This window comes from Acinetobacter pullicarnis (assembly GCF_006352475.1).
In the GTDB taxonomy this organism is placed as follows: domain Bacteria; phylum Pseudomonadota; class Gammaproteobacteria; order Pseudomonadales; family Moraxellaceae; genus Acinetobacter; species Acinetobacter pullicarnis.
Genome location: NZ_VCMZ01000001.1, coordinates 2941243 through 2998913, shown reverse-complemented (window position 1 = coordinate 2998913; position 57671 = coordinate 2941243). Strand labels below are relative to the sequence as shown.

Annotated in this window: 55 protein-coding genes, 6 tRNA genes, 1 other RNA gene and 1 riboswitch (2 of these 63 only partly in view); of the genes, 33 read left to right on the top strand and 29 right to left on the bottom strand. The window is 42.0% G+C overall.

From position 1 onward, the window contains the following. The 4 genes from cysG to FD716_RS13300 all read left to right on the top strand — a co-directional run. Positions 1-1323, top strand: the 3' portion of a protein-coding gene (gene cysG, locus FD716_RS13315) for a siroheme synthase CysG (RefSeq protein WP_139852788.1). Its footprint begins 66 nt before the window's first position; the window shows 1323 of its 1389 coding nt (coding positions 67-1389); its start codon lies beyond the left edge, outside the window; it ends in the stop codon at positions 1321-1323. Between the two features lie 21 nt (positions 1324-1344). Beyond that, positions 1345-1851, top strand: a complete 507-nt coding sequence (locus FD716_RS13310; RefSeq protein ID WP_139852787.1) for a tRNA (cytidine(34)-2'-O)-methyltransferase — start codon at positions 1345-1347, stop codon at positions 1849-1851. Positions 1852-2233: 382 nt separating this feature from the next. After that, positions 2234-4093: a glycine betaine ABC transporter substrate-binding protein gene (locus FD716_RS13305; RefSeq protein WP_139852785.1), complete on the top strand. Its 1860-nt coding sequence runs from the start codon at positions 2234-2236 to the stop codon at positions 4091-4093. Beyond that, positions 4086-4925: an ATP-binding cassette domain-containing protein gene (locus FD716_RS13300; RefSeq protein ID WP_139852784.1), complete on the top strand. Its 840-nt coding sequence runs from the start codon at positions 4086-4088 to the stop codon at positions 4923-4925. The genes FD716_RS13305 and FD716_RS13300 overlap by 8 nt, the downstream gene beginning before the upstream one ends. A gap of 125 nt (positions 4926-5050) precedes the next feature. Here the strand turns inward: FD716_RS13300 and FD716_RS13295 are convergent, their stop codons facing one another. The 4 genes from FD716_RS13295 to lipB form a co-directional block, all read right to left on the bottom strand. After that, positions 5051-6436, bottom strand: coding sequence for an APC family permease (locus tag FD716_RS13295; RefSeq protein WP_139852782.1), 1386 nt, complete (start codon positions 6434-6436; stop codon positions 5051-5053). Positions 6437-6683: 247 nt separating this feature from the next. Then, positions 6684-7868 (bottom strand): iron-containing alcohol dehydrogenase, encoded by a 1185-nt coding sequence (locus tag FD716_RS13290; protein ID WP_139852780.1) that lies wholly within the window; start codon positions 7866-7868, stop codon positions 6684-6686. A 1-nt stretch (position 7869) separates the two neighbouring features. After that, on the bottom strand, positions 7870-8403 hold the full coding sequence (locus FD716_RS13285) for a hypothetical protein (RefSeq protein ID WP_139852779.1): 534 nt from the start codon (positions 8401-8403) through the stop codon (positions 7870-7872). Positions 8404-8481: 78 nt separating this feature from the next. Continuing rightward, a complete protein-coding gene (gene lipB, locus FD716_RS13280; RefSeq protein ID WP_139852777.1) occupies positions 8482-9141 on the bottom strand; it encodes a lipoyl(octanoyl) transferase LipB in 660 nt (219 codons plus the stop codon). A gap of 212 nt (positions 9142-9353) precedes the next feature. Between lipB and FD716_RS19100 the strand changes: the two genes are divergently transcribed. After that, a complete protein-coding gene (locus tag FD716_RS19100) occupies positions 9354-9671 on the top strand; it encodes a CDGSH iron-sulfur domain-containing protein (protein WP_228715002.1) in 318 nt (105 codons plus the stop codon). Between the two features lie 265 nt (positions 9672-9936). Beyond that, positions 9937-10224, top strand: coding sequence for a YbeD family protein (locus tag FD716_RS13270; protein WP_139852775.1), 288 nt, complete (start codon positions 9937-9939; stop codon positions 10222-10224). A 138-nt stretch (positions 10225-10362) separates the two neighbouring features. Here the strand turns inward: FD716_RS13270 and rpoD are convergent, their stop codons facing one another. Beyond that, complete coding sequence (gene rpoD / locus FD716_RS13265) at positions 10363-12246, bottom strand: RNA polymerase sigma factor RpoD (protein WP_139852773.1); 1884 nt, start codon at positions 12244-12246, stop codon at positions 10363-10365. Between the two features lie 349 nt (positions 12247-12595). Here rpoD and FD716_RS13260 point away from each other — a divergent pair, with 349 nt between their 5' ends. Together FD716_RS13260 and FD716_RS13255 are read left to right on the top strand one after the other, a co-directional pair. Continuing rightward, entirely contained in the window at positions 12596-12802 is a 207-nt protein-coding gene (locus FD716_RS13260; protein ID WP_139852772.1) for a PA3496 family putative envelope integrity protein, read from the top strand. Between the two features lie 126 nt (positions 12803-12928). Then, complete coding sequence (locus FD716_RS13255; protein WP_139852771.1) at positions 12929-13453, top strand: YecA/YgfB family protein; 525 nt, start codon at positions 12929-12931, stop codon at positions 13451-13453. Between the two features lie 275 nt (positions 13454-13728). Here the strand turns inward: FD716_RS13255 and trhO are convergent, their stop codons facing one another. Continuing rightward, positions 13729-14661 carry an oxygen-dependent tRNA uridine(34) hydroxylase TrhO gene (gene trhO, locus FD716_RS13250; protein WP_139852770.1) on the bottom strand — a complete coding sequence of 311 codons (933 nt, stop codon included), beginning with the start codon at positions 14659-14661 and terminating at the stop codon, positions 13729-13731. Positions 14662-14774: 113 nt separating this feature from the next. Here trhO and FD716_RS13245 point away from each other — a divergent pair, with 113 nt between their 5' ends. Next, positions 14775-15269, top strand: coding sequence for a DUF1289 domain-containing protein (locus tag FD716_RS13245; RefSeq protein WP_139852769.1), 495 nt, complete (start codon positions 14775-14777; stop codon positions 15267-15269). Between the two features lie 38 nt (positions 15270-15307). Continuing rightward, entirely contained in the window at positions 15308-15916 is a 609-nt protein-coding gene (locus tag FD716_RS13240; RefSeq protein WP_139852768.1) for a LysE family translocator, read from the top strand. 104 nt (positions 15917-16020) lie between these two features. Here the strand turns inward: FD716_RS13240 and FD716_RS13235 are convergent, their stop codons facing one another. After that, positions 16021-16587, bottom strand: a complete 567-nt coding sequence (locus tag FD716_RS13235; protein WP_139853689.1) for a TetR/AcrR family transcriptional regulator — start codon at positions 16585-16587, stop codon at positions 16021-16023. Positions 16588-16710: 123 nt separating this feature from the next. Between FD716_RS13235 and FD716_RS13230 the strand changes: the two genes are divergently transcribed. Next, positions 16711-17259, top strand: a complete 549-nt coding sequence (locus tag FD716_RS13230; RefSeq protein WP_139852767.1) for an HPP family protein — start codon at positions 16711-16713, stop codon at positions 17257-17259. A gap of 101 nt (positions 17260-17360) precedes the next feature. Here the strand turns inward: FD716_RS13230 and ribB are convergent, their stop codons facing one another. Then, positions 17361-18020 carry a 3,4-dihydroxy-2-butanone-4-phosphate synthase gene (gene ribB, locus FD716_RS13225; protein ID WP_139852766.1) on the bottom strand — a complete coding sequence of 220 codons (660 nt, stop codon included), beginning with the start codon at positions 18018-18020 and terminating at the stop codon, positions 17361-17363. Between the two features lie 104 nt (positions 18021-18124). Next, positions 18125-18289, bottom strand: a riboswitch (FMN riboswitch). A gap of 221 nt (positions 18290-18510) precedes the next feature. On the opposite strand from ribB, the gene FD716_RS13220 reads away from it, so the two are divergent. After that, entirely contained in the window at positions 18511-20310 is a 1800-nt protein-coding gene (locus tag FD716_RS13220; protein ID WP_228715000.1) for a DUF2157 domain-containing protein, read from the top strand. Beyond that, on the top strand, positions 20310-20909 hold the full coding sequence (locus FD716_RS13215) for a GDYXXLXY domain-containing protein (protein WP_139853688.1): 600 nt from the start codon (positions 20310-20312) through the stop codon (positions 20907-20909). Before FD716_RS13220 ends, FD716_RS13215 begins: the two co-directional genes overlap by 1 nt. A 173-nt stretch (positions 20910-21082) precedes the next feature. Here the strand turns inward: FD716_RS13215 and FD716_RS13210 are convergent, their stop codons facing one another. From FD716_RS13210 to FD716_RS13155, 12 genes are all read right to left on the bottom strand, one after another. Further along, the gene (locus tag FD716_RS13210) at positions 21083-21463 is read right to left on the bottom strand and encodes a DUF1090 domain-containing protein (protein ID WP_139852764.1); all 381 of its coding nucleotides are present in this window, start codon (positions 21461-21463) and stop codon (positions 21083-21085) included. A 229-nt stretch (positions 21464-21692) separates the two neighbouring features. Further along, a complete protein-coding gene (panD, locus tag FD716_RS13205; protein ID WP_139852763.1) occupies positions 21693-22073 on the bottom strand; it encodes an aspartate 1-decarboxylase in 381 nt (126 codons plus the stop codon). A 166-nt stretch (positions 22074-22239) separates the two neighbouring features. Further along, positions 22240-22818: an aminoacyl-tRNA hydrolase gene (gene pth / locus FD716_RS13200; RefSeq protein WP_139852762.1), complete on the bottom strand. Its 579-nt coding sequence runs from the start codon at positions 22816-22818 to the stop codon at positions 22240-22242. Between the two features lie 22 nt (positions 22819-22840). Then, positions 22841-23137 carry a 50S ribosomal protein L25 gene (gene rplY / locus FD716_RS13195; protein ID WP_139852761.1) on the bottom strand — a complete coding sequence of 99 codons (297 nt, stop codon included), beginning with the start codon at positions 23135-23137 and terminating at the stop codon, positions 22841-22843. A 101-nt stretch (positions 23138-23238) separates the two neighbouring features. Then, positions 23239-24192, bottom strand: a complete 954-nt coding sequence (locus tag FD716_RS13190; RefSeq protein WP_139852760.1) for a ribose-phosphate pyrophosphokinase — start codon at positions 24190-24192, stop codon at positions 23239-23241. A 35-nt stretch (positions 24193-24227) separates the two neighbouring features. Then, a tRNA-Gln gene (locus tag FD716_RS13185) sits at positions 24228-24302 on the bottom strand. Positions 24303-24393: 91 nt separating this feature from the next. Then, positions 24394-24468: transfer RNA gene (locus FD716_RS13180), tRNA-Gln, on the bottom strand. 39 nt (positions 24469-24507) lie between these two features. Continuing rightward, positions 24508-24582 (bottom strand) — tRNA-Gln (locus FD716_RS13175). A 55-nt stretch (positions 24583-24637) separates the two neighbouring features. Beyond that, a tRNA-Gln gene (locus FD716_RS13170) sits at positions 24638-24712 on the bottom strand. Beyond that, positions 24711-25547, bottom strand: coding sequence for a 4-(cytidine 5'-diphospho)-2-C-methyl-D-erythritol kinase (gene ispE, locus FD716_RS13165; protein WP_139852759.1), 837 nt, complete (start codon positions 25545-25547; stop codon positions 24711-24713). Before ispE ends, FD716_RS13170 begins: the two co-directional genes overlap by 2 nt. Before the next feature lie 50 nt (positions 25548-25597). Beyond that, positions 25598-26191 (bottom strand): lipoprotein insertase outer membrane protein LolB, encoded by a 594-nt coding sequence (lolB, locus tag FD716_RS13160; protein ID WP_139852758.1) that lies wholly within the window; start codon positions 26189-26191, stop codon positions 25598-25600. Between the two features lie 16 nt (positions 26192-26207). Continuing rightward, entirely contained in the window at positions 26208-27902 is a 1695-nt protein-coding gene (locus tag FD716_RS13155; RefSeq protein WP_215895480.1) for a tetratricopeptide repeat protein, read from the bottom strand. A gap of 88 nt (positions 27903-27990) precedes the next feature. Here FD716_RS13155 and hemA point away from each other — a divergent pair, with 88 nt between their 5' ends. Then, positions 27991-29280: a glutamyl-tRNA reductase gene (hemA, locus tag FD716_RS13150; RefSeq protein ID WP_139852757.1), complete on the top strand. Its 1290-nt coding sequence runs from the start codon at positions 27991-27993 to the stop codon at positions 29278-29280. 42 nt (positions 29281-29322) lie between these two features. Here the strand turns inward: hemA and FD716_RS13145 are convergent, their stop codons facing one another. Next, the gene (locus FD716_RS13145; RefSeq protein ID WP_139852756.1) at positions 29323-31251 is read right to left on the bottom strand and encodes a DNA primase; all 1929 of its coding nucleotides are present in this window, start codon (positions 31249-31251) and stop codon (positions 29323-29325) included. Between the two features lie 151 nt (positions 31252-31402). Further along, a complete protein-coding gene (locus tag FD716_RS13140) occupies positions 31403-32377 on the bottom strand; it encodes an outer membrane protein assembly factor BamD (RefSeq protein ID WP_139852755.1) in 975 nt (324 codons plus the stop codon). 72 nt (positions 32378-32449) lie between these two features. Between FD716_RS13140 and rluD the strand changes: the two genes are divergently transcribed. From rluD to FD716_RS13125, 3 genes are all read left to right on the top strand, one after another. Next, complete coding sequence (gene rluD / locus FD716_RS13135; protein WP_139852754.1) at positions 32450-33502, top strand: 23S rRNA pseudouridine(1911/1915/1917) synthase RluD; 1053 nt, start codon at positions 32450-32452, stop codon at positions 33500-33502. A gap of 56 nt (positions 33503-33558) precedes the next feature. Next, complete coding sequence (gene pgeF / locus FD716_RS13130) at positions 33559-34299, top strand: peptidoglycan editing factor PgeF (protein ID WP_139852753.1); 741 nt, start codon at positions 33559-33561, stop codon at positions 34297-34299. A gap of 97 nt (positions 34300-34396) precedes the next feature. Beyond that, positions 34397-34948, top strand: coding sequence for a flavodoxin family protein (locus tag FD716_RS13125; protein ID WP_139852752.1), 552 nt, complete (start codon positions 34397-34399; stop codon positions 34946-34948). A gap of 185 nt (positions 34949-35133) precedes the next feature. Here FD716_RS13125 and smpB read toward each other — a convergent pair whose 3' ends face one another. Next, the gene (gene smpB / locus FD716_RS13120; protein WP_139852751.1) at positions 35134-35610 is read right to left on the bottom strand and encodes an SsrA-binding protein SmpB; all 477 of its coding nucleotides are present in this window, start codon (positions 35608-35610) and stop codon (positions 35134-35136) included. A 256-nt stretch (positions 35611-35866) separates the two neighbouring features. Between smpB and coaD the strand changes: the two genes are divergently transcribed. The 5 genes from coaD (at position 35867) to FD716_RS13095 (ending at position 37562) form a co-directional block, all read left to right on the top strand. Next, positions 35867-36358, top strand: coding sequence for a pantetheine-phosphate adenylyltransferase (coaD, locus tag FD716_RS13115; RefSeq protein WP_139852750.1), 492 nt, complete (start codon positions 35867-35869; stop codon positions 36356-36358). A 1-nt stretch (position 36359) separates the two neighbouring features. Continuing rightward, complete coding sequence (locus FD716_RS13110; protein WP_139852749.1) at positions 36360-36626, top strand: YfhL family 4Fe-4S dicluster ferredoxin; 267 nt, start codon at positions 36360-36362, stop codon at positions 36624-36626. 25 nt (positions 36627-36651) lie between these two features. Next, an RNA gene (rnpB, locus tag FD716_RS13105) (RNase P RNA component class A) lies at positions 36652-37033 on the top strand. A 62-nt stretch (positions 37034-37095) separates the two neighbouring features. Further along, positions 37096-37172: transfer RNA gene (locus FD716_RS13100), tRNA-Met, on the top strand. 313 nt (positions 37173-37485) lie between these two features. Further along, positions 37486-37562, top strand: a tRNA-Met gene (locus tag FD716_RS13095). A gap of 164 nt (positions 37563-37726) precedes the next feature. On the opposite strand, the gene FD716_RS13090 is transcribed toward FD716_RS13095, so the two are convergent. From FD716_RS13090 to gltA, 4 genes are all read right to left on the bottom strand, one after another. Then, the gene (locus tag FD716_RS13090; RefSeq protein WP_228714950.1) at positions 37727-38779 is read right to left on the bottom strand and encodes a hypothetical protein; all 1053 of its coding nucleotides are present in this window, start codon (positions 38777-38779) and stop codon (positions 37727-37729) included. Next, on the bottom strand, positions 38772-40397 hold the full coding sequence (locus tag FD716_RS13085) for an NAD+ synthase (RefSeq protein ID WP_139852748.1): 1626 nt from the start codon (positions 40395-40397) through the stop codon (positions 38772-38774). Before FD716_RS13085 ends, FD716_RS13090 begins: the two co-directional genes overlap by 8 nt. A 384-nt stretch (positions 40398-40781) precedes the next feature. Beyond that, on the bottom strand, positions 40782-41264 hold the full coding sequence (locus tag FD716_RS13080; RefSeq protein ID WP_139852747.1) for a hypothetical protein: 483 nt from the start codon (positions 41262-41264) through the stop codon (positions 40782-40784). A 206-nt stretch (positions 41265-41470) separates the two neighbouring features. Further along, complete coding sequence (gene gltA, locus FD716_RS13075) at positions 41471-42745, bottom strand: citrate synthase (RefSeq protein ID WP_139852746.1); 1275 nt, start codon at positions 42743-42745, stop codon at positions 41471-41473. 1079 nt (positions 42746-43824) lie between these two features. Here gltA and sdhC point away from each other — a divergent pair. The 11 genes from sdhC (at position 43825) to FD716_RS18920 (ending at position 56585) form a co-directional block, all read left to right on the top strand. After that, the gene (gene sdhC, locus FD716_RS13070; protein ID WP_139852745.1) at positions 43825-44226 is read left to right on the top strand and encodes a succinate dehydrogenase, cytochrome b556 subunit; all 402 of its coding nucleotides are present in this window, start codon (positions 43825-43827) and stop codon (positions 44224-44226) included. Further along, the gene (sdhD, locus tag FD716_RS13065) at positions 44226-44591 is read left to right on the top strand and encodes a succinate dehydrogenase, hydrophobic membrane anchor protein (protein ID WP_139852744.1); all 366 of its coding nucleotides are present in this window, start codon (positions 44226-44228) and stop codon (positions 44589-44591) included. Before sdhC ends, sdhD begins: the two co-directional genes overlap by 1 nt. Before the next feature lie 12 nt (positions 44592-44603). Continuing rightward, on the top strand, positions 44604-46439 hold the full coding sequence (gene sdhA / locus FD716_RS13060) for a succinate dehydrogenase flavoprotein subunit (protein ID WP_139852743.1): 1836 nt from the start codon (positions 44604-44606) through the stop codon (positions 46437-46439). A gap of 14 nt (positions 46440-46453) precedes the next feature. Next, positions 46454-47164 carry a succinate dehydrogenase iron-sulfur subunit gene (locus FD716_RS13055; RefSeq protein ID WP_139852742.1) on the top strand — a complete coding sequence of 237 codons (711 nt, stop codon included), beginning with the start codon at positions 46454-46456 and terminating at the stop codon, positions 47162-47164. Positions 47165-47736: 572 nt separating this feature from the next. Continuing rightward, positions 47737-50577 carry a 2-oxoglutarate dehydrogenase E1 component gene (locus tag FD716_RS13050; protein ID WP_139852741.1) on the top strand — a complete coding sequence of 947 codons (2841 nt, stop codon included), beginning with the start codon at positions 47737-47739 and terminating at the stop codon, positions 50575-50577. After that, on the top strand, positions 50577-51767 hold the full coding sequence (odhB, locus tag FD716_RS13045) for a 2-oxoglutarate dehydrogenase complex dihydrolipoyllysine-residue succinyltransferase (RefSeq protein ID WP_139852740.1): 1191 nt from the start codon (positions 50577-50579) through the stop codon (positions 51765-51767). Before FD716_RS13050 ends, odhB begins: the two co-directional genes overlap by 1 nt. 89 nt (positions 51768-51856) lie before the next feature. Then, positions 51857-53290, top strand: a complete 1434-nt coding sequence (gene lpdA, locus FD716_RS13040) for a dihydrolipoyl dehydrogenase (RefSeq protein WP_139852739.1) — start codon at positions 51857-51859, stop codon at positions 53288-53290. A gap of 185 nt (positions 53291-53475) precedes the next feature. After that, positions 53476-54642, top strand: coding sequence for an ADP-forming succinate--CoA ligase subunit beta (gene sucC, locus FD716_RS13035; RefSeq protein ID WP_139852738.1), 1167 nt, complete (start codon positions 53476-53478; stop codon positions 54640-54642). A 10-nt stretch (positions 54643-54652) separates the two neighbouring features. Further along, positions 54653-55543, top strand: coding sequence for a succinate--CoA ligase subunit alpha (sucD, locus tag FD716_RS13030; RefSeq protein WP_139852737.1), 891 nt, complete (start codon positions 54653-54655; stop codon positions 55541-55543). Positions 55544-55670: 127 nt separating this feature from the next. Further along, positions 55671-56087 (top strand): hypothetical protein, encoded by a 417-nt coding sequence (locus FD716_RS13025; RefSeq protein WP_228714949.1) that lies wholly within the window; start codon positions 55671-55673, stop codon positions 56085-56087. A gap of 243 nt (positions 56088-56330) precedes the next feature. Next, the gene (locus FD716_RS18920) at positions 56331-56585 is read left to right on the top strand and encodes a hypothetical protein (RefSeq protein ID WP_171477043.1); all 255 of its coding nucleotides are present in this window, start codon (positions 56331-56333) and stop codon (positions 56583-56585) included. Between the two features lie 79 nt (positions 56586-56664). Here the strand turns inward: FD716_RS18920 and rsmD are convergent, their stop codons facing one another. Together rsmD and mrdA are read right to left on the bottom strand one after the other, a co-directional pair. After that, complete coding sequence (rsmD, locus tag FD716_RS13015; RefSeq protein ID WP_139852736.1) at positions 56665-57231, bottom strand: 16S rRNA (guanine(966)-N(2))-methyltransferase RsmD; 567 nt, start codon at positions 57229-57231, stop codon at positions 56665-56667. Beyond that, positions 57224-57671, bottom strand: the 3' portion of a protein-coding gene (gene mrdA / locus FD716_RS13010; RefSeq protein WP_139852735.1) for a penicillin-binding protein 2. 1553 nt of this gene lie beyond the right edge of the window; 448 of the gene's 2001 nt are visible here — the last part of the coding sequence; its start codon lies off the right edge, out of view; the stop codon is at positions 57224-57226. The genes rsmD and mrdA overlap by 8 nt, the downstream gene beginning before the upstream one ends.

Here is a 57671-nt window from a genome sequence, read left to right as displayed (position 1 = left end):
ATTGCCTACCGTAAAGCCCAGTTATTGCTTAAAGCGGGTGCGGTACTGGATGTATTAGCCCCAGCAATTGAAGCCGATTTGTTGGCTTTGGTTGAGCAAACACAAGGTCGCTTTATTCAAGCTGCATTTACTGCTGAATTTCCAATGGCACATTATCGCTTGGTAATTGCTGCGACAGATCAAGCTGCGGTGAATGCACAGGTGTTTGAGGTCTGTGAAGCACACAATGTATTGGTCAACAGTGTTGATGATCCACCCCATTGTCGCTTTATGGTGCCAGCAATTGTTGATCGCTCACCGTTGGTGCTTTCGATTGCCAGTAATGGCACTTCACCGGTACTGTCCCGTCAGTTAAGAACCCAACTTGAAAGTACCATTCCGCATGGCTTGGGCAAGTTAGCCGAATTTTCTGGTCAGTGGCGAGCGCGAGTTAAAGCGCAAATTAAAAATCCTGAACAACGTCGAATTTTTTGGGAAGAGCTCTATGCGAGTCCACTCAAAGAACAGGTGTTTTATGGTCAGCAAGCCGTTGCTGAGCAAATGATGCAACAGGCGTTGACGGATTGGGAAATGCCAAAAGGTGAAGTTTACTTGGTCGGTGCAGGGCCAGGTGATCCTGAACTACTGACCCTCAAAGCCTTAAGATTGATGCAGCAAGCCGATGTGATTATTTATGATCGCTTGGTTTCAGAACCGATTTTAAACTTATGTCGCCGTGATGCTGAAAAAATCTATGTCGGCAAAGCACGCTCGCAGCATAGTGTCGCCCAAGATGGCATTAATGCTTTGTTGGTTGAATATGCACAACAAGGAAAACGGGTCTGTCGATTAAAAGGTGGTGATCCGTTTATTTTTGGCCGAGGTGGCGAAGAAATTGAAGAACTGTATGCGGCTGGCATCGGTTTTCAAGTCGTGCCAGGAATTACGGCGGCCTCTGGTTGTGCCGCCTATGCGGGTATTCCGCTGACCCATCGTGATTATGCGCAGAGTGTACGTTTTTTAACAGGTCATTTAAAAGAAGGTTCTCCTGAATTACCTTGGTCTGAGTTGGTTTATGAAAATCAAACGCTTGTGCTGTATATGGGCTTGGTGGGTTTAGAGGAAATCTGTGCCAAACTCATTACTCATGGGCAACGCCCAGACATGCCAGTGGCCTTGATCTCGAAAGGAACCACGCCAGAGCAGAAGGTGGTGGTGGGGACTTTGGCCGATATTGCATCTAAAGTGAAAGAACATCATATTCAAGCACCGACGCTCACCATTATTGGTGAGGTGGTGCGTCTGCATGAGAAATTAAATTGGCAGTCGATTCCGATTGCCTGATCTACGTTGTTGAGAACCCTAGTGATTCATGTTGTTTTATACGAGCCCGAAATCCCAAGCAATACCGGAAACATTATTCGTTTGTGTGCCAATACGGGTGCACAACTGCATTTGATCGAACCTCTTGGCTTTGAGTTGGAAGACAAAAAACTCAAACGTGCAGGTTTGGACTATCACGAATGGGCACGTCTGAAAATCTGGCAGAACTTAGCGCAATGTTTGGATTATTTGGCTGAGCAGGGGATTGGTACGGATTCAATTTATCCATTAACCACCAAAGGTAAGGCGACACCGCATACGGCTGACCTCAATCGGCCAGTAGCGTTGATGATGGGACCCGAAACTCGGGGCTTGCCCGAATCTGTGCGGTTATTGTTTCCTGAAGCACATTGGGTGTGTTTACCAATGGCGGCCAATTCACGCAGCTTAAATTTATCTAATGCAACTGCCGTGATTGTTTATGAAGCTTGGCGCCAACAAGGCTTTCAACCTTTGATTGAAATCGAAGCCAATTCGGCAATCGATTAGTCTGATTTTCGTGCTTATGTTGCGCTTGCCTTGATATTTCTCCAGTAGAGATATTCAAGGTATTGTGGTGGATCGGATTGATCTCTGTGGATAATACTCAAATTAAAAACAGTTGGTTAGAATGCCATTTAAGGGAAATTTTGATATAACGATCAAGGAAGTATGTCTTGTTGTGCGACAAAGTATACTGCTGTATGCTCATTTTCTTGTAAAAAGGATTGACCTTGGATTTTTGCATGGTTAATTTAGCTTAAATTACATCCATTTAAGCTCACAATAAATTAAAAGCAATCATCCTAAATTAGTCCGATTTTTAATTTATAACCATATATTTCAAATATTTATTTAGCTTAATCGGATGTTTGATTGTTAGGTATTTTGCATGCTGCCACGTTTCTTTAGTTTGATCTTAATATTTTGCTCAACAGCGATTTATGCTGATTGTCGCGCGCCGATTAAAATGGCTGCTTTGACTTGGGAGAGTGGTCAATTCACCTCAGCATTGATTAAACAGATTTTAGAACTTGGTTATGATTGTGAAGTGACCGAAATATCAGGTTCGAGTGCGGCACAAGAAAATGCGGTCATCCAAAATGATTTACAGTTAATTGCTGAAGTTTGGGTTGGGCGTTCAGAAGTGTTGCAACAGGGGCTAGATCAGCAGAAAGTTCAGTTGGTTGGTAATACACTACAGGGTGGGGCGCAGCAGGGGTGGTATATCCCGGCTTATTTGCAACAGCAATATCCAGACTTAACAGATTTGGACAGTTTGTCGCAGTATGCTCATCTCTTTGTCACAGGCACAACGACCGAAAAAGGTCGTTTTCTGAATTGCCCAACTGGGTGGGCTTGTCAAACTTTTAATCAACGCTTGCTTGAAAATACTGGGCTGCTCAAGGATTATCAAGCTGTACTACCAGGCACGGGCGCAGCTTTGGATGCGGAAATCGCAAGTCTCTATCAGCAAAAAAAGCCGATCCTATTTTATTATTGGCAGCCCACAGGCTTTATGGCCAAATACAATTTTGTACCGATTCAATTTCCGGTCTATAAAGAAAAATGCTGGAATGAATTGCTCAATGCACGCAGCCAAAATCGCTGTGTTTCAGGTTTTCCGAGCTCAACTTTATCTGTGGCAGTATCACAAGATTTTGCTAAGCAAAATCCTGAAATTATTAAATTTTTAGAGAAAATTCAACTCACCCCAGAACAGCTTAATCTGGCTATTTTAGAAATGACGGAACAACATCGTTCACCACAACAACAAGCCGAAATTTTTTTACAGCAACATCCTGCACTTTGGTCAAAATGGCTGAGCCCAAACGCAGCTGAAAAAATGCAACATGCACTGCAACCGGCGATACCAGCAGGGAACTGGCAATTTAATAAACAGTTTTATTTTCCAGATTGGGATATTCAACAGTTTTTAAACACAAAGACCAAGTCGGTGGTCGATGTGCTTGCGACACCGCTACGGCAGGTAAGTGCAGCGATTCAACGTTATATGGTCCAGCCTGTGATTACGCTATTGATCGGGGTGCCTGCTTGGCTATGGATTGTATTGACCGGGCTATTGGCTTGGCATAGTTCAAGACAAATCTGGTTTGCGATATTGAGCATGTTTGGTTTATTTGTGATTGGCGCCTTTGGTCTGTGGGCTGCCTTGATCCAAACCACCGCTTTGTTATTTTGTGCGGTCCTGTTAACGGTGATTGTGGGTGTGCCAGTGGGGATTTGGATGGCATTTCATCCGCGCAGTTATCGGGTGCTACAACCGGTCTTAGATGTGATGCAGACCATGCCAAGTTTTGTTTATTTGATTCCGATCTTGATGTTGTTTGGGCTGGGTTATGTACCTGCGGTTTTTGCCACCATGATTTATGCCATTGCACCCTTGATTCGACTAACCGCACTGGGCATTACTCAAATTGATTCCGAAATTAGAGAAAGCGCAGAGGCCTTTGGTACCACGCCACGGCAGCGATTATTTTGGGTGATTTTACCGTTGGCGCGACCCAGTATGATGGTGGGACTCAATCAAACGGTGATGATGTCATTGTCAATGGTGGTGTTGGCTTCGATGATTGGTGCACCGGGTTTGGGCGAAAATGTTTTGATCGCCATTCAAACCTTAAACGTGGGACAGGGATTAGAGTCTGGCAGTGCGATCGTGATTTTAGCGATTATTATTGATCGGATCAGTCAGGCCTATGGACGAAAAAGAGGACAGCCAAATGCCTAATCCAGCAGTATTAAACGCTGAGGATGTAATTCGTTTTGAGGCGGTGAGCAAAGTCTTTGGTGGGCAGCAGCAACGGGCTTTGGCGCTACTGCAACAGGGCGCAACTAATCAAGAGATTAAGCAGGAAACGGGTAGTCAGGTTGCACTTAGACAGATCAGTCTGGATATTCGCCGTGGAGAAATTTTCTCAATTATGGGCTTATCAGGTTCAGGTAAGTCGACTTTGGTTCGCTTCATTAATCGCTTGCTACAGCCTGAACTGGGGCAAGTTTGGGTCAATCAGCAATGTATTAAGCAACTTTCTGACTCTGAGTTACGGGTATTACGCCAGCAACAGGTCAGTATGGTTTTTCAAAATTTTGGCTTGTTTCCACATCTGAATGTGCTGGAAAATGCAGAATTTGCTTTACGTACCAAAGGCCTATCAAAATTTGAGCGTTCTGGGAAAGCACGACATTGGTTAACTGAGGTTGGCTTGGAAGGCTATGAATATGCTGCGATTACCGAGCTTTCAGGTGGTATGCAGCAACGGGTTGGATTGGCACGAGCCTTGGCGGCAGAGACAGATATCTTGGTGATGGATGAACCTTTTTCCGCACTTGATCCGATTACTCGGCACCGTTTACAGTTGTTGCTGATTGATTTACAGCAGCGGTATCAAAAGACCATCGTTTTTGTCACACACGATGTGGATGAGGCAATACAGTTGGGCGGTCGGGTTGCCTTAATGCACGATGCTGAATTAATCCAAACCGGTTATATTCATGAAATGATTGATGCACCCGTCAATGGCTATGTCTCCGAGTTTTTAAAAGTGCGCAGCAGTGTTTAGCAGGAGTATCGGCATCTAGGGGGAATTTTCAATTTTGTTATTCGATCTCTAGGAACACGGGGTATAAAAAAGGCGCTGATCGCGCCTTTTTTAGTCTTATTGAGAAGCATCGTTAAAAATAAAGATTATTCGTGCTCATTATGTTGTGGAGCAGGATATCTAAAGCCTCTGGTTCTATAAGCCAAATAGCCGACTCCAACCGCCGCCCAAATTAAGCCAATCTTCAATGCAGTTGCATCAATTTCTAACCACATCAGGAATACACTGGCAAAACCAAGCAGTGGAATCACAATATAATTAAAAATATCTTTAAGATTTTTGGTACGACCATCACGTAATGCATAGCGTGAAATCACTGAGAAATTGACAAAACTAAATGCAGTCAATGCCCCGAAGCTAATCAGATTGGCAATATTTTCAAAGTCTAAGAAGCCAGCCGTTAATGCAACCACACCGACAATTAAAATATTGTAGGTTGGGGTATATAATTTAGGGCTAATATGACCGAAAATTTTCTTATTAATAACACCATCACGTCCCATCACATACATTAGACGAGATACACCCGCATGTGCTGAAATACCTGAAGCCATAACGGTCACAATGGCAAAACCAAGGATTATGTTTTTAAATAACAATCCACCGATCGCAAATAAAATTTCAGGCTGGGTTTCATCAATCTTTGTAAAATACAGATTCGGGTCACTTGGGAAATAAATCTGCATAAAGTAAGTGCTGATAATAAAGATTACCCCAGCAATTAATGCAGTTAAGAATATTGCCCGTGGTAAAGTTTTTTCTGCATCTTTGGTTTCTTCTGCAAGCGAAGATAAAGCATCAAAGCCTGTAAAGGAGAAACATAAAATCGTTGCACCCGTCACCAATGCACCCACAGAGGTGAGTTCATTCCAAAATGGCGCCATACTCCAGAGCTGGTATTGTGCGGCATCTAAACTTCCATCGGCATTAATCCCTTGCGTAAGCAAGAGATAGACTTGGTAACTGAAGTAGAAAATGACACCGACTTGCACAAACACGATGACGCTATTAAAGCGTGCGACAAAACGCGCACCAAATAGGTTAATCACCGTCATGATAATGGTTAAAGCAATGACCCAAATCCAGTTATTCACTTCTGGAAATAAAGCCCTCAGGTAAATATCTGCCAAGATAATATTTACTAATGGAGAGAGTAAATAATCGAGCCATGATGACCAACCGACCATAAACCCGACATTGGGATGGATCGATTTTTGTGCATAGGTATAGGCAGAGCCTGCGGAAGGATAGCGCTTAATCATATGTCCATAACTAATGGACGTCAGTAAGATTGCAATTAAAGCAAAAATATAGGATGTGGGCACATGCGATTGACTATCTTGCGATACTAAACCAAAAGTATCAAAAACTGTCATCGGCTGAATATATGCTAAACCAATAATAATAATATGCCAGAGCACAAGATTTTTTTTAAGTTTAGCCGCAGGTTGAGTCCCAGAAATGTGTGTCAACGGCGGATTCCTCATAGTCGTTGATCAAGGATCAGTCATATTGATTAAAGGATCATTTGAGACGAATGATCCCCCCTACAAATAAAACAAAGTGCACCAATTTAATCTTATTTAATGGCACTTTTGCTTTTATGAATAGCAGAAAATATGCCATTAAATAAGCAATGACAGACTTTCCCCAATATAAAAGCCCGATGTTTAAAACATCAGGCTTTAGTTTTGCGTATATTGGCTGATTTTTAAGAAATTACCAAGCTTTTTCTAAGATCGATTTCAAATCTTTTAAGGTGGTTTCTTTGGGGTTATAAATAATTGAACCATCATTTAAGGCTTTTTCAGCGACGTCATCCAACTGCGCTTTGCTCACTTTACCAGTCTCACTCAAGCTGCGTGGTAATTTGGTCAAGGCATGTAGCTGATCACGAATCGTTAAAAGCGTATTGATGGTTTTGTCTGCGCGTTCTGCTGCTGGTGTTTGTGCATAAATATCAGCACCGGCTAAAGGTAACAATAAGTCAGCCAGTCGCTTGCCATTTACCTCTTTATTGTATTCAAGCACATAGGGCAAGAATAGATTCATGCACAGTCCATGAGGCAGATGTGCAACCGCACCGAGTGCATGCCCCAATGAATGGATTAAACCCACCATTGAGTTAGAAAAAGCGATCCCAGCCATGGTGGATGCTTGAGCCAGTTCTAAACGTGCATAGCTGTCGTTCGGATTTTCTAGCACTGCAAATAAATTTTCACTGATTTTCTTAATAGCAGCGGTTGCATAAGCATCGCTCATCGGATTGGCAGCTAAGCAAGAGTAGGCTTCGATTGCATGGGTCATCGCATCCATTGCCGTCATCGCGGTTAAATGCGGTGGCAGGGTTTGCGTCATGCGTGGATCTAAAATGGCCGCATGAGGCATCAAATAATTGGATGCAAATGGCAGTTTTACATGACGCTGATTGTCTGAAACGACAGCCACCATGGTTACTTCCGAACCTGTGCCAGAGGTGGTTGGAATGACAAAGAATGGTTTAAGTGGGCGGGGCAGATTATGTGCACCAGAGTACTTCAATAGATCATCACCACCTTCGGTCACCAAAATATTGGTGGCTTTAGAGGTATCAATTACTGAACCACCGCCAACTGCAATAATCGCATCACAGTTATTTTCACGATATGCCGCTGCCGCAGCACGAACTGTTTCTAAACTTGAATCTGGTGGAACATCATCAAAAATATGAGCAAGTACAACATCCGTTGCATTGAATGCAGCTTCAAGTGGGGCAAGTAAATTATTACTACGCACACCTTTGTCGGTGATGATCATCGGGCGTTTTGAACCTAAAGCATTTAGTTCAAAGGGAATATGCTCTAAGGCAGCATGACCTGCAATGATTTTAACCGGACAGAAAAATTCGTAATATGGTTTGGCCATGTTATGCGTTCCCTTTTAAATATGATTGGGCAATTTTAAGATAAATATTTTTAGCACCATTGAGTTTTTCTTTTAAGCTCAATTGTTCTGGATATTGTTTTACCGCAAGTTCAGCAATCTGTTTGGGTAAAATGAGTGATTCCATTTTGTTTAAGCAGCGCACTAAACGAATTGCATTGCTGACATCCCCATCGGCAATCATACGGTCATTGGCAAATGACTGTGCCGTACTTTCTTGGAATGAAAAGACCAGAAAGGCATGATGTAAATGTTTGAACTTAATCGTAAGGTCTGGTTTTTTTGTGGCATGTTGCACCAGTTCCAACTGATGTTGTTCCGTGACTTTTGCAATAAAAGCAGGGCCATCAGGAAATACACTCATGGAAAGGCAAAAACCGACAGGAAATTTAGACACTTCTTGTTGAATTTCATCATCAACTTGGCTTGCCATGACCAAACCTCTGCCAATCACATCCATCATGAGTTTGACGTAGGTAAGTTCGAGGGCGGGCTTTACAGACTTGGTTGAAATCACGCTTGCATCCCTTTTAAAATAATATTGATTTTTATAGAGTAATTACTCTAATTTGTTTTGTTTCGAAAAGAAAGCGCTTTATTGCTCAATGACTTGAACGTCACCAAAATATTCACTTTGTTGAAAAAATTGAATAACATCAGCGCATAATTGCGTATAACTTGGGTAATCCTGCATTAAGTCACAAATACGGACCATTTCCAAGCCTGAATAACCGCAAGGATTGATGGTCTGAAAACCAAACAAGTCACAATCAATATTTAAAGCGAGACCATGATAGCTGCGGCCACGTCGGATTTTAAAGCCTAAAGAACCAATTTTACGCTCATTGACATAAACACCTGGCGCATCTTTTTTGGCGTAGGCATCGATATTGTATTTTTGCAATAATTGGATCATGAGGTCTTCAGCAAAGGAGACCAGTGAACGGACATTCCAACCTAAGCGATTTAAATCAAACATAAAATAAATCACCAATTGGCCGGGGCCGTGCCACGTGACTTGCCCACCGCGATCACTTTGTACGATTGGAATATGGCTTGGCATCAAGATATGTTCTGGTTTACCAGCTTGGCCTTGGGTTAAAACCTCTGCATGCTGTAATAACCAAAGCTGATCTGAACTTTCGGCTGTACGTTGCTCTGTATAGCTTTTCATTTCTTCAAAGCGATCAGTGTAAGCGGTAAAGTCTAGATATTGGCGAATCGTGAGTGTCGGTTTTAGAACAGCATTATTCACTTTAAATGTGTCCTTTATCGTGCTGAGTAATGTCTATGATTATAGGTAATTTAGGTTGGGTTAGGGAAGCAACAAGTTGGGTTGTTGTGATTTATCTAGCGAGATAACGAAATTATACAAATGGACCGAAGCATATTTTGACAGATAACGAACATTATTGTGCATTCACTCGATTTTGCGATAACGGCAACCGGGTGTGGAGTGAAGTGCAAATGCCTGGTGAAGCGCATGAGAAGTTAACCGAATTTATGGTGCATTCTTGTGCAGCGGGTCGTTTATTGGTAATTGACCGAGAAACTATGCAACCAATTGAAAATTCAGAAGATCCAAGGGGTTATGCGATTGAAGATCCGGGCATGAATTGTAGTGGGCCTTTGATGGTGCGTGGTGGAGTGCGTGTTGAAAGTGCTGCTGGGCAGTCTTATGAGATACGGAATCGTCAAGCCTTATGCCGCTGTGGACAATCTGCCAACAAACCATTTTGCGATGGTTCACATGCTTCTGCTCAATATCAAGATGGAATCCAATAAGCCATCCGCTTAATCAGATTGAGTCATGATGGGTCCGCTATGATAAATCCTGAATGCAAGCTCATTTTCTTTTTCTCTTGGTGAGAGAAATAAAAGGCTTTATGAAAGAAGTCGAGTAATGAACACCTTGCATTTATAAGATATATCCCCATTTTAGAATGAACATTTTAAACACCTGCATGGTTTTACATGGTTTTACATGGTTTTTTGAGCTGGCCTGTATACTAGTGTAGTTGTTTTACATACATCAATTTTGAGGTGAATTATGGTAGACCGCACCCCCTCTCGTGAACTGCAAGAAGATCTTTGGGTATTTCCAATGGACTATCCAATCAAATTGATTGGTGATGCAGGAGAAGAATTACATCAAGCGGTAGTTGGTATCTTGGTTAAGCATTTCCCAGAGTTTGATGGAGCAAGTGTTAAAGTGCAGCCATCTAAAACAGGGAAGTATCATTCCTTAACGGCACAATTACGTTTTGATGAGCTTGAGCAAGTCCATGCGCTATATGCCGATCTTGCGGCTTGTCCTTTGATTAAAACCGCACTTTAGAATCTAAAACTAAGCACGAAAGTTAAACAAAAAAAAGCAGCAATAAAAAAACACGCTCAATGGCGTGTTTTTTTATTGCTGCGTGTCCCGTCCTAGAATAGGTTGACACAACAGAGCATTCGCTCAGAAGTGTTAAATTTAGTCGTTTTCAAGGAAAGAACGTAAATGTTCAGAACGTGAAGGATGACGTAATTTACGCAATGCTTTCGCTTCAATCTGACGGATACGTTCACGTGTCACATCAAACTGTTTACCGACTTCTTCCAAAGTGTGATCGGTTGGCATATCGATACCAAAACGCATTTTCAAGACTTTGGCTTCACGTTCAGTCAAGTTTTCCAAGACTTCACGAGTGGCTTCTTTCAAGCCTTCAGAGGTAGCAGCATCCACAGGTGAGGTGATGTTGCTGTCTTCAATGAAATCACCTAAGTGCGAATCTTCATCATCACCAATCGGTGTTTCCATCGAAATTGGTTCTTTGGCAATTTTAAGCACTTTACGTACTTTGACTTCGTCCATTTCTAGACGTTCGCCCAATTCTTCAGGGGTTGGTTCGCGGCCCATTTCCTGTAGCAATTGACGTGACACACGGTTGATTTTATTAATCGTTTCAATCATGTGTACCGGAATACGAATGGTACGTGCTTGGTCAGCGATTGAACGGGTAATCGCCTGACGAATCCACCAAGTCGCATAGGTCGAGAATTTATAACCACGACGATATTCAAACTTGTCTACGGCTTTCATCAAACCGATATTACCTTCTTGAATTAAATCCAAGAATTGTAAGCCACGGTTGGTGTATTTTTTCGCGATAGAAATAACCAAACGTAAGTTGGCTTCGATCATTTCTTTTTTAGCACGACGCGCTTTGGCTTCGCCAATCGCCATACGTTTAGAAATCTCTTTGATTTCTTTAACGGTAAGGGTCAATTCTTTTTCAAGATCTGCGATTTTTTGTTGGAACGCCAAAACGTCTGGGCGAACTTTTTCAAGATAGTTCTTGGTTTCAGCAGGTACTTTGGCAATTTGCTCATCTAGCCAAGCCGGATTTGATTCTTGGCCAGGGAAGGTGGTTCTAAATTGAGTACGGTCCATGCGTCCACGACGAACTGCATAACGCATTACTTCACGCTCAGACATTCTGATTTGTTCGTGCGTACCACGGATCATTTCAGAAATAATGTCAAATAAACGTGGGGTAAATTTAAACATCATAAACAAGGTTGCAAGGGCTTCCATGGCAGCTTGTGCTTCAGCACTACTACGACCATGCGCTGCAATGCTCTTTTTCACTGCATTCCACGCAGCTTCGAGGTCTTCGAAACGTGCTTTTGCAATTTCAGGATCTGGACCAGATTCAGTTTCAGTTTCCTCTTCAGCTTCGGCTTCTTCTTCTTCATCATCGTCAAGTTTGACGTCTTTAGTCGGTTTGGCAGCACTGGCTTTTTCTTCATCGAGTTCAACTTCTTCTTCGATGACTTCTGGAATAACTTCGTCTGACTCAGGGTCTAAATAGCCTGATAAAATATCCGCTAGGCGACGTTCGCCATTGGTATAATCTTTATATTCGTTAAGAACCACTTCAACAGCATTCGGCCAATAGGCAATTGAATGCAATACGTCACGAATCCCTTCTTCAATACGTTTGGCAATACTAATTTCGCCTTCACGTGTTAAAAGTTCAACTGTACCCATTTCGCGCATATACATGCGGACAGGATCAGTGGTACGTCCCGGTTCATTTTCAACAGAAGCAAGAACGGCAGCAGCCTCTTCTTCGGCAACTTCATCTGTCGCTTCATTGTTGCCTTCGAACATTGTGTCATCAGCTTCAGGTGCACGTTCATGCACAGGAATACCCACGTCACGAAGCATTTGAATAATGTCTTCGATCTGTTCGCTTTCAGTGATCGAGTCTGGTAGATGATCGTTAACCTCAGCGTAGGTTAGGTAACCTTGTTCTTTGCCTCGGCTAATCAGAGCCGCTACCTGAGAAGTAGGGGAATGCATATCGCTCATCTTTGCTTACTCTTTGTTGAATCGGTGGCAGTGAAAAACCGTGCATTATAGCACAATTCATTAAAAATAGTTTGGGATTGCTGATTCCCGCATCATTGAATCAAAAGATTGATTTAATAATTCTTTTTCAATATTGGGCTTAAATCTTACTTTTCAAGTGCTGTAACGCTTTTTTAATGTTTAAATGAATCAGAACAGGCATGTTGGCTATAGTGCCATATTTTATAATCAAAAAAAAAGTAGACCCATGTATTTTTATCAAAAAAATAAAATAAAACTTGACATGGAAATTGAACAAAGATAAACAGCGCCTAGACCTATTCATTTTTTCCATCATGAGGCTGTTTTTGTGTCTTCTACAGATTTTGAATTAGATGATAGCTTTGGCGACGAGGAAGTAAGCTTTGATGAAGCCTCGAGTAAAATTAGTGCCAAAGAATCATTAGAAAAGCGTCGTTTAATTGACGACTTACTTGCCCAACGTCGTCTTGATCGCGAGCTCAAAGAATTTGAGTGCGATTTTGACGAAGAGTTTGACGATGAGGATGAAGAGTAAACCCTAAAGTAAAGTTAATTGATGCACATAGCCAATCGCACAGCGAAGAATGTTGGGTGCAATGATTACAGTCATGCCTGAAAATGCTATGCTACTCCCCTGTATGAATTAAAAATTGGAACGAAAATGAGTGCTTTAGATTTAGACCTACTGAGCGACTATTTAGATGGCGACCAAAATGAGTTTGGTCTAGATTTTGCTGCGACTCATGGCTTTATCAGTGCAATTGCTGTAGGGCCGCAGTTTGATCGCTGGTTAGAAGAATTATTTGATGGCAATCAAAACAAGGCACCAGCAGAAATTATCAACCAAATTAAACTTTGGTTAGATGATTTACGTCAAAAGCTTGCCAATGAAGAAGGAATCGAATTTCCTTTTGAAATTGAAGAAGCAGATGTTGAGTCAAGCCTAGGCGATTGGAGTGTGGGTTTTGTTGATGCGATGTTCCTCAATGAAGAAGCATGGTTCACTCCTGAGTTTGAAGAGCAACTGGTTGATTTAACACTGCCAATTATGGTGTTTAGTGGCATTGATGATGAAGATCCTCAAATGGAAACTTTCCGCCGTAACGGTCAGTTGATGGATGAACTTGCAGAAGAGATTCCAGATAATTTAAATGAATTGTATTTGATGTATCACACTCCCAATTAATTAGGTCGTGTTGTATCAAGCCCAATCAATATTGAAAGCCAGTTCAACGCTATGTTGAACTGGCTTTTTTTATGCACTGATTTTATGCACTGACTGAGTAACCGCTTGAACAAAAAAAACCGCAGCGATTACTGCGGTTAGATTCAAAAATGTTTTACCCTCATCCCAGAGAGGAGGGTGCTTTGTGTTGAGCTTCGAGCTGACCGCATTTTTCTTAAAGAATGGATGTGCAGTCAGGGCGATGCTGTTGACTAGACCAGCCTAATATCGATCACTTAGAGGCGTTTACGTTTTGCAGCCGCAATTTGTGATTGACGCATACGGAAGCCATCTTTTTGTTTATCAGTGGTTTTTTCAATACAGTAAACACAAGACACACCATGTTCATAACTTGGCAGCTCAACTTCATCAGGGGTGAGTGGCCAGCCACAGGCATGACATTTCACATTAATACCTTCTTCGACACCGTGGGTGACGGCAGTACGACCATCAAATACAAAACATTCACCTTCCCATAGACTTTCATCTACAGGGGTTTCTTCGAGGTATTTTAAAATACCGCCCTTTAGGTGATAAACCTCTTCGAAGCCCTCTTGCAATAACAAAGACGTTGATTTTTCACAGCGGATACCACCAGTACAGAACATGGCAATTTTTTTGCCTTTATGTTGTTCTAGGTTTTGTTTTACGTATTCTGGGAATTCACGGAAGCTTTCTGTTTTCGGATCAATCGCGCCTTTGAAGGTACCCGCTTTAAACTCATAGTCATTACGGGTATCGACCAAAATCACATCATCTTGTGCAATCAGTTCATTCCATTGTTTTGGATCTAAATAATGTCCAACCAAATCACGTGGTTTCACTTCCACGCCTAAAGTCACAATTTCTTTTTTAAGTTTGATTTTCATCTTGCGAAAAGGTTTTTCGCTACTTTCTGATTCTTTGTATTCCATGCTATTAAAGCCGTGCTCTAATAGAAATGCATGAAGTAAATCAATTCCTTGACGACTTCCTGCAACGGTCCCGTTGATTCCTTCATCTGCAACAATTAAAGTACCACACAGTTTTAGCAGGTTGACCAACTCAAGCAGCTTCTGTTGCAATGCGACAGCATCTTCAACGTGTTTGAATTGGTAAAGCGCGGCAACAACCCATGTCGTGCTCGCTTGCTGTTCTACAGGTGCAAGCTGTTCTACAGTAGCGTTCATCGAGTACTCCAAATGTATTAGTATATGAAAAATTCTGGGGCGCATTTTAACGCGAAATTACAGAATAAGCGAGAAAACCATAAAGTGAATATGGGTTTGAGAGGAAAAGTATTTTGAATAACCAACGTCGTATCCCAACATTAACGCCCTGTGTCGGGCGTTGTTCTACTGTGTTTGGTGATGCGGTTTGCCGTGGTTGCAGACGTTATAACCATGAAATTATTCAATGGAATACCTATAACCTTGAGCAGCGTGTTGCGGTGTGGACCCGTTTAGATGCACAGCTTGATCAAATTTTGTTGCCAATGCTGCCTTTGGCACAGCTCGAGCAAGTGGAACAATTTATTTTATCGAAACGGGTGCGGGTTTTAGAGACAGCGAGTCAAGGTCGAAAGCTCTATCAAGCTTTAAAGTTATGTGAAAAAAATAGAAATTTAGCAACAGAAAGTGGCTTAGGGATTCGTCCACACCAGGTCAAACCGATTTGGGACGAGTTTGAGCGCCGTGCTCTTGCGCTTGGTAAAGCCAGTTATGATTTTGCTTGGTTACGCGCGGATGTTATGGGTCAGACTTTATTGAAATGGAATGAACAGGAAGACGATCTTTAAGCGTTTGATCAACCGTAATAAAGAACTAGAAAATAACGATGAATTTGACCGAATATTTATTTTATGCTGTGACCGTGATTGTGATGATTGCGACACCAGGCCCTGTAATGTTGCTGGTGGCCAGTGCAGGTTTAAAAGGTGGCTACAAAAAAGCCTTAGAAACGATCATTGGTACAAACCTAGCCTCCTTGGTGTTAATTTTTCTTTCGATTCTGATTTTAAAAGGTGTATTTAAGCTTGATTCGACTAGCTTTAATCTCGTCAAAATTTTGGGTTGTTTATATATTGCCTATATTGGGATCCAGATTCTAAGAGAGGCATTCGACCACAATCAAACACTGGCAACAGTGTCGGCAACAGCAGGAGGCTTTAAACAAGGCTTCCTTGTAGCGATATCTAATCCCAAAGATATTATTTTCTTTGCTTCCTTTTTTCCGCAGTTTATTCATGTATTGCCGGACTTGAATCAGAGTTTAGGGTTACTGACCGCGACTTGGGTTGTATTGGACTTTGCCACCCTAAGTCTGGTCTATCTGGTGTTCAACCGCTTGGCTCAATCTAAAATCTATCACACGCTGCTCGCGGGTTGTGGCCTGATCTTAATTGCGGTTGCACTTTACGGAATTTACAGTACCTTGCTGGGTTAAACATTATCTTGCGCTTAGATCGTATTTCTGGGCTATAAAGCCATTGCTGGCACCTTGGGTACAGCAATTGGCTTTGCATCAAGAGAGGGCCTTGCTAGATCTGTTTAAAGCAGGTTTGGTTGAGTGTTTGAGAGTGTGATGAATTGCACTAAGCTCGCTTGGCTATTTTGCGCGATTTTCGCGTCATAGCCTTCGACCAGAAAACGACTGATTAATCCTTCAAGTAAATGATAGCTCATCTGGCTGATAGCATCGGCATTGCTGAAATTTTGGCAATGCTGCTCAATCAACTGTCTAACCCATTGCTTATGTGCTTGTGCAAGCCTAATGATTGCTTGATCCTGCGCAGATGATTCTGCAACGGCACGCACAAATAAACAGCCTTTAAAATCATCACGTTGAAACCATTGCATATGCCATTCAAAAATCTTTTGAACAGCCTCAAGTCCATGGCTCGCAGCGACATACTGTTCGAGTTGTTGTCTAAAACGTAGATCTCGTTGTTCCAGCACCGCCAAAATCAGTTGCTGCTTATTTTTAAAATAGGTGTAGAGGGTCGTTTTTGAGCAACCCGATTGATCTCGAATTAAATCGACCCCAACAGCGACAAAGCTATGCTGGTTAAATAAATCTTCAGCAGTATCTAAAATTTTTTCTGCAGATTTAGACATCAGATTGATGACCTCAGGTTGTTGTTGGTTTTTCACTTTTAAATTTTACGCTTTTTTCTTGCGATTAGTACAGATCTGTACTATTTTATGCGTTATTCGATCGTACCGCAATGGATCAGACAAATGAAATTTTCATTCTTGTCAGGAAAAGAACAGTTAGCCACACGGCCACCGTTGATTGAAATCATGCGTGGGCTGATTGGCGGAACATTAAGTATTTTTGCATTGTTGCTCTTGGGGCAGTGGTCAAATCATCTATTGATCATGGCACCTTTTGGTGCAACCTGCGTTTTGCTGTATGCCGTGCCAATTTCACCCTTGGCGCAACCACGTAATATCCTCTTTGGACATTTGATCTCAGCATTTGTTGGTTTAGCCGTGCTTAAGTTATTTGGTGTGACCACATGGAGTATTGCGCTGGCGGTTGGTTGTGCGATTGCATTGATGCAACTTCTACGCTGTGTACATCCACCTGCAGGGGCCAATCCCTTGGTGATTTTATTGACAGCAAATACCGTGGACTATGGTTGGAGTTTTCTGATCTTCCCTGTGCTGACTGGGGCAGTCACACTGATCAGCATTGCATGGCTGGTCAATAATATTCGCAGTCAGAAAAAATGGCCAAGTTATGCGTTGGCGCTTTGCCAGACGAAAACCCCAAAAGGGCAGTAATGCGAGAGCTTGAATCTGGGCACAGCATGCTGCATGAAAAATCCCCTGAGCACTTAAGTTCAGGGGATTTATGTTTAAAGGATAATGTAATTTGATTGGTTTTAGAGCGAGTGTTTTAGGCGATACTGCGCCAGCTCGTCTACACTAATCAAAGTTAATTCATGGGTTTGTGCATAAGCCAACACTTGAATACCCGCAGACATGCTGCCATCTGGGTTGGTCAGTTCACACAGTACACCAGCAGGGCTTAGGCCAGCTAAGCGTGCCAAGTCGACAGAACTTTCAGTATGTCCACGACGGGTTAATACACCGCCATCACGGGCACGTAAAGGGAAGACATGGCCTGGGCGGTTAAGATCACTGGCAACAGCACCTTTTTGAGTGGCTGCATGAATAGTCGTAACACGATCTTGTGCTGAGACACCTGTGGTCACGCCTGCAGCGGCTTCGATAGTCACGGTGAATGCCGTATGAAAATGGCTTGAGTTGTGTGCCACCATCGGTGGCAGTTCGAGATGATCTGCTTGTTGTTCGGTTAAACATAAACAGACAATGCCTGAACCATCACGAATCATGCGTGCCATGGTACTTACATTGAGGGTATCAGCAGCGACAATTAAATCCGCTTCATTTTCACGATCAAAATCATCCATCACCAAAACAGGTTTGCCTTGGCGCATATCTTCGATGGCTTGTTGAACGCGTTGCTCTGCTGGAGCAAGTGCTGAGAAGAAAATTTCGGGTTGAATTAAACTAGACATTGAAACGCTCTCGTAATTGAAAAATACGGTTGAACATTTCAGGACATAATTGAAAATAAGCTCGTAACAAAAGCCCTAATCTATTATTGATCAGGGTGTCGTGACGTCGTCTTCTTTCATCCGGACTATACCGTCGGCTTTGGTTTTTCACCAAATCTGCGAGTCAAACTTAAATCGTTTGACAGGCTCGTGGGCTGATTAAATAAGCAAAATGATTTCACTTTTTAATTTACCACCGGTGGGGAATTACACCCCGCCCTGAAGCGATGTCACAAAAGTATACGCTAGATTTTTGCTTTGTGATCTATTTTGTATATAAACATCAGTGCTATAGATAGAATTAATATTCAAATACACCAAAGCACGTTGATCCAGATGATGCATGTGAGAAAAGGTGTTGGCTACTGCTCAAGCTCGGTATGCGTCGAGCGCTATTCACTTTAGCTAAACAGCGATGCCGTTACTAAAAGAGGGGACAATTTAAGTGAATATGGTTTTTCATTTATTTCCATTACGACAACAAAAGTTTATTGATCTGTTGCAAGTGATTGCATTGGGTTTGTTGGCGAGTAGCTTTATTTATTTGATTGCAGCCAATTGGTGGATGATTCCACGTGGAATGCAATTGAGTATTCCATTGATTTTATTATTTTTGACGGCCATTACCAGTGTCTTTTATTCACATAATGCGCGTATTCGGCAAAGTCTCGATTGTATTTGTGGACTGATGTTAGGTTTAAGTTTGGCGGTTATTGGTCAGGTCTATCAAACTGGTGCAGACAGTTATTTATTATTTTTACTGTGGTCGGTGTTGTTATTGCCTTGGTTATTACGGCCGAATATCGGCATATTCTGCCTGTTGAGTATTGTTAGTCAGCTGGCTTTATTTTTATATTTTAAGCAGATGCATTTACTCGAGCAGTCTAATGTTATTTATTTAGCTGGACTTAATACTTTAGCTTTGCTTTGTGCTCTCTGGTGTTTGAAACAATATGCGGCTTTAAGCTATGTTTTTTTATTGTTCTTTGCCGTGATTTCAGCGTATTCGATGTTCCGTTTTATTAGTGCTGAGCAATGGTTTTATTTGCTGTCATCATTTTTATTACCTGTAAGTGCGTTTATCTATCTCTATTTAAATAAGCAACCATTGGGCAGTAGTTTAGCTGCGCTCAGTATTGGAATAAGTAGCACTATTTGGCTGGTGCATATTATCCTTGAGCAAAACTTTGCTTTAGACAGTGCCGTATTCTTCGCTTTAGCATTGCTGATTTTTGCATGGTTTGCGCTATTAAGCTGTGCATTGGTTCGGTTATTGCCACAGACCAATTTTTATGTGATCCCACTGGCTTTTGGCGCTTGGTTGGCGGGTATTTTATTGGCGACAAGCTTCTTAATGAGTTGGGGAACCTTGTCTTTGCTTTTGGGCGCTGTGTTTATTGTTGCCAGTAGTTTTATTTTAAGAAAATATCGACATTATTTTGCACGGCAATTGGCCTATTGCTTATTAATCAGTGGTCAAGTCGCGTTGATGTGGCATAGTTATGAACTCACTAAAATCACCAGTATTGTTTTTGCGGTACAGCTTGCAATACTGGGTTTGTGCTTATATTTGCGTAGTCATTGGTTTTTTATCGCGTTGCAATTGATTGCGACCTATATTGCGGCTTGGATCGTCTGGTTTGATCTATCGAGTCTGCCGGAATTGGATACACAATTATATATTGCAATTTGGACGGGATTTAATCTGCTGTGTTATAGCCTAATTTTCATATTGGCGCGGATTGCCGATTTGGCTTATCGGCGGAGTGTGATGTTATTGGTTTTGGCCATTGTTGTCATGCGCTCACTGCAATATCAATTGGGTTTAACAAGCCATTTTGCGCTATATCAAGGTTTAAGTTGGAATACGCTTTTATCACTGCTCTGGGTTGCTGCGAGTGCTTGGTTTATTTTAAAACCACAGTTGAAAGCTATCCCCATGCTTGCCGTCACCTTGCTGGGCATGATGCTCAGTTTGCTCGGTTATTTTGAAGTTTATTTATTATTGCTGATTTTAGTGTGGGCAATTCAAGCACGGGACAAATTGGTGTATGCCTGTGCACTGCTTATTTTGATGTATATATTGTGGCAACTGTATTATTTACTTGATTTGAGTTTTCTATTTAAAGCCTTGAGTATTTTTATTTCAGCTTTGCTGATATTTGTACTGCATTTTATTTTACAAAGTAGCTTGCAAAAAAGTACACATGCACCTGATCAAGATAATGCGGTACAAGGAGAAGGGGCATGATTAAAAAATATAGTGCCTTAATACTTGCTGTACTTTCGATTGGCTTATTTCTCGGTATTATTGTCAAAAACCAATGGCAGCTTAAACACAGCCAAAGTCTTTATGTGGAATTGCGTCCTGTGGATCCGCGTTCGATTTTGCAAGGTGATTATATGGCCTTGCGTTATGAACTTTATTTTAGCAATAACCCAGCATCGGAGGATCTATCAGATAGAGCGAATCTATCGAATATATACGCTGGGATTCAAACGTATATTGAAAATAAGCCCAATATACTGATGTATGTTCAGTTGGATGCACAGCAAAGGGTGGTGCATACCGTGATTGATCCATTACAACTAGATCAGACACGTACAATTAAGCCGTTAAAACTGAAAAACCCAAGTAATTATGTTGATAGTCTATATCCGAGTAGTCAAAGTTTCTTGTTCGCTGAAGGTCTAGCCAGTTGCTATGAGCAAGCACACTATGCAGAATTTAAAGTGGATGACAGTGGCAATGCAATTTTGGCATCCTTACGTGGAGAAAACCTGAAAATACTCGGCTGTGAACAAGTACGATTTTGGTGGCAGGGCAGCCGTGAGCAAACTGAGCGCTAGGATGAATAAATCAGCATTTACTTGAATTTATTGGGATTTGATTGATTAGCATCATAAAAAATAATCATTTTTGCAATGAAAAATGCCCCTTGCATCGCAGAGGGCATTTTCTTTTACAGCGTTTAAAGCCAATAAAGATGAGGCTACTTTTCATCAGCCTCTTTAATATCGACTTAAGCTTTTACTTCGTTTAACTCAGCAATTGCTTTTTGAAGTTTTCGTTGTTGCTTTTCAATTTTTTTGGCATCACCTTGTTGCTTGGCACGTGCGAGATCATTTTCACGCTCAGTCACTTTCTGTTGTTTTTCAGCCACTTTTTTTGCATGTTTTTGGCGAAGCTCAGCATCATTACAGTATTGGCTGTTTTTAGCCAGTGCGCTTTCAAGACCGTGGATACGATAACTATTACCATACTGTTTTGCATAGCTGAGTTGAGTTTCAATCTCTGCTTTTTTGGCAGCACAATCTAATGCGGCAGCAGTGGCTGTATTTGAAAGCAGTGTAAAAGTAGAAGCAACAGAAATAGCGAAAATAAGTTGAGTTGTTTTTTTCATGGGAGTCCCTTAAAAGGAAAAAATAAGACAATCCACAAGCATAGGATGATTTTTGATCACAATCTAGTCTGAAGGCGAAATCTCTATTTAACGCCTATGAAACGTAACCTTAGTTGAATGGTTTTTATACAGTTCACGTTAATAGTAGTGCTTTATCTTGAGCAAGTCGTAATCTACAAAGACAAGAAAAGCCCACGAGGGGCTTTTGATATTCCGTTCAGAGACTGCTTTAAGCAATTTGGACTGGAATACAGTTTGCGGTGTGATTAACCGTGTTGTCTGGGTTGGCATAAACCAAACGTGGTTGATGTGCATCTGCTTCGGCTTCTGTAAAGTCACCAAAAGTGGCAATAATCACTAAATCACCAACATCGGCTTGATGCGCTGCACCACCATTGACGGAGATAATTCCAGAGTCATTTTCACCACGAATCGCATAGGTGGTGAAACGCTTACCATTGGTGACATTCCAAACATGAATTTCTTCGTATTCACGAATACCTGCTAAATCCATTAATGTACCGTCAATCGCACATGATCCTTCATAATGAAGTTCTGCATGGCTGACGACTGCGCGATGAATTTTACATTTTAATAAACGAGATAGCATGATTCGCGTCTCCTAAGTTAATCTTGGTGCTGATCTTTTGTGGCGATCTTATCGTGACCACCAACATAAGGACTCAGTGATTTATTCACGGCCAAATTTTGCCACTTAATGACATGATATGGCAAGGAATTTATGACAATATGAAATGAAGCGTCAGTCGGTGTAATTAAGGCTTATGTGCATTAATTTGATTCATCGCCTGTTGAACTTCGCCGTCGAGTAACAGTTTAATACGTGATTTTGCATGGTAAATCGCATCATCCATCAATGTTTGTTCGCTGCTTGGCGCTTTGCCTAAAACATGACCAGACACTTGGTCTTTATGACCTGGGTGACCAATACCAATACGTAAACGATGAAAATTTGGGCCAATATGTGGCACGATATCTTTTAAACCATTGTGTCCACCATGACCACCGCCAGTTTTTAGGCGAATAATGCCTGGATTCATATCCAGTTCATCATGGGCAATCAAGATCGATTCAGGTTGAATTTGATAAAATTTTGCGAAGGGGACAACACTTTGACCAGAACGGTTCATAAAAGTGGTCGGTAGCAGTAGGCGCACGTCATGGCCTTCAATGGTTCCACGGCCACTATAGGCATGAAATTTTGGATCTGCTTTGAGTTGGATATTATATTGATCGGCAAGCTGTTCAATGAACCAAAAGCCTGCATTATGACGGGTTTGGGCATATTCCTTTCCAGGATTACCCAAACCGATCAGGAGCGAAATATTCGACACCAATATGCCTTTAAATCAGCACTTAAGCGCGTTTAAAGTCAGCGTGCATTGGTGTGTTTTTCGCTGGGTGACGTTGTAACGCTTGAATTTTAACGTTTTCAACTTTATCACCAACTTTGATTGCGACAACTTCTTCAAAGAAAGCGTTGTCTTCTAAAGCTTTAACAAGCTCACGAAGTTCTAATGTTACTGTTACAGGTGCATCTTCGCCACCGTAAATGATTGCAGGAACAAGAGATTCGCGACGAAGGCGGCGGCTCGAACCTTTCCCTTGTTTGTCTTCAGCGCGTGCTTGCGCATTTAATGTAAATTGTGCCATGAGATAAATCCTCATTAATGTTCAATGAACTAAACTTACGACCAGTTTAGTGAGATAAAGCCCGAACCATAGGGATCGGGCTTAAAAAATTGCGCGTTATTTTATAGATAACTATCAAACATTGCGCTAATTGATTCTTCGTTATTAATACGACGAATTGTTTCTGCAACCATACTTGCTACAGAAACTTGGCGAATCTTACCAAGTTCTAATGCTTCTTGAGAAAGTGGAATTGTATCAGTCACAACCAGTTCGTCGATAACTGAGTTTTTCAAGTTCTCAAGTGCTTTACCAGAAAGTACAGGGTGCGTTGCATAAGCAACAACACGGCGAGCACCAAAAGTTTTTAGTGCATCCGCAGCTTTACATAGCGTACCCGCAGTGTCGACCATATCGTCAACAATGACACAGTCGCGATCTTTCACATCACCAATCAAATGCATCACTTGTGATTCATTTGCTTTTTGACGACGTTTATCAATGATCGCAAGATCGATATCGCCCATTTGTTTTGCGACTGCACGTGCACGAACCACACCACCAACGTCAGGTGAAACCACCATTAGATTGTGATGTTGTTGTTGACGAAGGTCAGCAAGTAAAACAGGTGTACCGTAAATGTTATCGACTGGAATATCGAAGAAGCCTTGGATTTGATCTGCGTGCAGATCAATCATAACGACACGGTCAATACCAACGGTGGTAAGCATATCTGCAACCACTTTGGCCGTAATCGGTACACGCGTTGAGCGTGGACGACGATCTTGACGTGCGTAACCAAAATAGGGGATGACTGCCGTAATACGACCAGCGCTTGCGCGGCGTAAAGCATCTGCCATGACCAAGATTTCCATGAGGTTATCATTGGTTGGAGCACATGTTGGCTGAACTACAAAGACGTCTTTACCACGTACATTTTCAGAAATTTCGACAGTAATTTCACCGTCAGAAAAACAACCTACTGATGCAGCCCCAAGAGGGATGTGTAAGTGGCTTACGACTTTTTGAGCGAATTGTGGATGAGCTGTTCCACTAAAAACGACAAGATTGGGCATGAAGCACCCTTGGCGGTTGGCATGTTTAAATGAAATGGCAGGGGCGGCTGGATTCGAACCAACGGATGCCGAGATCAAAACCCGGTGCCTTACCACTTGGCGACGCCCCTAATGCGGCAGAACTTTAATGGTTTTACAATTTTTTGTCAAGGTTTAGACAAGGAAAAGTAAAATATATGTTCTGTCTATAATTGATATAAATGGCAGGGGCGGCTGGATTCGAACCAACGGATGCCGAGATCAAAACCCGGTGCCTTACCACTTGGCGACGCCCCTATTTATATACTTTTGCTTGAGATACTACTGATGTTGTAATGGCAGGGGCGGCTGGATTCGAACCAACGGATGCCGAGATCAAAACCCGGTGCCTTACCACTTGGCGACGCCCCTATTTCTTTTAAACAAGTAAATATGCATTACAAACATCTACAGATGAAATGAACAATGGCAGGGGCGGCTGGATTCGAACCAACGGATGCCGAGATCAAAACCCGGTGCCTTACCACTTGGCGACGCCCCTATGTTCTTGCAAGTTTGAACTGGATTAATGGTGATTGATCTAAACTCTTAACCATATACGCTGTACATGGAGCGTTTTTCACAATTGCATTGCAATCCATTTCAGGACTTACCTCAATAAAAACACAAGCACCTGTACCTGTAAGCTTTGCAAGCCCAAATTGATTGAGATATTGCATTGCTTCATCTACTTCTGGGTATAACTTTCGAGCGATTGGCTCAAAATTATTGCCGTAGGCAGATGGCTTTAACTGATAGGCGCAAAATGTAGATGTCTTCGTGTTTCTTGTCAATGTTTTTTGTGAAAAAAGCAATTGAGTGCTGATAAAACAGGCAGGTTTTAAGATAATGTATTGTTTTTGATCTAAGTCTATGAAAGTAAGACGTTCACCAATGCCTTCTGCCCAAGCATTTCGGCCATGGACAAACACAGGCACATCCGCGCCGAGTTGTAGACCGAGCGCAGCAAGTTGCTCTAAGTTTAAGCGACATTGCCACAATTGATTCAGTACAAGGAGTGTGGTTGCTGCATCGGAGGAGCCACCCCCCAGGCCTGCGCCCATTGGAATGTTTTTCTCAATCGAAATAGTTAAGCCACAGTACGCTTGCGCATAAGGTTTGAGCAGTTGTGTAGCTTTGTAGATTAGATTTTGCGTTAATGCGACCGTTTGTAAGCCTTGGATTTCAATTTGATCATCAAGACGTAGATCAAAGGTGAGCCAATCATACAGGTCAATCAGCTGAAAAATACTTTCTAGGCTGTGGTAGCCATCATCACGGCGCCCTGTGATATGTAAAAATAAATTCAATTTGGCTGGGGAAGGAACACGAATCATAATCTGCACTTAGCACGTGAGTAATTTGAAAATTTATGTAAAACAATTTGTTAACGGTTTTGAATCAGTAGGGTAATGCGATTTTCCTGCTCATTTTCCAGTTGCTGCGTCAAAATCAATTTATTGGGTAATGTTGCCTGATCTACATAGCTGAAATCTACAGACCATCCCGCTTCTTTTAGGTGCGCAATGCGATCAGCGTCATCTTTTTGTATTTCAGCCTGCGCTGTTGCTGGTCTGGCTTGTACCCAATCGACCAAAGCGGTAATCGGTGCAACCCATCCAGTGGCTTGTTGTAGCAGCTCTTCTGGTGTTGCAGCTGTAATTAATCCAGTTTTTGCATTGTCTAGCGTGACCTGACCCGCTTGCCCTTCAATAATGGTTTTTCCTACGCCTAAGGCGCCATTGAGCTGAATGTTAAATTGCGGGCCATTTTGAATCCAAGTATAAAAAGCACTGCCTGATTGATCGGGTGTTTTGACCCCAATTTTACCCTGTAAACTAAATTGATTTTGCTGCAGCGCTTGGGCAGGATCAATTGTGCTGCTAGGCAAGGTCGGCTGTTGCGAAATCAGTTGACAACCACTCAGGCTGAACATGGCCAAAGATGCAGTAACCAAGAGGCGAGAACGAAATCGAGACATAGGTGAATTCACTCTTTTAATGTTTTTCTGGCAATATCAACGAATTCAGTTGATTAAGTTGCGGATCATTGGGATGGTTGAGTTGCAGTTGTTGTAAAACTTGATTGAATTTTTCCAGTGCACCTTGCATATAAAGCGATTTGGCATAACGTACACCAATATTCACGCTTGGGCTGAGTGCATAGGCTTGGCCTAAGGCCTGAGAAGCACGATCAAAATCATTTTGTAAAAATGTAATATAGCCGAGTGTATCTAAAATAGAGGCTTGTTCGGGGGCAAATTCGAGTGCGCGTTCAGCATAACGACGTGCTTCATCTAAACGTCGATTCTGTAAGGCAAGTGTATAGGCGTAGGCGTTTAGATAGGTTGGACTATTCGGTTCAAGCTGCAACAGTTGTTTCAGGGCTTTATCGAGACGTTCACGATTTTGAAATGGGTCAAGCAATAACACTTGGGAATAGACCAATTCAGGATCATCGGGTAAGTTTTTTACCGCTTCGTCGAGTAAGCGGAGTGCGGCTTTGTCATGCCCCATTCTTTTTAAAATTTCTGCCTGTGCCTGATAGAGAAAACTGGCGTGCTGTGGATAATTGACCCGTTCTTGTGTCAGAAAACGCAGCACATCATTGAGCTTCCCCTGACGATCATAAATTGAAATTAGATTACGTCTTGAAACGGTATATAAATTTCCATCGACCAGACGGTAGTAGGCCTTGGCCGTTTCTTCTTGCTGTTTGCGCTCGGCATTGACTGCCAAATAAAAATAAGCCTCGTTTTGATATTGACTCGAATAGCGCAGGCCAACCAAATATTGTTCCGCTTGATCATATTTTTTTAAATCAATGGCAGTAAGCCCAGCAATGAATAAAGCTTCATCTGCATTGGGCCAGACATTGGTAATTTGTGCGAGTTTATCAAGCGCGGCTTCAGCTTGATTGATCTTAATCAAATAGCGTGCTTCAGCTAAGCGGACTTCTAAGTTGTTTTTGTTTTTTTTGCTGCTTCGTTCAAACCACTTTAAGGTTTCTTCATCATCACCCAAAGCCATGAGTAAATTGGCTTTGAGTAAAATAAAGCCCGTTACCTTGGGGCGTTTTCTCAAGGCCTTATTCACATTTTTAAGCGCTAGTTCCAGTTGGTTGCTCTGTGCTTGTAAGCCTGCGATTAAAATTAGAATAGAGGGATTGTCTTTGGCTTTACTGGCATTTAAAGTCTTGAGTAAGCTGTCACGATCTTGTGCTGTTTCAGGTGAAATCCCAGCCAAGATGTTTTCTAAGTCCGCATTACTATCCAGATTTAAAATACTGTCTAAGGTCTGTGCTGCCAGTTCATATTCATGTGATTTGAGCGCAATATGAGCCAAATAAAACTTAGCGGGAACGTCCTTGGGCTCTTGTAAGACCCAATGTCTAGCAATGTCTAGTGCGGCCTGTAAATCATTTTGCTCGATTGCAATATTAAGTGCATGCTGTTTAACTGCGGTAGAATCGCTGCGAATGGCCAAGACGGTATAATTGTGTAATGCCGTTGCAGTATCGCCATTTGCGAGTGCAAACTCAGCCACCATACTCTGTAAAATGGCTTCTTTATGTGATTCATTATGTAAAGTTGGTTCAGATGCTCTAAGATGTGCAGTCGAAGCCATGCTACCCAGCAGCAAGAATGTGCTAGAATAGTGCTTTATGGCCATACTGTTAATTCGGCTGCTGATATTACACAATTTTTTTTGATCCAAGTAATACTTTCTTATGACACCAATGTTGCACAATAGCACAAATTTAGCGAAATGATGATCTGATATGTCTTTCTTTGCATTGGGGGTCAACCATCAAACAGCCTCTGTTGAGCTGCGTGAACGCATAGCATTTAACCCTGAGCGGTTAAAGGATTTGCTGATCGCGCAAAACAGCCATCCAGACCTGCATGACATGGTCGTGGTCTCTACCTGTAATCGCACAGAAGTCTACGCTATGGCTGAAAGTGCGGATATGGTATTAGATTGGCTCGCTCAAACAAATAACATTGATGTAAAACATTTGTCAAACCATGTATATCGCTATGAAAATACCGATGCAGTTTCCCACTTAATGCGAGTTGCCAGTGGTTTAGATTCGCTAATGCTCGGTGAACCGCAAATCATGGGGCAGGTTAAGACAGCATTGTCTTTATCTAAAGAGGCTGAACTGGTTTCACAAAATCTCAATCAAATTTTTGAATATGCATTTTATGCAGCGAAGCGCGTGCGTTCTGAAACGGCCGTGGGAAGTCATGCGGTTTCGATGGGCTATGCCGTTGCACAATTGTCTTTGCAAGTGTTTAGTAAGCCAGAAACATTGACCGTGATGGTGGTGGCTGCAGGTGAAATGAACAACCTTGTTGCCAAGCATTTGGCCGAAATGGGTGTGGCCAAAGTTTTGATTTGCAACCGTGGGCGAGAACGTGCAGAAAAGTTAGCACAAGAAATTGCACATCGTGTTGACGTGGAAATCGTCCCCTTCGATGAATTGGCGCAGCATTTGCATCGCGCAGATGTTATTTCTAGCTGTACAGGCAGTCTGCATCAAGTGATTTCATTTACAGATGTTAAAACCGCATTAAAACGAAGACGTTATCAGCAAATGTTATTGGTTGATTTGGCTGTACCACGTGATATTGACTCCAAAGTTGAAAGTTTAGATGGGGTCTATTTGTACGGGGTCGATGATTTACAGAGTGTGATTGAAGAAAATTTAGCACAACGTCGTCAAGCCGCTGTGGAAGCAGAAGTGATGGTGAATCAATTGGTAACCCAATTGGTGACCCGTCAGAAAATTAATGATGCAGGTGGGGTTATTGCTGCCTATCGTGAGCAGGGTGAGCAATCTGCCCAGACTGAGTTAGCACATGCATTGGCACGTATTCAAGCAAATGAAAACGTTGAGCAAGTCTTACAAGAATTTAGCCATCGCTTAACTCAAAAACTATTACATCCAACCTCGATTCTATTACGTGAAGCGGCCAAAGACGAAGATCCATCTCAAATTGAATGGATGCAAACGCAGTTGGCTGAGATCTTTCAAAAGCAACGTAAGCCCCGTCGTCCAGGTTAAAACTAAAATTTTGCAGCTAAATGTAAGCTGAGCATTTTTTACTTATTCGCTTTGGACCAGTTTTAAGCTAATTCGTTTGGTTAATTCATTCAAATGTTGTCTTAAATTGCGTGATTCGCTTAAAGAACCCGGTGCTTTTAGTTTCATCCGCACATACTTTTCTTGTAATGATAATGAATATTCTGAGGCAAGTTTATCTGCCATTTCAGGTGCTTGGGTGAGTGCTTGAATATTGGTACGTTGCATGATTTCAACCAATTCATAATGATAGGGACTGCACGCACCTAATATGTAATAGGTTGCAAGTTCTTGATCATCGGGTAGTTCATCAAAGACACGATCAAATCGCGCCAAGACTCGCGCCAGCAATTCATCGGGATGAATAAAGGCACGCAATACTTCAAAGTGAATATATAAGAAGGGGTGATGCATCAGAATTGCGACCGCAAAATCTTCGTCTTTGGTGCGGATATTAAAAGACAAGGAGGCATCAAGACTGATTTTAGGTTGCCATTTCTTGTTAATGCCGAGTTTTTCTCTAAAAAACTGTTTTAACAAATAACGATAAGAGCCATGTTTTGGCAATAACTCCGTCAGCTGATTCAGCTCAGCCATCACCTGACTTTTACCTTCTGGTGAACTAACATCATAGTTTTGACTCAGCAGTGCAAAGACAAAATCAGAGAGCAGTGGGGACTGTTGCCAAAGCCGATGGAAGGTTTCTAAGCCTTCTTTACGAATGAGGGAGTCTGGATCATGTTCTTTAGGAAGAACAAAGAATTTGAGCTCACGACCATCATTGAGCAGGGGCAGTGCAATATCGAGGGTGCGCTTAGCTGCTTTTTGCCCTGCTGCATCACCATCAAAGGCAATCGTGAGCTGATTATTTTGTTTAAATAGTGTGGTTAAGTGGTCGGCATTACTGGCTGTTCCGAGCGTCGCAACAGCACCCGAAATACCATTTTGCTGTAGGGCAATCACATCCATATAACCTTCAACCATCAGCCAGTCTTTTGCCTTGTGTTTGCGGCCCTCATAGAGGCCGTAAAGCAATTGGTTTTTATGGAAGACTTCGGAGTCTGGCGAGTTGATATATTTCGGCTTGATTTCATCATTGAGGGCACGACCGCCAAAGCCCACGACTCGGCCTTTGTGATCACGGATGGGGAAAATCACCCGTTCACGTAATAAGTCAAAATCACGGCCGCTGTCACTGGTACGAATCAGCCCCAATAATTTGAGTCCAGCAATGTCTTGTGGGAATACTTTTTCGAGATGTTGCCAATCTTCAGGTGCATAGCCTAAGCGCCAGTAGGCTAAGGTTTCATTGCTGAGACCACGTTGTCTAAAATATTGCTGTGCAACTTGGCTGTGTGGCAACTGTTGTTGATAGTATTGCGCGACATTCTCTAATAAATCATAGAGATTGCCTTCTTGTACCACGGCTTCATTGACAAAGCCTGTATCAAAGCCATGCACATCAAAACCTTGTTCATCAAAGTCTGGTGCGGTTTGATACTGTTCAAAAGGATCATAAGCAAAGCTAAGACCATGACTGGGCGGAGTATTTGTAGGGGTGCTGCTTGGTGCTGCTTTGGTTTGTGGTGTAGCCGTTGCTTGTGGTGCTATTTTTTTGGGTGTTTCTTTTTTATAGACCAGACGTTTCGAATCTTGTTGGTCTTTGGGCAGTTCAATGCCGGTTTGACTTGATAGTTGCTTCATCACCTCAACGAAATTGCGTTGCTCAATATCCATTAAGAAACGAATAGCGTTGCCGTTGGCCTGACAACCAAAGCAATGATAATACTGCTTGTCACGATAAACGTGAAACGAAGGCGATTTTTCTTGATGGAACGGGCAGCAACCAGAATAGGTCCGTCCCGTTTTTTTCAATTTCACATGTTGGCCAATTAAATCAACAATATCTGTGCGATCCAGAATTTGATCAATGGTATGTTGTGGAATTGCCATAATTTAAAAGCCAGACTCAAGAGTGAATGTTAGATGCAACCGAAAAGCAGAAGCTCAGTTTAACCCAGTGTTTGAGTTTCGTCTTTAAGATAAATTACTCAACATAAAAAAAGACGAGTTAAAACTCGTCTTTTCACTGCACTTATGCGGATTACTGTTCGCTTTCGGCCGTTGGCTTATCAAAAAGACCTAGGCTTAAACGATTGGTCCAGCTGCGTTCTGGTGCTGATGTACTTTCTTTTACCGTATTTTTATCTGATTCACTGCTGGCTTCACGACCAAAAATACCAAGTGTGGCACGGTTGACCCAACTGCCATCTTTACGTGCGGCACGTAAATTCACATCACCATTTGATTTGATTAAATTTGGATAATTTAAACGAATCACTTCTTTATACTGTTGTGCTGAGGCTTGGTCACCCAGTTTATTATAAGCATAAGCAATCGTTGCCAATGCTTCTGGAACTTGTGGGCTTTGTGGATAATGTTCAACCACCCACTGTGAGCGTTCGATTGCAGCAAGCCATGCTTTACGTTTGAGATTAAAACGTGCGGCATTCATTTCACTTTCAGCCAATTCTTGGCCGATATACTTCATACGTTGCGCTGCATCTACTGCATATTGGCTACTTGGGTAACGACGTACAAAATCAACAAAATTTTGATAAGAAATTTTTAAGTAGCTCACATCACGATGCGCTTGTTGCAAAGAGGTGTAGCGTAAAATACTGTCGTAATTCAGCTCCATATTGGCGACACCACGAACATAATAGGCATAATCTGCATTTGGATGCTGCGGATTCATACGAATAAAACGTTCTGCGAGGGCGATGGTTCCCTCATAATCTTTTTGCTTAAACTTGCTATAAATCAAATCGAGTTGTGCTTGCTGCGCATATTGTCCCGTCGGATAATAGGTGTCAATGGCTTCTAGAGACTTGGCAGCTTCGCTATATTGACCACGATCAAGTGACTTGAGCGCTTTATCATAATAAATTTGTTCGCTGGATTTCGGACCAGTATCAACCACATCTTTTTTCTTTGGATTACTGCTACAGCCCACTAATGTTGTTGCTAAGCCGATTGTTACAGCTAGCATTGTAATTTTATAACGTGGTAGCGACATAAAAAATCCTCTGTTGATCTGGGCAATAGGCTACAATTGCGCTATTAAACCACTTTTATCCCGATGCGCAAAATGACTTCAACACAATCTTCTAATTCTATCTTCTCAGAAACCGATTTCAATTTACTCGAAGATTCTGAGGAAGCAGATAACCATAATTCTGCAGCAACTGCAACCCGTTTATCGTTGAAATTTCAATTGGATGAATCTTACCTCGGACAACGTATCGACCAAGTCGCTGCGATGGTGTGGAAGGAATATTCTCGCGAAAAACTAAAACAATGGATGAAAGACGGTCATTTGTTGGTCAATGGAGCAACAGTTAAGCCCAAATATCGCTGTGAAGGCAATGAGTTATTGACCTTAGAGGTTGAGCTCGAAGTACAAATCGGTGCAGTTGCTGAAGATATTCCCTTAGACATTGTCTATGAAGATGATGACATTATGGTGATCAACAAAGCCGTTGGTATGGTGGTTCATCCAGGTGCTGGTAATCCCAATGGCACGCTTATTAATGCGATTTTGTTTCATTATCCAAAATCTGCCGAATTGGCACGTGCAGGCTTGGTACATCGAATCGACAAAGACACCAGTGGTCTATTGGTGGTCGCCAAGAATTTAGAAGCACAATTTTCTTTAAGTAAACAATTGGCTAAAAAAACCGTTTATCGCCTTTATGACTTGGTGGTTTATGGACAAGTCATTGCTGGTGGCACCATTGATGAACCGATTAAACGCCATCCTGTTGATCGCATTAAAATGGCAGTACTGCCAGGCGGGCGTGATGCGATTACCCATTACAATGTTAAAGAACGCTTTTTGCACTTTACGCGTATTCAAGCGCAGCTAGAGACTGGACGTACTCACCAGATTCGGGTGCATTTTAACTATATCGGCTTTCCACTTTTGGGTGATCCCGTTTATGTAAGCCGTGTGCGCATGCCTGCTGGTGCATCAGAGCTTTTACAAACCACGATTCGTGGCTTTAAACGTCAAGCCTTACATGCCTTTAAATTGGGGCTCATTCACCCACGCAGTGGTGAAGAAATGATGTTTGAAGCACCGTGGTCGGATGACTTCAAAAACTTGGTTGAGGTATTGCGTACAGAGAATGCTGCCTATTAATCCAGTTCAGTCTGATTTAAAGTAAGTCAAGCAAGATGATGCGTGAGGAACAGAAGATGCAATTTATATCCGGTTTGCCACAGGGAGTCTATGTTGGACAAACCCAAATACAACATCCGCGTGCCTTAGCATCAACTTCTAGCGCATTGGCTGGATTTAATTTAGCACTGCATGTCAATGATCAAACGGCTCGTGTGCAACAGCATCGTATGATGTTGCTCGATCAACTGTCGGCTTATGGGGTTAATAAAATCACATGGATGAGACAAACCCATAGCACGCTTTGCCATACGGTCAATCATCAACAGTCTTTTAATGAACGTGAAGGCGATGGCTTGGTAACACAACTTGCCGGTCATGCCTTGATGATGATGACCGCAGATTGTTTACCTGTGGTGTTGGGCAATGCCAACGGCACTGAAGTTGCCAATCTGCATGCGGGATGGCGTGGCTTAGCCAATGGTATTATTGAAAATACCATTGAGCAGATGCAGTCACAGCCGACTTGGGCTTGGCTTGGTGCTGCAATTAGTCAACCGTGTTTTGAGGTGGGTACAGAAGTTAAACAGGTATTTTGTGAAAAATATCCCCCCTTGGAATCGGCATTTGAATCGGGCAAACAGTTTGGGAAATATCAGGCAGATCTCTATGCGATTGCACGCTATATCTTAGGGTTGTATGGCGTGAAAGTTGTATTGGGTGGGGATCAATGCAGTTATCGTCAAAGTGATCGTTATTATTCCTATCGCCGTGATCCCCAAGCGGGCCGCATGGCGAGCTTTGCATTTATGGCTTAAGGCGACTGGTCTTAGCCGAAGCTATTTTTGGGAATATTCAAAAATGAGTGATAGGAATAATGCTACACTGAGTCAATTTTTTTAAATTACCATTGATATGTCCGTACCTGTTAAATCTCTCGCCATCGTTTATCACAGTCCTTATGGTCACACTGCAAAAGTTGCGCAACACATTGCAACAGGGGCAGAGCAAGTCGGGGTGCGGGTGCTTGCGATGAATATTGAACAGATTGATTGGGAGTTCCTAGACCAAGCAGATGCAATTATTTTCGGTAGCCCGACGTATATGGGGAGTATTACTGCTGCTTTTAAAGGATTTATGGATTCAACCTCGAAGCGTTGGCGCGACCGTTTGTGGCAAGGCAAGTTAGCTGCAGGCTTTACCAATTCGGGTGGGTTGAGTGGCGATAAGTTGTCAGTGCTTCAACAAATCAATTTATTTGCGATGCAACACGGCATGCTGTGGGCTGGTTTGCCTTTGTCTCCAACGGGAAGCTCGGAAATGGATCTGAATCGCTTATCAAGTTGTTTGGGGTTGATGACGCAATCGGACAATGCGCCTATTGAAGTCACACCACCACAAGGGGATTTAAATACTGCGATTTGGTTCGGTGAATATGTGGCGTTATTACTTAACAAACATTTCTAATCTATATGCGCATGTGGGTTAATGTGCTAAAGATCAAAACTTAAAAAGCAAAATCCAAGCAAGTGAAAATAAAAAGGTCCCAAATGATTTGGGACCTTTTTGTTGTTGCAGATAAATTGATAACATTAAGCGGAGGTTCAGAAGACACGCCTGAAGCTGTGCGGATAAGGGCGAGACGCATGATTTTACTTATGAAAAATACGTGCTTTATCACGTTGCCAATCGCGATCTTTTTCAGTCGCGCGTTTGTCATGCAACTGCTTACCTTTAACCAATGCAATTTCAAGCTTAACCAAATGACCTTTCCAGTAACAACTCAAAGGCACACAAGAATAGCCCTTTTGGTTAACGGCACCCATAAGGTTGTCAATTTGGCGTCGTGACAGTAACAATTTACGCGTACGCGTGGCTTCTGGGACGACATGGGTTGAGGCTGAAAGTAAGGGTTGCACTTGAGAGCCAACCAAGAGCGCTTCATTGTTTTTAAAGACAACATAGCTTTCAGTGATGGTCATACGTCCGCCACGCATGGATTTTACTTCCCAGCCCTGTAGTGAAAGACCCGCTTCAATTTTTTCTTCAATAAAGTAATCGTGACGTGCACGTTTGTTCTGTGCAATGGTGCCACCATTATTTTTTTTAACGACGATGTTTTTTGCCATAAGACTATTTTTCCAAGAATGTTCTATTTTGCCTTAATCTGCCCAGAAGGTGAAGTGCTATGAGCGACTCTGTGCTCAAGCAGGTAAGTTTGATTAAGAGGATCTAAGCGGAATAGTTCGCCTTTGACCTCTCATTAACAATGCAACGAAGCATACAAGGCAGAGCTTGCCCTTAAATGCGCGAGTGTGCAGCTTTAGTTGAGTTCAAATAAGTTTTTGGTAGAATGCAGATCTAACTTATTCAGAGTATGCTTAGATGCGTAAAACTCGTGTCATCTATCCAGGAACATTTGATCCAATTACCAATGGTCATATCGATTTAGTTACTCGAGCAGCACGAATGTTCGATGAGGTTGTCGTCGCGATCGCCATTGGACATCATAAAAATCCGATTTTCAGTTTAGAAGAACGTGTTGATCTTGCAAAAAAATCATTGGCGCATCTAGACAATGTTGAATTTGCTGGTTTTGATGGCTTGTTGGTCAATTTTTTCAGAGAGCAAAATGCGACTGCGGTACTACGTGGTTTACGTGCAATCTCTGACTTTGAATATGAGTTTCAACTGGCGAATATGAATCGCCAATTGGATCCTCATTTTGAAGCGGTATTTTTAACACCTTCTGAGCAGTACTCTTTTATTTCATCGACATTGGTGCGTGAAATTGCCCGGTTAAAAGGCGATGTCACGCGATTTGTACCGCCAGTAGTCGTTGAAGCCTTTGAACGTAAACTTCTACAAGGTTGGTAGCGTGTCTTTATTTATAACCGATGAATGTATCAATTGTGATGTCTGTGAACCAGTCTGCCCCAATGAGGCGATATTTATGGGGGAGATCATTTATGAAATTCATCCCCATTTATGTACCGAATGCGTGGGTCATCATGATGAGCCACAATGTCAGTTATTTTGTCCAGTTGATTGTATTCCGCTCGATCCTGATCATGCAGAAAGCCAAGATGAGCTGATGGCGAAGTATAAAAAACTGATTGCTCAAAAAAACACGGGCAATTCTTAGAAAAACTTGCTAAGATGCGCCCCTTGAAGTGAGCCAAACGATCGCCGCTGTGTAAGTCTCCGTGACTGGAGCAGGGGAGGAAAGTCCGGGCTTCAAAGGGCGAGGTGCCAGATAACGTCTGGGCGGCGCAAGCCGACGGCAAGTGCAGCAGAGAGAAGACCGCCTGCTTTGTTTGCTTCTTTCGGGAAGTAAGTAAGGTCGGTAAGGGTGAAAGGGTGCGGTAAGAGCGCACCGCATGTCTGGCAACAGTTCATGGCAAGGTAAACCCCACCTGAAGCAAGACCAAATAGGAATCCTGAGGTACGGCCCGTACTGGATTCGGGTAGGTTGCTGGAGCGTATGAGTGATTGTACGCCTAGAGGAATGATCGTTCACGACAGAACCCGGCTTATCGGCTCACTTCATCTAAATTTTTTGAAATTAGTGCTTGACGTAATTTATATTACAGCAGATAATGCGCGAAGTTTTCGGCTATGTAGCTCAGTTGGTTAGAGCACAGCACTCATAATGCTGGGGTCACAGGTTCAAATCCCGTCATAGCCACCATTTTATAGACCACGCATCCAATGTGTGGTCTTTTTTTATCTTTAAAATAAGAAAAACGGTGAGCGTCATTTTAGTTTGGGTGGCTTTAGGCTACTTATTGTTCTGTCGATATTAAAATTGACCTCCATTGAAATGCCCCATGAATTGATAAAAATAAGCTTTTGTCCCAATTTTCTAGTATCAGCTTTAAAATATTAGTGAATCTGTATGAAATTTAACTTGTTGATAATGAGTTGTTTAAACTGTGAGCGTTCGTGTGAATAATTGCTTGACGCATGCTTCCGAACTTTAGATAATGCGCTCACAGTTTTTCGGCTATGTAGCTCAGTTGGTTAGAGCACAGCACTCATAATGCTGGGGTCACAGGTTCAAATCCCGTCATAGCCACCATTTTTATAGACCATGCATCCAATGCATGGTCTTTTTTTATCTGCATTTTTTATCGAAAAATTATATTTGAATCCTTAAGCCGTTTGACGAATCAATATGGCTGGCATGATGATGCTTGGCAGGATGTGTCGGTGAGTTGAATGATGCATTGGGGCTTTATTGGTTTATTTGGCTTGGTCCAGCATCTGCTGGATATGCGCATCTATTAAGTGCTGTGTCTGTGCGCTGTTATAAAATGGTTCAAGTAGATTTTTAAGCATCTGCTCAAGTAAGCCAATTTGATCTAATACTTTGAGAATAGGTGGAAGGAAGCGTTCAGCCTCGGTATAGAAATCGGTTTTATTTAGCCCTACAGCGAGGATGAGGCTTTGTAAGTCATCTTCGGCAAAATGTTGATAGAACACATCAACAATACGTAGAATCAATGTTTGCATCAGTACTGTTTGACGGAGTTGTTTCCAGCTTTCATAGGCCAAAATAAAGAACTCTTCAAAGTCGATTGCTTCGATATGCATACAGCATTGCTTGATGGTTTTTTCCTGAACGGAAGACCAAATTAATTCACAAAAATCAGCTAACTCATCATTGGGTAGGGTAATCAGTTCGCCCAATTGATTGAGCAATACTTTGGCCAAGCGTTGTTCTAACTTAAGTTCTATATTTTGTTGTTGGTCTTGTAGGAAGCTAATTCCACGCGCTATGCGACTGTGCTGAGAGAGCTGTAATTTACGTAAATAGTCGAGCCACGGGGTGTTCTCGGTCAGGAGGTGATTGGCGAGCTGTAAGCTCAATTGCTGGATATGTGGCGTTTGTAGGAGGTAATCACGGAAATCATCGCGGAGATGGTCGAGTTCGAGTATTTTTTGTAGCCAAAGGGCAAAAGAAGCGTGGGTAAAAAATGCTTTCAGTGGGGTCTGGTTATTTCTTAATTGTTGATAGAGTTCGCGTGAGGCTACCCCAATAAATTCAAGTATTTCAGCGCCAAGATTGAGTTCGAAGCTGTATTTTTTGACCACTTCATGCAGCTGCTCAACTTGAATTACATCTTTGAGTTGGAGTTGCTTGGCATTTTGATAGAGCTGATCAATGGTTTGTTGCAGAATCTGTTGCTGGTGGTTTTTTTCTTGCTCTATATTTAATAATTTTTTTCTATAATAACCAACTTGCTCAAGCAGCAGTGCTTGAGCAAGTTGTGCTGATCCGGTCGGATTAGACACCCGGTATCCAGCCATTGACGATTGGGTAGCGACGTTCACGGCTAAATGCACGAGAAGTAATACGTGGGCCAATTGCACCTTGTCGACGCTTGTATTCACTGCGGTCAACTAAGCCGATAATTCTCTCAACCACTTCAGCTTTAAAACCTTTTGCGATAATGTCAGCCTGACTTTGATCTTCTTCAATATAGGCATACAAAATGGCATCAAGCACATCGTATGGCGGAAGAGAGTCTTGATCTTTTTGATCAGGGCGGAGCTCTGCAGAAGGTGGACGGCTAATTACACGTGGTGGGATGACCGGTTTTTCTTCGATGCTGTTACGGTATTTTGCAAGCTCAAACACAATGCTTTTATAAACATCTTTGAGTACTGCAAAGCCACCCACCATATCGCCATACAGCGTACAGTAGCCAACAGCCAATTCAGACTTATTACCTGTAGAAAGTACCAAATTGCCAAACTTATTCGATAGCCCCATTAATAAGGTACCGCGTGTCCGTGCTTGCAAGTTCTCTTCAGTGGTATCAGCAGGGCTGTTGCCAAAGAATGGATAGAGTGTTTGCATAAAACTATTTACGATCGGGTTGATTTCCGCAATCCCAAAAGTAACGCCTAAACGTTTGGCTTGTTCTGCCGCATCTTCTACACTGATCTGTGCTGTATAGGTATAAGGCATCATGATGGCTTGGACCTTGTCTGCACCAAGCGCATCAACAGCAATCGCGAGAGTTAACGCTGAGTCGATCCCGCCCGACAGACCTAATATCACACCAGGAAAACCTGAACGTTGTACATAGTCACGGGTTGCCATAACCAAGCTTTGATAAATTTCGGCCATGGTATCGAGTGCAGGTTCAGGTTTAACCACTTTATAGGCTAGATTGTTGGCTTCATAGTCAACAAAATAAAGGCCTTCAGTAAAGCTTGGTGCGCGTAAAGCCACTTCGCTATCGCGATTAATTACAAAACTACTGCCATCGAAGATGAGGTCATCTTGTCCACCCACTTGATTGCTATACACGACGTTGATGTTGAATTGTTTGATGAGCGCTTGGATCGCTTCAATACGGTGCTGTGGTTTACCAACTTCATAAGGAGAGGCATTTAAGACCAAAATGCTATCGACATTGAGTTGGGCAAGTTGCTGTACTGTTGCGACTGACCAAAGATCTTCACAAATTAAGACGCCAAATTTATGTTCGAGATATTCAAAAACAAGGTGCTGGTGGCCTTGTTCGAAATATCGTTTCTCATCAAACACACTGTAATTTGGGAGGTTTTGTTTATTGTAGATCCCCAGAATCTGCCCATCTTTCATTACAGCTGCGGAATTGAAGCGTTGTCCTGTTTCATTTTGATTGACAAAACCGAAGACCATGACAATGTCTTTGACTTGGCTTAGTTGTTCAAATGCCTGAGTCATTCGTTTCGACAGGCTTGGGCGTAAGAGCAAGTCTTCAGCAGGATAGCCAATCGTAGAAAGCTCAGGAAAAACAATTAAGTTCGCTTGTTGTTTTTTAGCATCATTTGCAAGCGCAATCATCTTTTGAACATTCGATTCAATATTGCCGATGTAAGGAGAGGATTGAGCAAGGGCAATTTTAAAACTTTTCATTTAAGTAAAATCCTATTCCTTATAGGTTTAGTACACTACGCGTTGATTTATATGTTTGTAATTATTCAACCCTGAGTACTTCACTAAAAAAACTATAGCTAGAGCGCGGAATGCAAAATAACCAGTAAATGGTTATAAAATAAATCTTTTTTCACAATGCGAAAAGGAGAATTATTCTGTATTTTAACTAAAAATCATCTAGAAGCTAGCTTTGAATGACGTTTATTCACATATATCTCCATTTAGCCAAATTCTTCACGAACTTATTTTACCGAACGATAAATTAAGAGCATGATTTATAAAAACTAAACATATGTTTTATAAACTTTTTTTATAAATATATCAATAATTAGTGGTCAGTTTTGTGAAATAAATCACTCTTTATTATTTTATAATGTTTTGAATTTTTTTTAAGAAAATATCTTTGGCAATGTCACCTTGCTGTTCAATGTTGTAACTTGAAAACGGTTTTTTTTGAATAAAATTATAAGCGTATGGATTGTAGCGTTTACAGCTTAAATAATAGGCGGACTGCAGCAGGGCACCTCTAAGTAACACATTAATTTGTTGTTGGTATTGGTAGATATGGGTCATCTCATGGATGAAAATGGCTTGGTTATACAGGCTCTCTTGTGCAAAGTCTGTACAGTAATCTGCGGGTTTTAAGTGAATAGCCCCCATAGGTGCCATGACCATGCCTGTTGGCTGCCAGGGTAAGAAGGGGTGATTCATGATTTTGACTTTGGAGTAGTCGATTAAATTGGCAAAGATCGGTTGGCACAGCGCAATTTCTGCAGGTGTTAATGTACGCCAATGAAAATGTTCAAGCTTTAAGTAAGGAAGCAATATCCAAATAAGTTTTTGCATATGACGCATCTTGGTTTAAGTTAGTTGCATTGAGGATTTAAGCCGATGCTTTTATTGCATGTTCTTAAGTGGGAAAAACAAAGGGCATCAATTTAATGTGTTGTGGTAAGCGTAAATGAGATGAAGGCAAAATAATAAAAAGCAAAAATACTTCATAAAAAACCGCCTCATTTGAGGCGGTTTTCAAGTCATCTTATTGAATAAGATTAACCTTTAATGTCACGTTGTGTTTCGCCAGTATAAAGCTGACGAGGACGACCGATTTTGTACGGTCCGCTATGCATTTCGATCCAGTGGCTGATCCAACCAACAGTACGTGCAAGCGCAAAAATCACAGTGAACATTTCAGTCGGGATACCAATCGCTTTAAGGATGATACCTGAGTAGAAATCTACGTTTGGATAAAGTTTGCGTTCAACGAAGTACGGGTCGTTCAATGCAATTCTTTCAAGTTCCATTGCAAGTTCGAGTTGTGGATCGTTGATGCCTAAAGCAGCAAGCACTTCGTCACACGTTTGTTTCATGACTTTAGCGCGTGGGTCAAAGTTTTTATAAACGCGGTGACCGAAGCCCATCAGCTTCACTTCTTTACGTTTTACTTTTTCCATGAATTCAGCAACGTTATCTACGCTACCGATTTCATCAAGCATTTTCAATACCGCTTCGTTGGCGCCGCCGTGTGCAGGCCCCCAAAGAGCAGAGATACCCGCAGCAATACATGCATAAGGATTAGCGCCAGTAGAACCCGCTAAACGTACAGTTGACGTTGAAGCATTTTGTTCATGGTCAGCATGCAGTGTGAAAATACGGTCCATTGCTTTAGCAAGGACTGGATCAACTTTATAGTCACGGTCTGCAGGTGTTGAAAACAACATATATAAGAAGTTTTCAGCGTAGCTTAAGTCATTACGTGGGTAAACGAATGGCTGACCTACTGTGTACTTGTAGCTCCAAGCTGCAAGGGTAGGAATTTTAGCAATTAAGCGAATCGCTGTAATTTCACGATGATTTACATCTTCAATATCAAGATTGTTGTGATAGAACGCAGAAAGTGCGCCAACTACACCAACCATGATTGCCATTGGATGTGCATCACGACGGAAACCATTATAGAAACGGCTGACTTGGTCATGAACCATAGTGTGTTCACGAACGATTTGTTCGAAATTCGCTTTTTGCTCAGCAGTCGGAAGCTCACCATTTAATAATAAGTAGCAAGTTTCTAAGTAAGACGCTTGGGTTGCAAGCTGATCAATTGGATAGCCACGGTGTAAAAGCACACCTTTGTCGCCATCAATGAAAGTGATCTTAGACTCGCATGATGCTGTAGCCATAAAACCAGGATCAAAAGTGAAGTGACCTGAGGCCAATACATCTTTAACGTCGATTACATCTGGGCCCAATGTGCCGCTGTAGATTGGTAATTCAATTTTTTTGCCATCAAGCTCTAGAACGGCTTTCTTGCCAGTTGCTTCAGACATTCAATAGATCTCCTGTCCCGGTGGAAATATTATCTGATTTAAAATAATGAAATTTTAATGATGAATCAGACGGATCGAAATTTGCTCTTAGCTTAGTGAGTGCAGTAATTTTGTCAATTATACTTAGGGATAAATTTGACAAGATGTGTGCTCTTTTGCCAATGAAAGCAGAGAGAAGCGAGTCGATACCCGAGGTATCGACTCGGTATAATAAGACAAATTATAAAAGAGGTGCAGAAAAATATTATACATCTGCAGTTTCATTTCTTGGTTTTGCGCAGCTGGGTTGAGATTATTGGGTGTCACCGGTGAGAGAGAAAGTTGCTGAACTCTTGATGGTTCGGAACTTAGCTCGCAATATATCACTGATTTTTATTGGCAATGCGATCTTCAAATCCTGAAATATTTTTTTTCACTTTTATTCTAATTTGACTAAAAAAAAGTCATGTTTTATTTGGGTATTGTTTAAATAAAATCCAATGTGATTGCAAATCGGTGTAAGTAAAGCGCGAGAAGGGGGAAACACGTGTTGTTTTAAACGTAATTTTAATTCTTAAAGCGGCGTTAGCCTAATTGACGAATTTTGAGTAGGTTTTGGGGGAGATGTGGTTTTATGTGATAATTGTCGTTATTTTAAAAGGGTATTTAATGGGTGAGTCAATCCATTGTCGTTGTATTTAAGTTTAAATGGAGCGTTTGCCTTTGGTATTTAGTTTTCACATAAAAGTTAAATATAATTCGATTCTTTTCGCGACTTACTTTAGTCTATGTGCGGCATAAAAGATTTGTGATTTTAAATCTTGGTTGTTCGTTGTTTATCTGTGTAAAAACAATAGTATATGTTTGTTTTTACAAAAAAACTTCAAGGGGAATTAGATTGGGGAAAACAGATAGGAATTATAAATGATTCTTATTTGATGGTTTTTTTAGGTAAAACCCAATCGACACGGTTTGTAATTTAGTACTTGACGTTTTATAATTCGACGTCGTTTATAAGTTTAGGCATTTGCTTGCCTAACAATGCCAGCTTTCCTTCGAATTAATTCTAACAAACTCCAGCCGGAGTTTTTACTTACAGGATGCCCGCTGTGAAAAGCAACAGACCTGTCAATTTGTCCATGGGTCAAGTGTTAGCGGTAAACTTACGCTCACCCGTGGCTATTGCATCAATTCTACACCGTCTCTCTGGTGTAATCGTTTTCCTATTGGTACCCGTATTATTATGGATCTTAGATAAGTCTTTATCTTCGCCAGAAGGATTTGATTACATAAAAAATGTGGTTTTCGGAAACATCGTCGTACGTCTCGTCGTATGGGTATTCTTAGCAGGCTTAATTTTCCATTTGGTAAATGGTATTAAGCATTTATTTGCTGATATGGGTGTTGCCGAAGAGCTTCAAAGTGGTCGCATTGCAGCTACGCTTTCATTGATCTTGTCTGCGGTTGGTATCATCGCAGCATTTATATGGATTGTACTCTGATGAAAAGTGCTACTGGTTTAACTGGTTCGGGTTCTCGCGATTGGTATATCCAGCGCGTTAGTGCTGTCATACTCGCTGTTTACACCTTTGTGATATTAGGTTGGATCCTTTTCAATAGCGGATTTGGCTATGAGCAATGGACTGGCTTTATGATGACATTGCCAATGAAAGTACTTTCATTGTTGGCAGTTTTATCTCTTGTCGCACATGCTTGGATTGGTATGTGGCAAGTATTCACAGACTATGTGACGACTCGTCAAATGGGTCCTTCAGCACCTGGCTTACGTCTTGTGTTGACATCGGCAGTGATTATTGCAGTGTTTGCGTATGCCATCTGGGCAATCCAGATTTTCTGGGCAAATTGATAGGATGAGATCATGGGCGCGATAACCCCTAAAGAAGATTATTCAAATATTCAAAACCTCACTTTCGATGCCGTCATCGTGGGTGGTGGTGGTTCAGGTATGCGTGCTTCTTACCAACTTGCTCAAGCGGGTTTGAAAGTTGCTGTCCTGACCAAAGTATTTCCAACACGTTCGCATACCGTTGCTGCTCAAGGTGGTATCGGTGCATCGCTTGGTAATATGCAAGAAGATAACTGGCACTTCCATTTCTATGACACCGTAAAAGGGTCAGATTGGTTAGGTGACCAAGACGCAATTGAGTTTATGTGTCGCGAAGCACCAAAAGTGGTCTATGAATTAGAACACATGGGGATGCCGTTTGACCGTAACGCAGATGGTACGATTTACCAACGTCCATTTGGTGGCCACTCTGCGAACTATGGTGATAAGCCAGTGCCGCGTGCTTGTGCAGCAGCTGACCGTACAGGTCATGCGCTTTTGCATACGCTCTATCAAAGCAACGTAAAAATGGGTACTCAGTTTTATGTTGAGTGGATTGCACTTGATTTGATCCGCAACGAAGCGGGTGAAGTTCTTGGTGTAACTGCAATTGATCAAGAAACCGGTAATATCGCTGTATTCCAAGGTAAAGCAACATTGTTTGCAACGGGTGGTGCAGGTCGTGTTTATCGTGCTTCTACCAATGCTTATATCAATACTGGTGACGGTCTTGGTATGGCAGCACGTGCAGGTATTCCATTGCAAGATATGGAATTCTGGCAGTTCCACCCAACAGGTGTAGCAGGCGCAGGCGTGTTACTTACCGAAGGTTGTCGTGGTGAAGGTGCAATTCTACGTAATAAAGATGGCGAACCGTTCATGGAACGCTATGCACCAACTTTAAAAGACTTGGCGCCACGTGATTTCGTATCACGCTCAATGGACCAAGAAATTAAAGAAGGTCGTGGTTGTGGCCCTAAAAATGATTATATCTTGCTAGATATGACGCATTTGGGTGCTGAAACCATCATGAAACGTTTGCCTTCAGTATTCGAAATTGGTAAGAAATTTGCCAACGTCGATATTACCAAAGAAGCGATTCCTGTTGTGCCTACAATCCATTATCAAATGGGCGGTATTCCAACAAATATGCATGGTCAGGTTGTGTTACCAGAAGAAGGTACCAAGAACTATACCAAACCAGTTAAAGGTTTTTATGCAATCGGTGAATGTTCATGTGTCTCTGTACATGGCGCAAACCGTTTAGGAACCAACTCGTTACTTGACTTGGTTGTGTTTGGTAAAGCAGCGGGTGAGCATATCATTGACTATGTGACTAAACATCACGGTGATGAGTATCAACCGCTTCCAACCAACGTCTTGGAGCAAACTTTAGCGCGTGTTCGTCATTTAGATGAAACCACTGAAGGTGAAAATGCACAAGAAGTTGCTGATGCAATTCGTGACATCGTACAAGACCATGCAGGTGTATTCCGTACACAAGCATTACTTGACGAAGGCGTGAAGCAAATTTTAGCGATTGAGCCGCGTGTTCGTAACATTCATTTAAAAGATAAATCTAAAGTATTTAACACTGCGCGTGTTGAAGCATTAGAAATTGAAAACTTATATGAAGTTGCTAAAGCGACCTTGATTTCTGCAGCTGCTCGTAAAGAGTGCCGTGGCGCGCATACTGTTGTTGACTATGAGTTACCAGCAGATCACCCGACCTATTCATATGGTCGTCGTGATGATGAGTGGATGAAACATACTTTGTGGTATTCATCAGACAACCGTCTTGAATACAAGCCAGTACGTTTTAAACCGTTAACGGTTGAACCAATTCCACCAGCACCACGTACATTCTAATCAGGAGAAATAAGATGAGTAGAGGTACTCGTACATTCGAAATCTACCGCTATGATCCTGATAAGGATAAAGCACCGTACATGCAAACCTATAAGCTTGAATTAACAGACAAACATCGCATGTTGCTCGATGCTTTGCTTGCACTTAAAGTTCAAGACGAAAGTTTGACATTCCGCCGCTCTTGCCGTGAGGGTATTTGTGGTTCGGATGGTGTGAATATTAATGGTAAGAATGGCCTAGCTTGTTTGTGGAACTTAAACGATTTACCAGAAAAAATCGTAATTCGTCCACTTCCTGGTTTGCCAGTGGTTAAAGATTTGGTTGTTGATATGAACCAATTCTATGATCAATACGATAAAATTCACCCATTTTTAATCAATGATCAGCCAGCACCTGCGAAAGAGCGTCTACAGAGCCCTGAAGAGCGTGATCATTTGAATGGTTTGTATGAGTGTATTCTTTGTGCATGTTGTTCAACGGCATGCCCATCGTTCTGGTGGAACCCAGATAAATTCTTGGGTCCATCTGCACTGTTAAATGCTTACCGTTTTATCATCGATTCACGTGATACAGCGACTCAAGAGCGTATTGCACGCTTAGACGATCCGTTCTCATTGTTCCGTTGTAAAGGAATTATGAACTGCGTATCGGTTTGTCCTAAAGGATTAAACCCAACCAAAGCGATTGGTCACATCCGTAATATGTTGCTTGACCAAGCGGGTTAAGTAATTGAAAAAAGAGCGCACATTGGAATAATGTGCGCTTTTTTTTATTTATCGAAAAAATAGTAATTAATTGTGAGTATCACTGGTCGAAATGTATTAGATACCGCATCATATGTAACTCAGCTATACTTCTTATGTATTTAGCTAATTTATGGATGGTATGTGTCAATAAAATCAAGCGACTGTTGCGTTCATGTTAGCATTTAACAAGTCTTTTTGAGCTGTAAAAAGACTAGGGTTTCATGTGTTTTTGGGGTATATTCCTAGCGTTTTTAAGCGTTGTATAGACAAGTTTAAGTCGTTTTAGAAAAAATTGGCAATTTGCGTGTTTTTTCTAAGCCGATTTGCAAAAAAAATTGCTCGACTGCGTCGAGTATGTGAGTGAATGATGATGCCTATGACGGTGTTATGATTCGTTGGGTGCATGAGAAAAGATCCTGATGTGCCGCTACGCCCGTGGTCTTTAGCGCCAAAATGGGTGAATGTCAATTTACCAATTTGGCATTATCAATCATGGGTTTGCTTAAAAAAAGCATCCTGTAATGTTTTTGCAATAGGAAATGGGTCCAAAAATGCAAGAAGTTGCTGACGCATTGCGTCTTGATACTGAACTTTCCGCTGATAGTGCAGCGTATATTGAAGAGCTTTACGAACAGTACCTGTCTTCTCCAACCTCAGTCGGTGACGATTGGCGCCAATATTTTGATAAATACCCTAAAGGTGACCAGCCGCACGGAAATATCCGTGAGCAATTTTTATTATTAGGTCGTAATTCAAACCGCGTTCAACCTGTTGTACAGGGCGAAGTAAGTACTGAGCATGAACGCCGTCAAATTGCGGTTTTGCAGCTTATTGCAGCTTACCGTAATCGCGGACATCAAAAAGCATCGTTAGACCCTTTAGGTTTAGCTATTCGCGAAGATGTTCCTGATTTAGACCTTGCAACGCATGGTTTAACCAAATCTGATTTAGACACTGTATTTAATACGGGTAACCTTGCTATCGGTAAATCTGAAGCCACACTTGGTGAAATGATTGCTGCGATGGAAGCAACCTATTGTAGTACGGTTGGTGCAGAATATATGCACATTGTGGACACCAAAGAAAAACGTTGGATTCAACAACGTCTTGAAAGTGTTCGCGGTCAGTTTGGTTTTAACGCAGATCAGAAAAAACATTTTCTTGAACGCTTAACTGCTGCTGAAGGCCTAGAAAAATATCTTGGCAATAAATATGTGGGTGCGAAGCGATTTGGTGTTGAAGGCGGTGAGTCTTTTATTCCAATGGTAAACGAAATCATTCAACGTGCAGGTTCTGTAGGTTGTAAAGAAGTCGTAATTGGAATGCCACACCGTGGACGTTTAAACTTGCTGGTCAACATTATGGGTAAAAACCCTGCTGATCTATTTGGTGAGTTTGAAGGTAAGTCAATTAATAAGAAAGGCTCTGGTGACGTTAAGTATCACCAAGGTTTCTCTTCTAACGTGATGACACCAGGTGGGGAAGTCCATCTTGCTATGGCGTTTAACCCATCACATCTTGAAATCGTTGGACCTGTAGTAGAAGGTTCTGTACGTGCACGTCAAGTACGCCGTAAAGACATTGGTGGTGATGATGTATTGCCATTGATCGTACATGGTGATGCTGCATTTGCAGGTCAAGGTGTAAACCAAGAAACCTTCCAAATGTCACAAACTCGCGGCTTTACCGTGGGTGGGACCGTGCATATTGTGGTGAATAACCAAGTTGGTTTTACCACATCCGATCCACGTGATGCGCGTTCTACAGAATATGCAACTGACGTTGCTAAAATGATTCAAGCACCAATTTTCCATGTCAATGGTGATGATCCAGAAGCTGTGGTGTTTATCTCTCAGTTGGCACATGATTTCCGTCATACTTTCCGTAAAGACGTTGTCATCGATTTGTTCTGCTATCGTCGTCGTGGTCATAACGAAGCCGATGAGCCAGCAGCAACTCAGCCAATGATGTACCAAGTCATCAGCAAAAAACCAACGACGCGTACTTTGTATGCCGATCAATTGGTTCAACTCAACGTATTAGACCGTGCTGCTGCAGATCAAATGGTAGAAGACTATCGTTCAGATCTTGAAGCAGGTAAACACGTTGCGAATGCATTGGTACTTGAACCAAATGAAAAAATGTATGTCGATTGGACACCTTATTTAGGTCATGACTATACCGATGTGTGGGATACCACGGTTCCGATTGAGCGCTTAAAAGAGCTTGGTCAGAACATGCGTAAACTGCCTGAAGGTTTCGTGATGCAACGTCAAGTGTCAAAAGTAATTGATGATCGCTTGAAAATGCAAACGGGTGAAATGCCACTGAACTGGGGTGCTGCTGAAACTTTAGCTTATGCATCTTTGTTAGATGATGGTTTCTTGGTGCGTTTGACCGGTGAAGATGTTGGTCGTGGTACGTTCTCGCATCGTCATGCGAAACTACATAACCAAGTTGATGGTTCAGTTTATATTCCATTGCTTCATGTTAAAGAAAATCAACCACGTCTTGCGATTTATGACTCGTTGTTGTCAGAAATTGCGGTGCTTGCTTTTGAATATGGTTATGCAACCACATTGCCACATAGCTTAATTGTTTGGGAAGCCCAATTCGGTGACTTTGCAAACTGTGCGCAAGTTGTAATTGACCAGTTCATCGCTTCTGGCGAAACCAAGTGGGAACGTGTTTGTGGTTTGACTATGTTGTTACCTCACGGTTACGAAGGTCAAGGTCCTGAGCATTCATCTGCACGTTTAGAGCGTTTCTTACAGCTTTGTGCAGAAGAAAATATGCAAGTGATCACACCAACAACACCTGCACAGATTTTCCATGCCTTACGTCGTCAAGCGGTTCGCCCAATTCGTAAGCCAATGATTATCATGTCACCAAAATCACTTCTTCGTCATAAACTTGCGACTTCTACCTTAGAAGAGCTTGCAACTGGCGGCTTCCAAACCGTGATTGATGAAATTGATCCAATCAACAAAGCTGACGTTACTCGTTTAGTACTTTGTGGCGGTAAAGTGTATTACGACTTACTTGAAAAACGTCGTGAACTTGAATTGTCTAACATTGCAATTGTGCGTGTTGAACAACTCTATCCATACCCAGAAAAACGTTTAGATGAAGTGCTTGCCGCTTATCCAAATGTGAAAGAATTGGTATGGGCACAAGAAGAGCCGAAGAACCAAGGTGCTTGGTTGTTTATTGCACCACGTCTCTATGACGACATTATTGAATCTGGTAAACAAATTCGCATTAGCTATGCAGGCCGTGAAGCATCTGCTGCCCCTGCATGTGGCTCTGCATATTTACATGCAAAACAACAAGCTCAGCTCGTCAATGACGCACTTGCAATCGTAGCTGATCAATCAGGAGAAACAAACTAATGGCAACCGAAATTAAAGCACCAGTATTCCCAGAATCAGTTGCTGACGGAACAATCGCAACTTGGCACAAACAAGTTGGTGAAGCAGTAGCACGTGATGAAGTTATCTGTGATATTGAAACCGACAAAGTTGTGTTAGAAGTTGTTGCTCCTGCAGACGGTAGCTTAGTTGCGATCATTAAAGGCGAAGGCGACACCGTTTTATCTGATGAAGTGATTGCTCAGTTTGAAGCAGGTGCTGTTGCAGCAGCTGCGCCAGCAGCAGAAGTTGCACAAGCTTCTGCAGCCACTCAGGCAGGTGCTGCTGCAGTGGTTGAACGTACTGAAGCTGCGCAAGATCAAGCGCCAGCAGTGCGTAAAGCATTGACTGAAACAGGTATTAATGCGGGTGACGTATCTGGTACAGGTCGTGGCGGTCGTATCACTAAAGAAGACGTTGCAAATCATCAAGCTAAACCTGCTGTAACGCCATTAAGCGTTGCTGTTGGTGAGCGTGTTGAAAAACGTGTTCCGATGACACGTCTCCGTAAACGTGTTGCTGAACGTCTATTAGATGCGACGCAAAGCACTGCAATGCTCACAACGTTTAACGAAGTGAACATGAAGCCAGTTATGGAAATGCGTAAACAATATAAAGACATGTTTGAGAAACGTCATGGTGCGCGTCTTGGCTTTATGTCTTTCTTTGTTAAAGCTGCAACTGAAGCATTAAAACGCTTCCCAGCAGTAAACGCATCGATTGATGGCGATGACATCGTTTACCACGGTTTCTACGATATCGGTGTTGCAGTTTCTTCTGAGCGTGGCTTAGTGGTTCCTGTATTACGTGATACTGACCGCATGAACTATGCTGAAGTTGAAAATGGTATTGGCGCATATGCAGCTAAAGCTCGTGCTGGTAAATTGTCAATCGAAGAAATGACTGGCGGTACTTTCACTATTACCAATGGTGGTACGTTCGGTTCATTGCTTTCTACACCAATTTTGAACACGCCACAAACTGCAATCTTGGGTATGCACAAAATCCAAGAACGTCCAATGGCAGTGAATGGTCAAGTTGAAATTCTTCCAATGATGTATTTGGCACTTTCTTATGACCACCGTTTAATTGATGGTAAAGAAGCTGTTCAATTCCTTGTAACGATCAAAGAATTGTTAGAAGAGCCTGCAAAACTTATCCTCGATCTTTAATTTAGATCCTTGATTTAGATTATTTATACGACTCAATGAAATAACAACCCAGATAGAGTGATCCTCTATTTGGGCTTTTGGAGATAAAAATGTCTCAACAGTTTGATCTTGTTGTTATTGGCGGTGGACCAGGTGGTTACGAAGCTGCAATCCGTGCTGCACAACTTGGTTTTAAAGTTGCGTGTATTGAAAAACGTATTCATAAAGGTAAACCATCTTTAGGCGGTACTTGCTTAAACGTGGGTTGTATCCCTTCTAAAGCATTGCTTGATTCTTCACATCACTTTGAAACAACGAATCATGGTCTTGCAGAGCATGGGATTAGCGTTGATAACGTGACTTTAGACTTGCAAAAACTACTTGCCCGTAAAGATAAAGTTGTTGATCAACTGACTGGCGGTGTTGCGCAATTGTTAAAAGGCAATGGCATCGAGTGGTTACAAGGTTCTGGTAAATTACTTGCTGGTAAAAAAGTTGAATTCACGCCATTTGAAGGCGATGTTCAGATTTTAGATGCAAAGTATGTAATCTTGGCAGCTGGTTCTGTACCTGTGAATATTCCTGTTGCGCCATTGTATGAAGACATCATTGTCGATTCTACTGGTGCGCTTGAATTCCAAGAAGTGCCTAAACGTCTTGGTGTGATCGGTGCAGGTGTGATCGGTCTTGAGTTGGGTTCAGTTTGGCGTCGTCTAGGTTCAGAAGTTGTTATTTTTGAAGCTTTAGATAGCTTCTTGCCAATGGCTGATAAAGCGATTGCAAAAGAATATCAAAAAATCTTGACCAAACAAGGCTTGGACATTCGTGTTGGCGCTAAAGTCGCTAAAGCAGAAGTTCAAGGCAGCGAAGTTGTGGTTGACTACACCCAAGGTGGTGAAGACAAACAACAAACTTTCGACAAATTGATCGTTTGTGTGGGTCGTAAGCCATATGCAGAAGGTCTATTGGCTGCTGATTCTGGCATTACTTTGACAGATCGTGGTTTTGTAGAAGTGAATGATCAATGTGCAACTTCTGTTGAAGGTGTATATGCGATTGGTGACTTGGTACGCGGTCCAATGCTTGCACATAAAGCAATGGAAGAGGGCGTAATGGCAGTTGAACGTATTCACGGTCATGCTGCACAAGTGAACTATGACACGATTATTTCTGTGATCTACACCCACCCAGAAGCAGCGTGGGTTGGTTTAACAGAAGAGCAAGCTAAAGAAAAAGGCCATGAAGTGAAAGCGGGTCAATTCCCATTTGCTGTAAACGGTCGTGCGCTTGCTGCGGGTGAATCTGCTGGTTTTGTGAAGTTTGTTGCTGATGCAAAAACTGATCGTCTATTGGGTATGCATGTAATCGGTACTGGCGCTTCTGACATCGTTCATCAAGGTATGATCGCACTTGAGTTTGTTTCAAGTATTGAAGATCTCCAATTGATGACGTTTGCACATCCGACGTATTCGGAAGTGGTACATGAAGCAGCTTTAGCTGTCGATGGTCGTGCCATTCACGCGATTCAACGTAAACGTAAGTAAGACGGAAAAGAGCGGTATATGCCGCTCTTTCTTTAGCTATCAAAAAATATACAGCTTAGTTGTTCAATATAATAAAATTGCTGTGTATTTTCGTAACAGATTTAATAAATTCCGATACTTACTGCGAAGGACGTTTAAGTATTGGCGAATCATAACAATGTTGGAAGTCGTAAAAAGGTAACTAAATGAATCTACATGAGTATCAAGCGAAAGCACTGTTGAAAAAATATGGAATGCCCGTTCAAGAAGGCATTCTCGCAACAGTTGCAGACGAAGCAGTTGCAGCATTTGAGAAATTAGGCGGCAAATTTGCGGTCATGAAAGCTCAAGTTCATGCTGGTGGCCGTGGTAAAGCAGGTGGCGTTAAGATTGCAAAATCTAAGCAAGACGTTATCGATTTCGCAAACTCTATTATTGGCACCAATTTGGTAACTTACCAAACTGATGCGAATGGTCAGCCGGTTAACAGCATTATTATTGCTGAAGATGTTTATCCAGTTGAACGCGAACTTTATCTTGGTGCCGTGATTGACCGTTCAAGTCGTCGTGTCACATTCATGGCATCGACTGAAGGTGGCGTGGAAATTGAGAAAGTTGCTGAAGCAACCCCTGAAAAAATCCTAAAGGTTGAAGTTGATCCGTTAGTGGGTCTACAACCATTCCAAGCACGTGAGATTGCATTCCAATTGGGCTTGAAAGACAAGCAAATTAACCAATTTGTAAAAATCATGGCTGCTGCATATCAAGCATTTATTGAAAATGATTTTGAATTATTTGAAATCAACCCACTTTCAGTACGCGAAAATGGCGATATCTTGTGTGTAGATGCCAAAGTCAGCATCGATTCAAATGCCCTATATCGTCTTCCTGAAGTTGCGGCTTTACGTGACAAATCTCAAGAAAATGAGCGTGAGTTGAAAGCATCTGAATTTGATCTTAACTATGTTGCGCTTGAAGGTAACATCGGTTGTATGGTGAATGGTGCTGGTCTTGCAATGGCAACCATGGACATCATTAAACTATACGGTGGCCAACCTGCTAACTTCCTTGACGTTGGGGGCGGCGCAACCAAAGAACGCGTAATCGAAGCGTTCAAAATCATCTTGGCAGATGAGTCTGTACAAGGTGTTTTAATCAATATCTTTGGTGGTATTGTACGTTGTGACATGATTGCTGAAGCAATTATTGCAGCGGTTCAAGAAGTAAATGTAACAGTACCTGTGGTTGTTCGTTTAGAAGGGAACAACGCTGAATTAGGTGCTAAATTACTTGATGAATCGGGTCTAAAATTAATTTCTGCCAATGGTCTAGCCGATGCTGCAGAAAAAGTTGTTGCTGCAGTAAAAGCGTAAGGAGTATCAAATGAGCGTATTAATTAATAAAGACACCAAAGTATTGGTACAAGGCTTTACAGGTAAAAACGGTACATTCCATTCTGAACAAGCGATTGCTTACGGCACTAAAGTTGTTGGTGGTGTAACGCCAGGTAAGGGCGGTCAAACACATATTGGTTTGCCTGTTTTTAACACCATGAAAGAAGCTGTCATTGAAACAGCTGCTGATGCAACTGTTATTTATGTACCTGCACCATTCGTACTTGATTCAATTGTTGAAGCGGTAAACTCAGGTGTAAGCCTGATTGTTGTGATCACTGAAGGTGTTCCAACTCTCGATATGCTAAAAGCAAAACGTTATATCGAAACGTATGGTAATAACGTACGTTTAGTTGGTCCTAACTGCCCAGGCGTGATCACTCCGGGCGAATGTAAAATTGGTATTATGCCAGGACACATTCACCAACCAGGTCGTATCGGTATTATTTCACGTTCTGGTACATTGACTTACGAAGCTGTGGCTCAAACCACTAAGCTTGGCCTAGGTCAATCGACTTGTATCGGTATCGGTGGTGACCCGATTCCTGGTATGAACCAAATCGATGCATTGAAATTGTTCCAAGAAGATCCAGCAACTGATGCAATCATCATGATCGGTGAGATCGGTGGTTCTGCAGAAGAAGAAGCTGCTGAATACATCCAATCTGATGTGACTAAACCTGTCGTTGGTTATATCGCGGGTGTTACAGCTCCTGCTGGTAAACGTATGGGTCATGCTGGTGCAATTATCTCTGGTGGTAAAGGAACTGCTGAAGAAAAATTTGCTGCATTTGAAAAAGCAGGTATGGCCTATACCCGTAGCCCTGCAGAGCTTGGTTCAACTATGCTTGCAGTGCTTAAAGAGAAAGGCTTAGCTTAAGCATTCTACTTTAGCGCTTAGATTTATTTTCATTAAAGAAGCCTTCTCGTAAGGCTTCTTTTTTATTTGAAATACAGTATGCTGCATTAACCCACTCAACTTATTAAACAGAACAAAGGGGGATACTTTGCAACACATTAAAATACTGGTCCTCTGCAACGCGCTACTTTGCTGTGGTGCTGTGACTGCCGAAGCTTTAGCCACAACAACACCTACTCAATACTTTGATTTTAATCAGCAAGCACCAACCGATATTCTGGATATTGAATACGATACACAAGAAAAAGAGTATTCCACACTCTCTAATCAGCTTTATCAAACGGAGCGCTTTCGTGTCTTCAATTATATGGCCTACGATAGTCAACAATTGAGTGCGCAAGCCAAATCTGGCAGCCTCGATAATATTTCACAGCTTTCGATTTCCTTTGGCTATGGTGTTGAGTTTTTAGTGAATAGTCACAATAAGATTGGCTATGAATATATTTCAAGCTTCCCCTATGATCGTGGTCAGCTGGTCCGTCTTTTTTGGGTCAGAGCTTTATAATGCGATTAAAGTCACTGTTGCAGATCATCGTAACCACATGCTGAAGAATGATGAAGATACTGTGTTTAGATCGGTACAATTACGAACAGAAGATGCCCTTGTACTACACAAGTTTTGGTTATTTTAACGACAGGCTATAGTGGTTGTCTCGGAGAATAATCATGTTGAAAAATACGCTAATAAAAATTGGTGTTCTTGGGCTAGTCAGTCTTTCATTGGTGGGATGTATGGTTGGTCCTATCGATGATCGCCCAAATTATGGGCGTTATGATCGAAATTACAATCATGATCGTTATGACCGAAACAATAACCATGAATATCGCGACCGAAACAACACGCATGATCGATATGAGCGGCATAAGGATCATAAACGTCATGATCGTGACCAGCGTCGAGTCACTTCCTCAGATGATCACAGATATGGACAGCAGCACGGTAATCGGGATGGCACACCGCGTTTTAAATGAGGATAAAAAAGGGCGAATCGCCCTTTTTTAATCACTCAACCTTATTCAGATCACAGCAGCTTCAGCTTTGCACTTACGACTATTTTTGCAGTCTCAACCTTTGGCGCTGATCACATCGGTGTGAGTTGCTTTCGATATAAACCCGCACGAACACGTCCAGCTTTCATCTGTTTAAAGAGCTGCCAGGTTGCAGGTAAGACCAATTTATCGAGGGGTTGATCTGCCTCGACATAGATTAAGCCTTGATCAATAATTAACGGGTCAACCTTGGCTGCCAGTGATTGCCATAAGTTAAGTTGATAGGGTGGATCTAAAAAGACCAAATCAAATTCACCCTTTAGATGCTCAAGTACTTTTTCAGCGGTACTACACAGCACATCGCAGTTCTGGGCTTTTAGCAATTCGATATTTTTTTTCAAAAATTGTGCTTGCTGTATATCGGGTTCAATCATGACCACTCGCGCTGCACCACGGGATAACGCTTCAAAACCCAATGCACCTGCACCTGCACATAAATCAAGGGCTTGTGCTTGCTGTACATCCCACATCAACCAATTAAAGACAGTTTCACGCACACGATCAGGTGTTGGTCTCAAACCATCAATATTGGCGAAGGGAAGAATACGGCGTTTCCATTCACCACCAATAATACGCAATTGATTGTTTGATTTACTCACTTAATTCTCCATCCTCTGCTGGCGGTATATTACTTATCGTGTTGTTAAGTCTAGCGGCATTGCTCGCAACTTGAGCGACTGTGCTGGCTGCAAGCTCACCCGGTTTAATACCTGCTGTCATCAATCCACCACTGACTTGATGGTTGGCTGGCAGCATTGGATTAGATTTACGTTGCATTAACCAATAATCTAAAATAGGGCGGGCAATTCTGGCTGCTGAGCCACCATGACGACCATTTTCCCAGATCACAGCGATGGCGATTTCTGGATTTTCTGCAGGTGCAAAACCGACAAAAAGACCATGATCGAGCTGGCGATCAGTCAATATCGATTCGTTATAACGTTTGCCTTGTGCAATACTTTTAACCTGTGCCGTTCCTGTTTTACCCGCAATCAGATAATTCGGAGTTTTAATACCGCGGCCAGTACCGCTTTGAATC

Coding starts and splice junctions, on each gene's coding strand:
- FD716_RS13305 (WP_139852785.1), top strand. CDS start 2,234: ATGCTGCCACGTTTCTTTAGTTTGATCTTAATATTTTGCTCAACAGCG.
- FD716_RS13300 (WP_139852784.1), top strand. CDS start 4,086: ATGCCTAATCCAGCAGTATTAAACGCTGAGGATGTAATTCGTTTTGAG.
- FD716_RS13290 (WP_139852780.1), bottom strand. CDS start 7,868: ATGGCCAAACCATATTACGAATTTTTCTGTCCGGTTAAAATCATTGCA.
- FD716_RS19100 (WP_228715002.1), top strand. CDS start 9,354: ATGCCTGGTGAAGCGCATGAGAAGTTAACCGAATTTATGGTGCATTCT.
- FD716_RS13270 (WP_139852775.1), top strand. CDS start 9,937: ATGGTAGACCGCACCCCCTCTCGTGAACTGCAAGAAGATCTTTGGGTA.
- rpoD (WP_139852773.1), bottom strand. CDS start 12,246: ATGAGCGATATGCATTCCCCTACTTCTCAGGTAGCGGCTCTGATTAGC.
- FD716_RS13255 (WP_139852771.1), top strand. CDS start 12,929: ATGAGTGCTTTAGATTTAGACCTACTGAGCGACTATTTAGATGGCGAC.
- trhO (WP_139852770.1), bottom strand. CDS start 14,661: ATGAACGCTACTGTAGAACAGCTTGCACCTGTAGAACAGCAAGCGAGC.
- FD716_RS13240 (WP_139852768.1), top strand. CDS start 15,308: ATGAATTTGACCGAATATTTATTTTATGCTGTGACCGTGATTGTGATG.
- FD716_RS13235 (WP_139853689.1), bottom strand. CDS start 16,587: ATGTCTAAATCTGCAGAAAAAATTTTAGATACTGCTGAAGATTTATTT.
- FD716_RS13230 (WP_139852767.1), top strand. CDS start 16,711: ATGAAATTTTCATTCTTGTCAGGAAAAGAACAGTTAGCCACACGGCCA.
- ribB (WP_139852766.1), bottom strand. CDS start 18,020: ATGTCTAGTTTAATTCAACCCGAAATTTTCTTCTCAGCACTTGCTCCA.
- FD716_RS13220 (WP_228715000.1), top strand. CDS start 18,511: ATGGTTTTTCATTTATTTCCATTACGACAACAAAAGTTTATTGATCTG.
- FD716_RS13210 (WP_139852764.1), bottom strand. CDS start 21,463: ATGAAAAAAACAACTCAACTTATTTTCGCTATTTCTGTTGCTTCTACT.
- panD (WP_139852763.1), bottom strand. CDS start 22,073: ATGCTATCTCGTTTATTAAAATGTAAAATTCATCGCGCAGTCGTCAGC.
- rplY (WP_139852761.1), bottom strand. CDS start 23,137: ATGGCACAATTTACATTAAATGCGCAAGCACGCGCTGAAGACAAACAA.
- FD716_RS13190 (WP_139852760.1), bottom strand. CDS start 24,192: ATGCCCAATCTTGTCGTTTTTAGTGGAACAGCTCATCCACAATTCGCT.
- ispE (WP_139852759.1), bottom strand. CDS start 25,547: ATGATTCGTGTTCCTTCCCCAGCCAAATTGAATTTATTTTTACATATC.
- lolB (WP_139852758.1), bottom strand. CDS start 26,191: ATGTCTCGATTTCGTTCTCGCCTCTTGGTTACTGCATCTTTGGCCATG.
- hemA (WP_139852757.1), top strand. CDS start 27,991: ATGTCTTTCTTTGCATTGGGGGTCAACCATCAAACAGCCTCTGTTGAG.
- FD716_RS13145 (WP_139852756.1), bottom strand. CDS start 31,251: ATGGCAATTCCACAACATACCATTGATCAAATTCTGGATCGCACAGAT.
- FD716_RS13140 (WP_139852755.1), bottom strand. CDS start 32,377: ATGTCGCTACCACGTTATAAAATTACAATGCTAGCTGTAACAATCGGC.
- rluD (WP_139852754.1), top strand. CDS start 32,450: ATGACTTCAACACAATCTTCTAATTCTATCTTCTCAGAAACCGATTTC.
- pgeF (WP_139852753.1), top strand. CDS start 33,559: ATGCAATTTATATCCGGTTTGCCACAGGGAGTCTATGTTGGACAAACC.
- FD716_RS13125 (WP_139852752.1), top strand. CDS start 34,397: ATGTCCGTACCTGTTAAATCTCTCGCCATCGTTTATCACAGTCCTTAT.
- smpB (WP_139852751.1), bottom strand. CDS start 35,610: ATGGCAAAAAACATCGTCGTTAAAAAAAATAATGGTGGCACCATTGCA.
- coaD (WP_139852750.1), top strand. CDS start 35,867: ATGCGTAAAACTCGTGTCATCTATCCAGGAACATTTGATCCAATTACC.
- FD716_RS13085 (WP_139852748.1), bottom strand. CDS start 40,397: ATGAAAAGTTTTAAAATTGCCCTTGCTCAATCCTCTCCTTACATCGGC.
- FD716_RS13080 (WP_139852747.1), bottom strand. CDS start 41,264: ATGCAAAAACTTATTTGGATATTGCTTCCTTACTTAAAGCTTGAACAT.
- gltA (WP_139852746.1), bottom strand. CDS start 42,745: ATGTCTGAAGCAACTGGCAAGAAAGCCGTTCTAGAGCTTGATGGCAAA.
- sdhC (WP_139852745.1), top strand. CDS start 43,825: ATGCCCGCTGTGAAAAGCAACAGACCTGTCAATTTGTCCATGGGTCAA.
- sdhD (WP_139852744.1), top strand. CDS start 44,226: ATGAAAAGTGCTACTGGTTTAACTGGTTCGGGTTCTCGCGATTGGTAT.
- sdhA (WP_139852743.1), top strand. CDS start 44,604: ATGGGCGCGATAACCCCTAAAGAAGATTATTCAAATATTCAAAACCTC.
- FD716_RS13055 (WP_139852742.1), top strand. CDS start 46,454: ATGAGTAGAGGTACTCGTACATTCGAAATCTACCGCTATGATCCTGAT.
- FD716_RS13050 (WP_139852741.1), top strand. CDS start 47,737: ATGCAAGAAGTTGCTGACGCATTGCGTCTTGATACTGAACTTTCCGCT.
- odhB (WP_139852740.1), top strand. CDS start 50,577: ATGGCAACCGAAATTAAAGCACCAGTATTCCCAGAATCAGTTGCTGAC.
- lpdA (WP_139852739.1), top strand. CDS start 51,857: ATGTCTCAACAGTTTGATCTTGTTGTTATTGGCGGTGGACCAGGTGGT.
- sucC (WP_139852738.1), top strand. CDS start 53,476: ATGAATCTACATGAGTATCAAGCGAAAGCACTGTTGAAAAAATATGGA.
- sucD (WP_139852737.1), top strand. CDS start 54,653: ATGAGCGTATTAATTAATAAAGACACCAAAGTATTGGTACAAGGCTTT.
- FD716_RS18920 (WP_171477043.1), top strand. CDS start 56,331: ATGATCGCCCAAATTATGGGCGTTATGATCGAAATTACAATCATGATC.